The sequence below is a fragment of the Thermus scotoductus DSM 8553 genome, assembly GCF_000381045.1.
In the GTDB taxonomy this organism is placed as follows: Bacteria; Deinococcota; Deinococci; order Deinococcales; family Thermaceae; genus Thermus; species Thermus scotoductus.
On sequence record NZ_KB905729.1, the window covers coordinates 54,795 to 109,947 of the forward strand.

Annotated in this window: 55 protein-coding genes and 1 pseudogene (2 of these 56 only partly in view); 29 read left to right on the forward strand and 27 right to left on the reverse strand. The window is 64.3% G+C overall.

The genetic code is table 11. The features are described 5' to 3' along the window. From F604_RS0100345 to F604_RS13410, 11 genes are all read left to right on the forward strand, one after another. A protein-coding gene (locus tag F604_RS0100345; RefSeq protein ID WP_019549931.1) for a hypothetical protein crosses the window boundary here: on the forward strand, positions 1–63 show its end. The gene continues 150 nt to the left of window position 1, outside the view; only the last 63 of its 213 coding nucleotides appear in the window; the start codon falls outside the window, past its left edge; it ends in the stop codon at positions 61–63. Between the two features lie 115 nt (positions 64–178). Further along, positions 179–490 carry a hypothetical protein gene (locus F604_RS0100350; RefSeq protein WP_155984130.1) on the forward strand — a complete coding sequence of 104 codons (312 nt, stop codon included), beginning with the start codon at positions 179–181 and terminating at the stop codon, positions 488–490. Beyond that, positions 459–1,190, forward strand: a complete 732-nt coding sequence (locus tag F604_RS0100355) for a PD-(D/E)XK nuclease family protein (protein WP_019549933.1) — start codon at positions 459–461, stop codon at positions 1,188–1,190. The genes F604_RS0100350 and F604_RS0100355 overlap by 32 nt, the downstream gene beginning before the upstream one ends. 199 nt (positions 1,191–1,389) lie before the next feature. Beyond that, on the forward strand, positions 1,390–2,646 hold the full coding sequence (locus F604_RS11710; protein ID WP_476726704.1) for an RNA-guided endonuclease InsQ/TnpB family protein: 1,257 nt from the start codon (positions 1,390–1,392) through the stop codon (positions 2,644–2,646). A gap of 32 nt (positions 2,647–2,678) precedes the next feature. Beyond that, positions 2,679–3,887 carry an HD-GYP domain-containing protein gene (locus F604_RS11715; RefSeq protein ID WP_019549934.1) on the forward strand — a complete coding sequence of 403 codons (1,209 nt, stop codon included), beginning with the start codon at positions 2,679–2,681 and terminating at the stop codon, positions 3,885–3,887. Continuing rightward, positions 3,884–4,369: a DUF5317 family protein gene (locus F604_RS12375; RefSeq protein WP_019549935.1), complete on the forward strand. Its 486-nt coding sequence runs from the start codon at positions 3,884–3,886 to the stop codon at positions 4,367–4,369. The genes F604_RS11715 and F604_RS12375 overlap by 4 nt, the downstream gene beginning before the upstream one ends. 119 nt (positions 4,370–4,488) lie before the next feature. Beyond that, complete coding sequence (locus F604_RS0100380) at positions 4,489–4,758, forward strand: hypothetical protein (RefSeq protein ID WP_155984131.1); 270 nt, start codon at positions 4,489–4,491, stop codon at positions 4,756–4,758. A gap of 541 nt (positions 4,759–5,299) precedes the next feature. Next, positions 5,300–5,737 carry a TRIC cation channel family protein gene (locus tag F604_RS13535; protein WP_420804980.1) on the forward strand — a complete coding sequence of 146 codons (438 nt, stop codon included), beginning with the start codon at positions 5,300–5,302 and terminating at the stop codon, positions 5,735–5,737. After that, positions 5,727–6,032 (forward strand): hypothetical protein, encoded by a 306-nt coding sequence (locus tag F604_RS0100395; protein WP_019549939.1) that lies wholly within the window; start codon positions 5,727–5,729, stop codon positions 6,030–6,032. Before F604_RS13535 ends, F604_RS0100395 begins: the two co-directional genes overlap by 11 nt. A 193-nt stretch (positions 6,033–6,225) precedes the next feature. Then, complete coding sequence (locus tag F604_RS0100400) at positions 6,226–6,732, forward strand: hypothetical protein (protein ID WP_019549940.1); 507 nt, start codon at positions 6,226–6,228, stop codon at positions 6,730–6,732. 97 nt (positions 6,733–6,829) lie between these two features. Continuing rightward, positions 6,830–8,128, forward strand: coding sequence for an AAA family ATPase (locus F604_RS13410; protein ID WP_169336151.1), 1,299 nt, complete (start codon positions 6,830–6,832; stop codon positions 8,126–8,128). On the opposite strand, the gene F604_RS0100410 is transcribed toward F604_RS13410, so the two are convergent. Both F604_RS0100410 and F604_RS0100415 read right to left on the reverse strand, forming a co-directional pair. Next, a complete protein-coding gene (locus tag F604_RS0100410; RefSeq protein WP_020700614.1) occupies positions 8,129–8,500 on the reverse strand; it encodes a hypothetical protein in 372 nt (123 codons plus the stop codon). Positions 8,501–8,503: 3 nt separating this feature from the next. Further along, positions 8,504–8,845: a hypothetical protein gene (locus F604_RS0100415; RefSeq protein ID WP_019549943.1), complete on the reverse strand. Its 342-nt coding sequence runs from the start codon at positions 8,843–8,845 to the stop codon at positions 8,504–8,506. A 146-nt stretch (positions 8,846–8,991) separates the two neighbouring features. Here F604_RS0100415 and F604_RS0100420 point away from each other — a divergent pair, with 146 nt between their 5' ends. Both F604_RS0100420 and F604_RS0100425 read left to right on the forward strand, forming a co-directional pair. Further along, positions 8,992–10,629, forward strand: a complete 1,638-nt coding sequence (locus F604_RS0100420) for a hypothetical protein (protein WP_155984132.1) — start codon at positions 8,992–8,994, stop codon at positions 10,627–10,629. 78 nt (positions 10,630–10,707) lie between these two features. Beyond that, positions 10,708–11,043, forward strand: a complete 336-nt coding sequence (locus tag F604_RS0100425) for a hypothetical protein (RefSeq protein WP_155984133.1) — start codon at positions 10,708–10,710, stop codon at positions 11,041–11,043. A 133-nt stretch (positions 11,044–11,176) separates the two neighbouring features. Here F604_RS0100425 and F604_RS0100430 read toward each other — a convergent pair whose 3' ends face one another. The 3 genes from F604_RS0100430 to F604_RS0100440 form a co-directional block, all read right to left on the reverse strand. Beyond that, on the reverse strand, positions 11,177–11,782 hold the full coding sequence (locus F604_RS0100430) for a helix-turn-helix domain-containing protein (RefSeq protein ID WP_038044400.1): 606 nt from the start codon (positions 11,780–11,782) through the stop codon (positions 11,177–11,179). A 399-nt stretch (positions 11,783–12,181) separates the two neighbouring features. Further along, positions 12,182–12,874, reverse strand: a complete 693-nt coding sequence (locus F604_RS0100435) for an MIP/aquaporin family protein (RefSeq protein ID WP_248644084.1) — start codon at positions 12,872–12,874, stop codon at positions 12,182–12,184. Positions 12,875–12,881: 7 nt separating this feature from the next. After that, on the reverse strand, positions 12,882–14,783 hold the full coding sequence (locus F604_RS0100440) for a polyphosphate kinase (RefSeq protein WP_019549948.1): 1,902 nt from the start codon (positions 14,781–14,783) through the stop codon (positions 12,882–12,884). Between F604_RS0100440 and F604_RS0100445 the strand changes: the two genes are divergently transcribed. From F604_RS0100445 to gcvPB, 9 genes are all read left to right on the forward strand, one after another. Continuing rightward, positions 14,784–16,313: a Ppx/GppA phosphatase family protein gene (locus tag F604_RS0100445; RefSeq protein WP_019549949.1), complete on the forward strand. Its 1,530-nt coding sequence runs from the start codon at positions 14,784–14,786 to the stop codon at positions 16,311–16,313. It begins immediately after the preceding gene. A gap of 7 nt (positions 16,314–16,320) precedes the next feature. Beyond that, positions 16,321–16,818: a SixA phosphatase family protein gene (locus F604_RS0100450; RefSeq protein WP_019549950.1), complete on the forward strand. Its 498-nt coding sequence runs from the start codon at positions 16,321–16,323 to the stop codon at positions 16,816–16,818. Positions 16,819–16,954: 136 nt separating this feature from the next. Further along, on the forward strand, positions 16,955–18,685 hold the full coding sequence (locus F604_RS0100455) for an NAD-dependent malic enzyme (protein ID WP_019549951.1): 1,731 nt from the start codon (positions 16,955–16,957) through the stop codon (positions 18,683–18,685). Positions 18,686–18,689: 4 nt separating this feature from the next. Then, positions 18,690–19,634: a DNA double-strand break repair nuclease NurA gene (locus tag F604_RS0100460; RefSeq protein ID WP_019549952.1), complete on the forward strand. Its 945-nt coding sequence runs from the start codon at positions 18,690–18,692 to the stop codon at positions 19,632–19,634. Then, on the forward strand, positions 19,634–21,367 hold the full coding sequence (locus F604_RS0100465; RefSeq protein WP_019549953.1) for an ATP-binding protein: 1,734 nt from the start codon (positions 19,634–19,636) through the stop codon (positions 21,365–21,367). The genes F604_RS0100460 and F604_RS0100465 overlap by 1 nt, the downstream gene beginning before the upstream one ends. 406 nt (positions 21,368–21,773) lie before the next feature. Beyond that, entirely contained in the window at positions 21,774–22,823 is a 1,050-nt protein-coding gene (gcvT, locus tag F604_RS0100470; RefSeq protein ID WP_019549954.1) for a glycine cleavage system aminomethyltransferase GcvT, read from the forward strand. Positions 22,824–22,841: 18 nt separating this feature from the next. After that, positions 22,842–23,228: a glycine cleavage system protein GcvH gene (gcvH, locus tag F604_RS0100475; protein ID WP_015716597.1), complete on the forward strand. Its 387-nt coding sequence runs from the start codon at positions 22,842–22,844 to the stop codon at positions 23,226–23,228. Between the two features lie 117 nt (positions 23,229–23,345). Continuing rightward, entirely contained in the window at positions 23,346–24,662 is a 1,317-nt protein-coding gene (gcvPA, locus tag F604_RS0100480) for an aminomethyl-transferring glycine dehydrogenase subunit GcvPA (RefSeq protein ID WP_019549955.1), read from the forward strand. Next, positions 24,659–26,083, forward strand: a complete 1,425-nt coding sequence (gene gcvPB, locus F604_RS0100485) for an aminomethyl-transferring glycine dehydrogenase subunit GcvPB (protein WP_019549956.1) — start codon at positions 24,659–24,661, stop codon at positions 26,081–26,083. Before gcvPA ends, gcvPB begins: the two co-directional genes overlap by 4 nt. 72 nt (positions 26,084–26,155) lie before the next feature. On the opposite strand, the gene ribF is transcribed toward gcvPB, so the two are convergent. Further along, on the reverse strand, positions 26,156–27,040 hold the full coding sequence (gene ribF, locus F604_RS0100490) for a riboflavin biosynthesis protein RibF (protein WP_019549957.1): 885 nt from the start codon (positions 27,038–27,040) through the stop codon (positions 26,156–26,158). Then, a complete protein-coding gene (locus F604_RS0100495; RefSeq protein WP_019549958.1) occupies positions 27,018–27,506 on the reverse strand; it encodes an NUDIX hydrolase in 489 nt (162 codons plus the stop codon). The genes ribF and F604_RS0100495 overlap by 23 nt, the downstream gene beginning before the upstream one ends. A gap of 286 nt (positions 27,507–27,792) precedes the next feature. Here F604_RS0100495 and F604_RS0100500 point away from each other — a divergent pair, with 286 nt between their 5' ends. Continuing rightward, positions 27,793–28,293, forward strand: coding sequence for a 2'-5' RNA ligase family protein (locus F604_RS0100500; protein ID WP_026328884.1), 501 nt, complete (start codon positions 27,793–27,795; stop codon positions 28,291–28,293). Positions 28,294–28,296: 3 nt separating this feature from the next. On the opposite strand, the gene rpoD is transcribed toward F604_RS0100500, so the two are convergent. Together rpoD and F604_RS0100510 are read right to left on the reverse strand one after the other, a co-directional pair. Further along, positions 28,297–29,763, reverse strand: a complete 1,467-nt coding sequence (gene rpoD / locus F604_RS0100505; protein ID WP_019549960.1) for an RNA polymerase sigma factor RpoD — start codon at positions 29,761–29,763, stop codon at positions 28,297–28,299. Between the two features lie 24 nt (positions 29,764–29,787). Next, a complete protein-coding gene (locus F604_RS0100510) occupies positions 29,788–30,975 on the reverse strand; it encodes a class I SAM-dependent methyltransferase (protein ID WP_019549961.1) in 1,188 nt (395 codons plus the stop codon). Positions 30,976–31,063: 88 nt separating this feature from the next. Here F604_RS0100510 and F604_RS0100515 point away from each other — a divergent pair, with 88 nt between their 5' ends. Together F604_RS0100515 and F604_RS0100520 are read left to right on the forward strand one after the other, a co-directional pair. Further along, complete coding sequence (locus F604_RS0100515) at positions 31,064–32,281, forward strand: aspartate kinase (protein ID WP_015716613.1); 1,218 nt, start codon at positions 31,064–31,066, stop codon at positions 32,279–32,281. Further along, positions 32,281–32,472 carry a hypothetical protein gene (locus tag F604_RS0100520; protein WP_019549962.1) on the forward strand — a complete coding sequence of 64 codons (192 nt, stop codon included), beginning with the start codon at positions 32,281–32,283 and terminating at the stop codon, positions 32,470–32,472. Before F604_RS0100515 ends, F604_RS0100520 begins: the two co-directional genes overlap by 1 nt. 40 nt (positions 32,473–32,512) lie before the next feature. Here F604_RS0100520 and F604_RS0100525 read toward each other — a convergent pair whose 3' ends face one another. From F604_RS0100525 to F604_RS0100550, 6 genes are read right to left on the reverse strand one after another with little or no spacing between them, the layout of a single operon-like run. Next, positions 32,513–33,496: a malate dehydrogenase gene (locus F604_RS0100525; protein ID WP_019549963.1), complete on the reverse strand. Its 984-nt coding sequence runs from the start codon at positions 33,494–33,496 to the stop codon at positions 32,513–32,515. A gap of 39 nt (positions 33,497–33,535) precedes the next feature. Continuing rightward, complete coding sequence (gene dnaG, locus F604_RS0100530; RefSeq protein WP_019549964.1) at positions 33,536–35,266, reverse strand: DNA primase; 1,731 nt, start codon at positions 35,264–35,266, stop codon at positions 33,536–33,538. Then, on the reverse strand, positions 35,245–37,872 hold the full coding sequence (locus tag F604_RS0100535) for an adenylate cyclase (RefSeq protein ID WP_019549965.1): 2,628 nt from the start codon (positions 37,870–37,872) through the stop codon (positions 35,245–35,247). The genes dnaG and F604_RS0100535 overlap by 22 nt, the downstream gene beginning before the upstream one ends. A gap of 1 nt (position 37,873) precedes the next feature. Continuing rightward, positions 37,874–38,326, reverse strand: coding sequence for a hypothetical protein (locus tag F604_RS0100540; protein ID WP_019549966.1), 453 nt, complete (start codon positions 38,324–38,326; stop codon positions 37,874–37,876). 9 nt (positions 38,327–38,335) lie between these two features. Beyond that, the gene (locus F604_RS0100545) at positions 38,336–40,573 is read right to left on the reverse strand and encodes a DEAD/DEAH box helicase (RefSeq protein WP_019549967.1); all 2,238 of its coding nucleotides are present in this window, start codon (positions 40,571–40,573) and stop codon (positions 38,336–38,338) included. Between the two features lie 31 nt (positions 40,574–40,604). Continuing rightward, the gene (locus tag F604_RS0100550; protein WP_019549968.1) at positions 40,605–41,228 is read right to left on the reverse strand and encodes a GNAT family N-acetyltransferase; all 624 of its coding nucleotides are present in this window, start codon (positions 41,226–41,228) and stop codon (positions 40,605–40,607) included. Positions 41,229–41,256: 28 nt separating this feature from the next. Here F604_RS0100550 and F604_RS0100555 point away from each other — a divergent pair, with 28 nt between their 5' ends. Beyond that, positions 41,257–42,336, forward strand: a complete 1,080-nt coding sequence (locus F604_RS0100555; RefSeq protein WP_019549969.1) for a PIG-L deacetylase family protein — start codon at positions 41,257–41,259, stop codon at positions 42,334–42,336. On the opposite strand, the gene scpB is transcribed toward F604_RS0100555, so the two are convergent. Together scpB and F604_RS0100565 are read right to left on the reverse strand one after the other, a co-directional pair. Further along, positions 42,283–42,804: an SMC-Scp complex subunit ScpB gene (gene scpB / locus F604_RS0100560; RefSeq protein WP_019549970.1), complete on the reverse strand. Its 522-nt coding sequence runs from the start codon at positions 42,802–42,804 to the stop codon at positions 42,283–42,285. The genes F604_RS0100555 and scpB overlap by 54 nt on opposite strands. Beyond that, positions 42,797–43,390 (reverse strand): L-threonylcarbamoyladenylate synthase, encoded by a 594-nt coding sequence (locus tag F604_RS0100565; protein WP_019549971.1) that lies wholly within the window; start codon positions 43,388–43,390, stop codon positions 42,797–42,799. The genes scpB and F604_RS0100565 overlap by 8 nt, the downstream gene beginning before the upstream one ends. Here F604_RS0100565 and pilC point away from each other — a divergent pair. Continuing rightward, on the forward strand, positions 43,389–44,609 hold the full coding sequence (pilC, locus tag F604_RS0100570) for a type IV pilus assembly protein PilC (RefSeq protein ID WP_015716623.1): 1,221 nt from the start codon (positions 43,389–43,391) through the stop codon (positions 44,607–44,609). The genes F604_RS0100565 and pilC overlap by 2 nt on opposite strands. On the opposite strand, the gene F604_RS0100575 is transcribed toward pilC, so the two are convergent. Beyond that, positions 44,584–45,036, reverse strand: coding sequence for an EVE domain-containing protein (locus F604_RS0100575; protein WP_015716624.1), 453 nt, complete (start codon positions 45,034–45,036; stop codon positions 44,584–44,586). The two genes, pilC and F604_RS0100575, sit on opposite strands and share 26 nt — an antisense overlap. Before the next feature lie 128 nt (positions 45,037–45,164). On the opposite strand from F604_RS0100575, the gene F604_RS0100580 reads away from it, so the two are divergent. Next, positions 45,165–46,502 carry an FAD-binding oxidoreductase gene (locus F604_RS0100580; RefSeq protein WP_026328886.1) on the forward strand — a complete coding sequence of 446 codons (1,338 nt, stop codon included), beginning with the start codon at positions 45,165–45,167 and terminating at the stop codon, positions 46,500–46,502. Positions 46,503–46,549: 47 nt separating this feature from the next. Beyond that, complete coding sequence (locus F604_RS0100585; protein WP_019549973.1) at positions 46,550–47,491, forward strand: GGDEF domain-containing protein; 942 nt, start codon at positions 46,550–46,552, stop codon at positions 47,489–47,491. A gap of 14 nt (positions 47,492–47,505) precedes the next feature. Here the strand turns inward: F604_RS0100585 and F604_RS0100590 are convergent, their stop codons facing one another. The 9 genes and pseudogenes from F604_RS0100590 to F604_RS0100630 form a co-directional block, all read right to left on the reverse strand. After that, a complete protein-coding gene (locus F604_RS0100590; RefSeq protein WP_019549974.1) occupies positions 47,506–48,585 on the reverse strand; it encodes a prephenate dehydrogenase/arogenate dehydrogenase family protein in 1,080 nt (359 codons plus the stop codon). Continuing rightward, on the reverse strand, positions 48,582–49,616 hold the full coding sequence (gene aroF, locus F604_RS0100595; protein WP_019549975.1) for a 3-deoxy-7-phosphoheptulonate synthase: 1,035 nt from the start codon (positions 49,614–49,616) through the stop codon (positions 48,582–48,584). Before aroF ends, F604_RS0100590 begins: the two co-directional genes overlap by 4 nt. Positions 49,617–50,214: 598 nt before the next feature. Then, positions 50,215–50,973, reverse strand: a complete 759-nt coding sequence (locus tag F604_RS0100600; RefSeq protein WP_019549976.1) for a VOC family protein — start codon at positions 50,971–50,973, stop codon at positions 50,215–50,217. Then, positions 50,973–51,509, reverse strand: coding sequence for a YceI family protein (locus F604_RS0100605; protein ID WP_019549977.1), 537 nt, complete (start codon positions 51,507–51,509; stop codon positions 50,973–50,975). The genes F604_RS0100600 and F604_RS0100605 overlap by 1 nt, the downstream gene beginning before the upstream one ends. 66 nt (positions 51,510–51,575) lie before the next feature. Next, a complete protein-coding gene (locus F604_RS0100610; protein ID WP_019549978.1) occupies positions 51,576–52,388 on the reverse strand; it encodes a menaquinone biosynthetic enzyme MqnA/MqnD family protein in 813 nt (270 codons plus the stop codon). Next, positions 52,388–53,506, reverse strand: a complete 1,119-nt coding sequence (gene mqnE / locus F604_RS0100615) for an aminofutalosine synthase MqnE (protein ID WP_019549979.1) — start codon at positions 53,504–53,506, stop codon at positions 52,388–52,390. Before mqnE ends, F604_RS0100610 begins: the two co-directional genes overlap by 1 nt. A 61-nt stretch (positions 53,507–53,567) precedes the next feature. After that, positions 53,568–53,957: pseudogene (locus F604_RS11730) on the reverse strand (hypothetical protein); the annotation flags it as partial. Positions 53,958–53,962: 5 nt separating this feature from the next. Next, positions 53,963–54,406, reverse strand: coding sequence for a YqhA family protein (locus tag F604_RS0100625; RefSeq protein WP_019549980.1), 444 nt, complete (start codon positions 54,404–54,406; stop codon positions 53,963–53,965). A gap of 9 nt (positions 54,407–54,415) precedes the next feature. After that, positions 54,416–55,153, reverse strand: partial view of a substrate-binding domain-containing protein gene (locus tag F604_RS0100630; protein ID WP_019549981.1) — the 3' portion only. It continues 297 nt past the right edge of the window; only the last 738 of its 1,035 coding nucleotides appear in the window; the start codon falls outside the window, past its right edge; its stop codon occupies positions 54,416–54,418.

Here is a 55,153-nt window from a genome sequence, read left to right on the forward strand (position 1 = left end):
GAAACCCTGACCGAAGCCTTGGAAGCTGCTGATGACCTTATCCTTGCCTATTCTGTCTTTTAGGGGAAACAAAGGGATGGTACAGGAAAAGATCCAAATCCGGCCCCGTAAACCGCCCAGGTTTGCTACCTGTTCTACCTGTGGGGGAGAAGGTGGACGCATGCCCTCCTATCGGGACATGTTGGCCTATGATGGCGACCCCCAGGACCTGGTGGTCTGGTGCCCCCAGTGCGGGGGAGAGGGGATGGTCTGGGAAACCCCCGAGGAGTGGGAAATGGAATGGGAGGACCCCTATGAGGTCATCTTTGGGCGTTCCGAGGAACGAACCGAGGAGCTAGCTCAGTGGGTGCGGGTCTATCGGGAAGCCCGCCACCAGGCCCACCTGCCCCCTCATGAAGCGGCCCGGGTAGCAGATGACGCCGTATACGGGCCATTGCCCTTGATTCATGGAGGAAGCCATGACCAGAATCAGAAGGGGCTACACCCTTAGTTTTGACGAAAAGGAGCACCGGTATCTTCTCAGGACCCCTACGGGGGAGGAAAGGGTTCTGCCGTCCGTTACCCGGATCATCTCCCTGCTTTCCAAACCCAAGGTGCACGAATGGGCCATGGACCTTATGGCCCGGCACATCATGGACAACTACACCCCCGGCATGACCCATGAAGAGATGCTCTACCTGGTCCAAGAAAGCCAGGAACTCCACCGCAGGGAAGCCCGGGGAGCCGCCCAGACCGGCAGTGAGGTGCACGATTGGGTAGAGGCTTTCCTTCAGGGAATGCCCCGGGGATACCCGGTAGACCCCAAGGCGAAAACAGCGGTGGAGCGGTTCCTTGAGTGGTGGGGGACTACGGGCCAGAAGTTTCTGCTTTCCGAGGCCATCGTTGCTCACCCGCCCCTGGGATTTGCGGGGAAGGTGGACCTTGTTCTCTCCGATGGTACCCTTGTGGACCTCAAGACCTCCAAGGCCCTTTACCCCGAGTACGACCTTCAGCTTGGGGGCTACGCTTTGGCCCTGGAGTGGTGGGAAGGTATCCGCCCTCCCAAGGGGCTCCTGGTGCGCCTGGGGAAGGATGGGGCCTTTGAAACCCGGGAAGTGAACCTCACCAGGGCCAGGGAAGCCTTCCTTGGCCTGCTACAGGTCTGGCGCTACTTGTCTACCACAGAGGTGAAAGGTTATACTCTCACCTGAAAGGAGGTGAGGATGAAGCGGCTAACCCTCATCAGCCAATCCCTAATCTGGGCTCTGGCCCTGGTAGGGCTGGCAGTGGCGGCTGGTGGCGGTTGGGTTTGGTAAAGGTTGCAACCCCCTGGGGGAACCCCAGGGGGTTGACAGTAGTTGCCATGCGGCGTTGGGCAAAGGTAGCCTGGCGGGTTCTTGAGGTGATGGGATGCGGGTAACCCAGGCCTTCCGCTTTGAGCTGGACCCCAACCGCGCAACCCGTGTGCTATTGGCCCAGCACGTGGGCGCCGCCCTCTTCGCCTACAACTGGGGCCTCAACCTCTGCAAGAAGGCCCTGGAAGAGGGCAAGGCTATCCCCAACGCCGCCCAACTCCACCGGGAGTGGAACCGGTGGAAGCGGGAGAACGCTCCCTGGTGGACCGAGGTCTCCAAGTGCGCCCCCCAGGAGGCCTTCCGGGACCTGGAGAAGGCCCTGAGGAACTGGAGGCAGAAACGAGCCCGCTTCCCGCGTTTCAAGAAGAAAAAGCACATGGATGACAACACCGCCCGCCTCACGGGCTCCATCCGGGTCTTCCCCAGACATGTGCAACTCCCCCGCATTGGAAAGGTAAGAACCAAGGAGCGGACGGACAAACTCCTAGCCTTGCTGGAATCCAACAAGGCCCGCATCCTCTCGGCTACGATTTCCCGGGAGGCGGACAGGTGGTATGTGAGCCTCACCTGCGAGGTGGAAAGGCCTGACCCTCCCCAAAGGGAAGGGGAACCCATGGGCATAGACCTGGGCCTCTCTTCCTTCCTGGTCCTCTCCGACGGGACCAGGATAGAGGCACCCAAACCCCTGGCAAAATCCCTGCGCCTCCTTCGCCGCAGGTCCAGGCAGCTTTCCCGCAAGCAGAAGGGCTCAAACAACTTCCGTAAGGCATCCCTGAGGCTTGCCCGGCTTCATCGGAGGGTCCAAAACATCCGCCGGGACTTCCTGCACCAGGTCACCACCTGGCTGGCGAAAACCAAGCCGGTCATGGTGGTGGAGGACCTGAACGTGAGGGGTCTGGCAAGGGGGCCTCTATCCCGCCCCGTGGCCGATGTGGGCTGGGGGACTTTCAGGCGGATGCTGGAGTACAAGGCGGGGTGGTACGGGGTCAGGATTATCGTTGCCCCTCGCCACTTCCCCTCTACCAAAATGTGCTCAAGGTGTGGGTGGGTGGGTGGTCCCGAAGATGCCCCTCTCCGTTCGGACCTTCCGGTGTCCGCGGTGTGGGCTGGAGATAGACCGGGACCTGAATGCCGCCTTGAACCTGAGGCAGTACGGGCTGGCCGTCCTAAGCGGCCCTACCGAGAGTTCCCCGGGAAGTCACGCCTGTGGAGATCCCTCTGGCGGCGGAACGGCTGGTACCAGCCGGTCTACGAGCTATGGGTCGATGAAGCAGGAAGCGGGCACTGGTCGGCTATTTGCCGGGTGAAATAGACGACTACGAACCGCAGAACGGTTGCAGTGCTATGAACGGGAAAGCCTGGGTTCTCACAGGGATTTTGGCGGTCTTTGCCCTGGGGTATCTCCTGGGGCAGTATCCGCCGGTGCGTTTTTGGGATGTGGTGTTTTGGGCGGGGGTGGTTTTTCTCCTCTCCCTTATGGATGTTCCCCTGCCATTTGTGGGCAGGGTTACTATGGGTTTTGTGGGGGCTTTGGCGGCTTCCACGATTTTCTGGCCCAACTGGGCTTTTGTGGTGGGGGCCTTAGGGTACTTTGCTCCCCGTCCCGCCTGGTATAAGGAGCTTTTCAACCGCCTTCAACTGGGCGTCAGCGCCGGAACTGCCAGCTTTGTGTACTACTCCCTGCCTTCTCCTCTAACTGCTCCTTTTACGGCGCTGGCCTATTTCCTGGTGAATACCCTCTCCGTTCTGTTCTTGTTGTGGACCCTGGGCATGGACCCCAGGTCCATGTGGAAGAGGCAGTACCGGTCCTTTGCCATAGCCTATGTGGGCCTTTCTCCCCTGGCGTTCCTCATGGCGGAACTGTACCGCTCCTGGGGAGGATGGAGCGTCCTGGTGATGCTCATCCCTGTGGTCTATGCCTGGCAGATGTGGCGGTACCAGACCCGTCTTATCCAAGCGGTGAACGCTATGATTTACAGCCTGGTGAACCTGCTGGAAGCCCGGGACCCTTACACGGCCCGGCATTCCGAAAGGGTAGCCGCCATTGCTGTGGATATCGGACGGGAGATGGGGCTTCCCCCTGAGGACCTGGACCTTCTGGAAAGGGCCGCCAAGCTTCACGACATCGGCAAGGTGGGGATTCCCGACGCTGTGCTCAGGAAGACGTCCCATCTTTCCCCGGAGGAGTGGCATCTGATGCGCTCTCACCCGGTGATGGGGGAGGTTTTGCTGTGGCCTCTTTTTCCTTACCTGGGTCAGGTGGGTCCGGGTGTGCGGTACCACCATGAGCGGTGGGACGGCAGGGGATACCCGGAAGGTTTAGCGGGACACGATATACCCCTCCTGGCCCGCATCATTGCGGTGGCGGACGCCTACGAGGCCATGACCTCAGACCGTCCGTACCGAAGGGGGAAGTCCCCCGAAGAGGCTTTGAAGGAAATCCAGGACCTTGCCGGGGTTCAGTTTGACCGGGATGTGGTCAGGGCTTTTGAGCGGGCGTGGCGTAAGGACCCTCCCTGGAGGCGCAAGGAGCGTTTTCTCACCGTGGCATGACCGGAGCGGCTCTCTTTTCCCTGGGTCTGGGAGCGCTGTTGCGGTATCTGGGGGTTCGGTGGGGGACACCCTTAACTCTTCGCCACTTCTGGCTTCCCCTCTCAGTCCTGGCCGTGGAGGTTCTGGGGGTGCTTATGGGATTTCCCCTGCAAGGGTTGGTGTACCTGGGAGTTTTTCTTTGGCTTGCCCTTAACTGGCATCCCATCTTTCTCCCTTCCCTCCTGGGTGCCGGGTTAAATGCCCTGGCCATCCTGCTGTATGGGGGTATGCCCGTGGACCCCGTGGCTTTGGAAAGGGCAGGTTTGGCCCATACCGTTTCCCATCTGGCTTCCAGGGGGGACGGTTTGCACCATCTGGGACCGGCTTTTCCGCTGGGGGACTGGATAGCGCTACCGGGCCGGGTGCTGTCCCCGGGGGACCTGCTTATCTGTCTGTCCCTCTTTCTGGTGGCTTTACGGGGAGTGAAGGTGGTGAGGGAGTAGCCATGGTACCTGATGGGGTTTGGAGGTTGCTTAAGGACATGTACCGCATAAACCGGCCAGTGGCGGAAAGCTGGGAGAAAATCTTTAAGACTTTCCCCCGGTGGTGTCTACCTCTTCTGGTGGAGAGGTTCAAGGAGGAAGCCCACTTCATGGGTATTCCCGTGCCGGGGTTTCTTCCCAAAAGAGCCAGGGTGGGTTATGTTAGGGGTCAGTTCAGGGCAGAGCTGGTCGGGGTTTGGAAGGAGGCTTGGAGGCTTGTGGATTCTGCCCGTTTCACCGACCCCGAGTGGGCTATGGAGTGGAGCGTGCGCCTGAACCGCTCTCCCCTGGAGAAGGTTCCCGTCCTGCTGGATGAGATGCGCCGGTCACGGACAAAACCTGTACCTTAGCAGGGGGTTGTTATGCGGGAATACCCGGTGTCGGAAAAGCCTCTTCTTTGGCGGGACCTTTTGGTGTCTGGGGGTTCTCATCTGGGGCTGTTTATGGACCGGTTAAGGTGAAAGAAGTGCTTCCCCCGGGTTTGGTGGTGTTGGAAAGCGGACACCGGTTGGTTTTGGGGGGTTTGGAGCTTCCCCACTGGGGGGATGAGCGGTACCTTCAGGGACAGGCCAAGCGCAGGTCGTACTCCCTGGGTACCCTTCGTGGCAGGGTGCAGGAAGCTTTTGCCTGTGTGTCTACCCTTTTGCGTAAGCAAGAGGTCTACCTAGAGCTTGAAGAGGTGGGGGGAAACTACCTGGCTTACCTTTACACGCCCCAGTTGCGGTCCCATGAGTTTCTTCTGGACAGGCCCCTTTTCTCCTATGCGGGGCAGAGCCCGTACCTTGATAATCTCGGCTACATATGGGTTCGTCAGGGGTGTGCCTGGGCAACCCCGTTCCAGGAGGCTCAGGAAAAGGCTAAGGCGGATGGGCGGGGGTTGTGGTGACCCTGATGGACCCTTTGCTCATCATCATCCTGGCTTTTACGGCGGGGTACTGGGCTCATTCCCGTTGGTGGGGTTCGGTGGCCGCCGTGTTGGTATCGTTGGGTGGAGGTGTTCTTCGGGATGTGTGGTTGGGGTTGCCCCTATGGGTGCTGGGTCAGCCCCAGTACCTCATCCTGGCGGCCCTGACGGGGTTTCTAGCCAGCGGGGTGCGTTTCCCCGCAGATACCAGGTGGGTTGGAATGCTTCTGCTGGTGCTGGACTTTGGTGCATCGGTGGCCTTTGGGGTTTCGGCGGGTGAGCGGACCTTTGCCCTTACTCGCAACCCCGAAGCCACGGCGTTGGGGAGCGTTCTCACCGCTAGTGGGGGTGGTTTTCTGGCCGCCCTAATCGGACGGCATCTGCTTTCCCGTGCAAATGACCGAGGAGGTGCCAATGAGCTATGAAACCCTGGACACCCTGGGCCGCAGAATGGTCCAGAAGCTCAGGGAAGCGGCGGGGGCTTCCCAGAATGCCCCCGCTTACCTCTTCTGGGGACAAACTCCAGAGGAACTGTGGAAGGTCTTGCGGGATTTTGCCCAGAATGAAGCCCTTAGAGCAGGTATTCCGCCCGAAATCCTCTTTCCTCTACGCTCCGTAATCACAAGGAACGGGTACACCGTCATGGCTATCCTCTTCCACCGAGGGAAACTGCACCTAACGGGTGCCCGGGTTCAGGTGATGCCCACGGCAAAAGCATAGAAACCCCCCACTGAGGTCAGTGGGGGGAGTATGAGATTACCTTATGAGAGCCAGGGCTAGAGTTATGGTAAACGCTAGCCCCAGACCGGAAGCGAATATCACTCGCCCCCAGTTTATCACTGAGATTCACCTCCTTTCCTCTGAGATTGCCCGTATTATACCACGGTGGTAGAGTAATGGGGGAGGTAATCTCATGGTAGCGGTGCTGGATCGTGATACGGAGAAGGTGTACAGGCAGGGTTTGGCCTATGCGGGGGCGGGTCTTTTGCTGAAGGGGAAGGTGCGGGAGGGTTTTGCTCTTATCCTGGCTTCTCAGGCCCTTTATTCCCGTCAGCTTTCCGAGGTGATGGGGAAGCTGGACGAGGGGGATATTGACGAGGCCGTCTGGCTTGCTTTCGGCTACACCCATCACCCCACGCTGGAGAAGCGTCCCCCTTTACTGCCCCCTGAGGGAGGGTGGAAGCCCTTGTGGAGGCTTATGGCGAGGGAGAACCTTAACGGCAGGGAGGAGCCTGGGGCTACCCTGGTGGCCCTGGCCCACACTGCCCATCTGGGGGAGCTTACCGCCGTCCTGGTGACAGACGAGAGAAGGGGCTTTGCCAAGGCCCTGGAGGTGGCTAAGGCGATACTGGAGTACCGGCCCATGGCCTTCCGCTACGGGCTGCATCAGGTTTCCGGTGCGCTTCCCCAGACCAGGTGATGAAACCCATGCTAATCTCAACCTGACGGGGTGGCCTATGCTGGCGAAGCAGAATCTCAGGCTGTCTGAGGTGCATCTCATTCTTTCCCTTGCCCTTGTGGCGGCAACCTTGTTCGGCCTAACCGAAAAGGACCTCAAGCCCTTTTCCCCCTTAATGGCCCTTCTGGCCCTGGCCTACGGTCTGGCCTGGTCCTACCTTCGCTTTGGCCGCCCCCGGTTCTTCAAGACCGGGGCACGGGTGTTCGCCGCCATCGCCCTCGCCTTTTTCGCCCTGGCGGAAGCGGTCCTTCTCCTGAGCCTCTTCATGCGGTGGGACACCGTGGCCTTTGCCCTGGCCCTCGGTTTTCTCCCTCTTCTGGGTGCCCTCTGGACCACCCTACAGGTTTCGCCTGTGAACCAGGTGCCCGGGCAGACGGCCCTTGCGGGTGAGCGGGTGGTTCCCGTTTCCCAAGGCCGGGTGCACCTGGGGAGGAGCGGAGTGTCCCTTGGTCACGGGCAAAGCCCGTACCTTGAAGGGGTAGACTTCGCCGAGCTTTCCCGGAAGCTTCGGGAGCGGGTCATCGGCCAGGAGGAGGCCGTGGATGCCCTTATCCGGGGGCTCAAGCGGAAGGCGGCAGGCTTTGGACGCAAGGGTAAGCCCTTTTCCGCCATGCTTCTGGGACCTACGGGAACCGGCAAGACCGAGCTGGCTAAGGCGCTGGCGGAGAGCCTGGGGCGTCCCCTGGTGCGCTACGACATGAACGCCTTCGGCCAGGAGCACACCGCCGCCCTGCTGGTGGGGTCTCCGCCGGGGTATGTGGGTTCCGACAAGCCCGGCAGGCTTTACGAGGACCTCCTTCGGGCACCCGAAGCGGTGGTTCTGTTTGACGAGATGGAGAAGGCCCACCCCTTTGTTCTGGACCCCCTTTTGCAACTTCTGGACGAGGGGCGCTTCCAGGAGCTTTCCCAGGGGCTGGTGGTGCAGGCTTCGGATGCGGTTCTCCTCTTCACCACCAACCTTCTCACGGAAGTGCCCGAGGGGGCGGACCTCCGGGGCCTTCTGGTGGCCCGGGGTTTGAGGCCGGAGTTCGTGAACCGGGTGGATGAGGTGGTGGCCTTCCGTCCCTTTACCCGGGAGGTGCTTCTGGAGGTGGCGAGGCGGCATCTTCTGGGCTACCTGGAGGGGTGGAAGAGGGCGAGGGGTTTGGCTTTCCGCCTGGAAGTGGACGAGGCGGTGCTTCACCGCCTGGTGTCCCTGTGCGACCTGCGGTTTGGAGCCCGGGACCTGCAACGGGTGATAGAGGGTACCGTGGGGGATGCCCTGGCGGATGCTTATCTCCGCCGTGGGGGTAGGAAGTTTTCCCGTCTGAGGATTTACCTGGACGGGGACAACCTGGTGGCCGTTTTGGAAGACTGACTACCGCCTGAGCAGTTGCCCCGTGTTCCAAATGGTGCCCACCAGGTGCCCGTGTCCCCCGATGGTGAGGGCCAGGGCATAGGACAGCAGGGGGTCATCTGTAAGACGGTTCAGGAAAACCGTTTTCAGGGAGATGAGGCCCAGGTCCACCAGGGGCATGCCCCAGGGACCGAGGGTGAGAGCCCTGGCGTACAGAAGGTTCCCCTCCCGGTACCCCTTTTCCAGACCCTTCAGAGTGGTAGCCAGGTCCCCTAACAGCGCCATTCCGTAGTACACCAGGACCCAGGGCCACTCGTTCTTAAAAAGGGAGGGGTTTTCCAGCCCGAGTGCCAGGGTATATACCGTGAGAAGCCCTATCAGCAACCAGGGCATTGTTCAGGAAGCGGAGAGCCGTAGAAGGCCCCGCAGGTTGTTGCTTCCGGCCACCAGGTGAACCATCCCCAGGACAAAGGCGGCCTGGAAGAAACCCCAGGTAGCTCCCGTGAGGACCAGTATCAGAAGGCTCATGAAAGGCAACCCCCAGATTCCCAGCCTCAGGAAAACCCGGGCCAGGGGGTTTTCTTCCCTGCCCCCCAGATCCAGGGCCTCGAGGGTGGTCCACAGGTCCAGCACCAAACTCCCGGCATACACATAAAGACCCCACGGGTAAACGGGGAAGCCAAGGTGAACCCCGAGAACTCCCAGAAGGGCACCTATAAAGCCCAGACGCCACCACATGCTCTCAATGTAGCAACAGCTTCCCCTTGAAGGGAAGCTGTATGGGCAGGAAGACCGCTATTGCGGCACCTCCACTATACCACCCTGCCCGGTCCCTGTCCAAGGGGGAACATGATGGAAAAACATGTCATGCTATAATGACTTCCATGGGCAGGCCAAACGCTTTACACTGGGTTGCCGCTATTGCGGCGGCCCTCGGGCGGGACCCCAGGACGCCCGAGGAGGCTTTGGGGGTGCTGGGGAACCTTCTCCGTGCTGACCCCACGGAGAAGGCTCGGTTTCTTGAGGAGGCTCACGCTGCCTGGGTCAGGGGTGGGTGGGCAGTCAGGGGGGATAATACCCCCACCGCTGGGGTTGTCCTGGCGGCCCTTGAAGAAGCCACCCGGCGCTTGGCGGAGCGTTACGGGTGGCAGAGGGTTGAGGTAAAGGCCCGGGTAAGGGTCCCCAAGGAGGTGTTGAGCCTCCTTCGGGTGGCCCCGAGAGGGGTGAGGTTAGACGGCGAAGGAGTATTCGTTGTTTCCTCCCAGTTTAGTGAAAAGGCCGCTTGGAAGGCGGCCTATCGCTTGGTGAGGGGGGAAACAGTGGTCCTCCTTCCCAAAACTGGTGAAAAGGATGTCCTTAAAGTGAGAAGTTTGATTCTGGAGAAGGTGAAGACCCTTCTCCAGAAGCAGGAGGAGGGAGAGAGGGTAAAACTCCCCTGGGGGGGAACCGTTAGGGTTCTTCCCGGGGATAGGTGGGAGGACTTAGAGGCCCCCGAGCCCAGGATTTCTGCCGCCATCCGTGGGCTTCGGGAGGCTACCGAGGTTTTGCGGGAGGAACAGGAAGAGGAAGAGGAGATTGGCGTTCCCGGCAACTGGGTTCACCAGACCCGGGTCAATCCTTGGTTGGTCAAGGTGTACCTCAAGGGGGAAGCCCGAGGGGTGGAAGCCGCATACCTTCAGGATGAGGCTTTCCTTCGGGACCTCTATGGGGAGGTGAACATCTACAACCCCGGGGAACTGGCGGCTTTTCTGGGGGTGGAGTTGAGGGAAAGGGGGAAGGCAAGAGGGGGATGGGTTCTTATCTTGGAGCAACAGGCCAGGAAGTTCCCCCCTTCCTACAAGGATGTGCAGGAGAGGTTTACAAGGAAGGGTAGTAAGGGTTGGGTTTCCTGGGCAGGGCTTCCTTTGCTGGAGCCCCTGGTGGCCTACGAGGTGAATGCCCTGGGGTTTAAGGACCCCGAGGCGGCCTACCAGGATGGCCTCATGGAGGCCCTGGAGATCTGGGGCCGTTTGCAGAGGAAGTACGCTCAGGAGGTTAAGGAGGGCAAGGGGTTTAACCCCCTTCTCTTCCTGGTGCCCGAGCTTCGCAAGTTCCTTCTGGAGCTTCGGGCACAGGAGGTAGGGGTCTTCCGCCTTTCTCGGGCGGATGCCCAGAAGCTAAGGAAGTACTTCTACCTCCGGGAGAGGGGGTTGGACCCCATAGAGGCAGGGAGAAAAGCCGGGCTTTCCCCGGAGCTTCTTTCCGCTCTTCAGGCAGAGGATGTTTCTGGGGATGCCCTGGTTGAACTGGGGGTTGACCCCAGGGAGGAGGTGGACTATGACACCTTCCTCCTGAGGGTCAAGGTAAAGGAGCTTAAGGAGGAGATTGCCCGTTGGTGGGGTCCTAAAGGGGAGGCTTTCGTTGAGGCCCTGATGGAAGGCCAAACTTCCTTGGGAGCCCAGTTAGAGGTTGGCCTCTCCAACGAGGAAGCGGAGGAAATCAAGGACTTCCTCCGCTCTGAGTTGGAGGGCTGGGTAGAGTAAGCCAGTAACTTGTGCCCCCGCCTGACCGCAGGCGGGGGTTTCTGTTTTTGCGTTGGAGGTGGTAGCATGCAGGCAAGGATGGAAGCCATGGTTTTTGATTGGAATGAGGTTGTGGAGGAAATCTCGGAATCCCTGGCGGATGGGGTCGGTGCTCCCGAGGGGGCTTCGGTGTACGTTCTCTGGGGGTTCAGTTCCCTTGACCTGGAAACTGCCCTGTACGACCTGCTGATGCACCTGGGGGAGGAGGAACGAGCCTTCTTTCGGCGCTACCTCGGCGACCTGGTGGAAACCATCCACCGGGAAGGGTACAACATCCTGGCCCTCCTGCCCCACGAGGGCCAGCTACACGCCAAAGGGGGTAGCGTCCCCATCCCCCCCGGTTGGGAAACCGAAACGACCAGGGTGCTCTCCTGACCGTACCCACTCGGAGTGGGGACACCCCGGAAAAAGTGGGTACGCTTTTGTACCCTCCCGGACGACAAAAATCGCAAGCGTACCCACTGTACCCACTTCTGGGGTAGGGGTTAGTAGGTTGTGTGCAAGGGGGTTATCCCCAGACCCTTACCTCACCCACCACCCGGTGGAGGAGCCAGTCGCCTTTTTCCAGGGTGCGGCGTTCCGTGGGGCATCCCAGGGTTTCCACCACGTAGCTACGGCGGCTGTTGAGGCCCAGGAAGCGCACGGGGGAGAGGGGGGCATCCCCTTCCCTGGGTTCGGCCACCGCCAGTTCCCCGGGTTCGGGTTCTTCCCCTTCCCGGTACACCACGAAGCCTCCCCTGTGGGTCAGGGCACGGAGGTCCCTGGGGTCCACCTCCAGGCCCGGCAGGCCCAGGACCAGGTACTCTCCCGACCCCTTAAGGGGCACCTTCAGCAGGGGAACCGGGGGAACCCCGGGCATCTCCTCCGTGGTGAGCCCCGGCACCGCTACCCCGGTGGCCTGGGTGAACTCCTCGGGAGTCCAGCGCAGGGCCTTCATCAGGGCCAGAAGGCGCTGGTACGACACGTTCTCCAGGTTCACCAAACCCTTCTCCAGCTTCCATACATACCCGTCCGATACATTCATCTCCCGGGCTACATCCGCCAGCGTCAACCCCAACTCCCGCCGCCGCCTGGCAATCGCACCCCCGGCCCGTTGCCGAATACCCTCTACCATGCTCTACACTTTACCATCTGGCAAGGCAGACATGGTTGAACATAAGAGAGGTGCTTCCCCATGATAAACCGGCAGGCCACCGGCATATCCCCCGGTAGAACCTCCCCCTTGCCATCCGACAAGGGTAAAGCCCCGGTAAATCCCGTTCTGCACGGCGTTCCCGTCTTACCCCTTATTTACCCCTTATTCCGCCGGAATGACCCCATATCTGTACCGTTTGCGAGGATGCTCACGGGGCATGGATGCCGTTCTGTTGCCATCTGTCAAAGTGAGCCAAGGGTGAAGTGGGGGTGGAATGTAAACCTCACACGCGAGAGGTCGTAGGTTCAAGTCCTACGCCGCCCACCACGAAGAGAACACAAAACTTCCCCCCTCGCTACCGAGGGGGGAAGATGCTTTCTAGCTATCCAGCGCCCGGTACACGGCTACCGCCCCCAGGGCTCCCAGGATGGGGAAGAGGGCGGGGACCAAGAGGTAGGGGTTGGCTGCGCCCTCTACCCCAAGGATCCAGGCCAGAAACCTGGGGGCAAGGTCCCGGGCAGGATTCAAGGCGAAGCCTCCAGGTCCTCCGAGGCCGTACCCCACGGCTGCCACGGTGAGGGCCAGCCAGAGGGCCACCATGCGCCCGTCCTTGCCCGCCGCCAGGATCACGCTCATGAGGGCGAAGGTGCCCAGGGTTTCCGCCACTGCCGGACCAGTCCAGGCGTAGAGGGCTTCCGGTTCCGTGCGCAAAAAGCCGGGTCCCGTGCTGAACACGTTGGGCATCCCCTGGGCCAGAAGGCCTTCCCGGTAGGCGACAAAGGCTCCGAGAGCACCCAGGAATCCGCCCAGGAACTGGGCCACCAGGTAGAGGGGCACGAGACGCCAGGGGAACAGGCGGCCCGCAGCCAGGGCTAGGGTGACCGCGGGGTTGAGATGGGCCCCCGAAAGGGAGCGGCTGGTCAGCACCCCCACCAGCACCGCCAGGCCCGAGCCCAGGGCCAGGGAGTCGTAGCCGTAGGCCCCCGGGGAAAGCCGGGGCTGTAGGACCGCATTGACGGCGCTTCCCACGGTGAGGAGGACGAGAAGCAACGTCCCCAACACCTCACCCACAAATGCCCTACCAACGATGCGCATCCTGGTTGCCTCCCCAAAGGGGTTCCTCGCCTTTAGGGGTAAGAAGGAAGCTATTCCGATTATCCCGGATCTGGCGCTTGAGTACCCGGAGGACCTGCTTTTTGGCTTCCTTGTCCAGGACGGGGAAGAGGAGTTCAAAGCGGCTTTGGAAGTTCCGGGGCATGGCATCCGCGCTGGTGAGGTAAACCCTCCAGGCTCCTCCGGCCCGGAAGGCGGCCACCCGGGCGTGTTCCAGGAAGCGCCCCACCAGGCTTTTGGCCCGGAAGGCGGGGTGGAGGAGGGTGAGGGTGCTCCGCACCAGGAGGTCTACCCGGGCCCCTGCCTCGGCGGCCTGGACCAGGGCCTGGAGGACCGCAGGATCCGTGAGGTGGTTGAACTTCAGGATTATCCGGCCCTTGGGGTGGGTCTCCTTGGCGATTTCCTCCACCAGGAGGTTGCGGATGGCCTCCCCGGTCCTGAGGAGGGAGAGGGCCAAAGAAGCCTCGAGGCCAGTTTCACCCGGGCTTACTACCTCCGAGGCCTGCTTTGCGGCCAGCCCGCCCAGCCCTTCCCCGGGAAGGCTAGCCCGCATGGCCTGGAAGAAGCTGTGCACCTCCCGCACCACCTCGTGGCGCCCCGTGAAAAGCGAGAAGTCGGTGTAAAGACGCCCGTTTTGCGGGTTGTAGTTGCCCGTGCCCAGGTGGACGTATCCCTTTCCCTGGTGGGTGAGGAGGAGCAGGGCCTTGGCGTGCACCTTGCGCTCGGGTAGGGGGAGTACCTCCACCCCGGCCCGGAGGAAGCGCAGGTACCAGTGGAGGTTCAAAAGCTCGTCGAAGCGGGCCCGTCCCTCCAGGAGCACGTGCACCTTTTTCCCGGCCCGCGCCGCCTGGATGAGGGCCTCGGCCAGGGGGTTCTCCTCTCCGATGCGGTAGAGGGTGGCCCAGACCTCGGCCACCTCAGGGGAGAGGGCCTCCTGGGCGAAGCGCTCCACGGCGGCGTAGTCGGCAAAGGGGTGGTAGAGGAGGAGGTCCTTGCGGTCCAGGTGGGCCAAGGGTTTTTTCAGGAAGCCCCGGGGCCGCTCGGGCTTCAGGGGCGGGAAGAGCCATTCCCCAGGGCCCTCGGCCACCAGCCTTTCCACCAGGGTGAGGTTCAGGGGTGGGGGCAGGAGGAAGACCTCCTCCGGGGTAAGTTCCAGGGTTCCCCGGAGCGCTTCCAGCCAGGCCTCGGGGAAACCCTCCTCCACCACCAGCAAGGTGGCCATCCCCTCCTGACGCCCCTCCAGGGACTGGGCCAGCTCGTCCCAGTCCGCCCGGGCCCGCTCGCTTTCCAGAAGCCGAAGCACCCTGAGCTCGTAAAGGGGAGAAGGCTCCGGCAGGAAGAGGTCGCTTCGGGCCCGCATCAGGGCTCCCAGGCGCACGTAGGTTCCGTCCCGCCCGGGGACGGGGAGCAGGCGGGGAAGATCCTGGGGCAGGCGCACCAGGTAGTCCTCCGAGGCGAAGTAGAGGGCTCCGTGGGAAAGGTCGGAGGCAGCCTCCCAGGGGATGAGGTCGGTGCGGGGGGCCACCACTTCTGCCAGGTAAACCCGGAAGTAAAGCCAGTCCTCCTCGTCCAGATCCTGGGGCTCCAGGACCTCGAGGCGGGGACGGGCCTCCCTTAGCAAAGCCTGATAGCGCTGGCAGGCCAGCCTGGCCTGGGCGTAGGCTTCCTCCAACAAGGCCCGGTGGGCCGGGCTCCCCCGCTTTTCCCAGAAGGGCTTGGCGATGCGGGCAGCGAAGAACTCGTCCAGGTTTCGGTTCCAGATGGCCAGAAAACGCATCCTCTCCAGAAGAGGGAAATCGGGCCGCTCCGTTTGCAGGAGGACCCGGCGGTTAAACTGTAGCCAGCTGGCCTCGGGTAGGAGGTGCATTTGTTAAAGATTACGCCCGGCGAAAGTCAGAACAAGGTCAAGCCCCGTTCCCTGGCCATCATGGACCTGGGCTCGGGCACCTTCCGCCTGGTGGTGTACGAATACGAGCCCGGCCGTTCCTTTCACCTGGCGGACGAGTTGCGGGAGCCCGTGGCTTTGGGGGAGGGGCTTAGCCGGGGGCGGATTAACCCCCAGGCTCTGGAGCGGGGAAAGAAGGCCCTGAGGGCCTTTGCCGACTTTCTCAGGGCGGTGGCCCCGGACGAGGTGCGCATCCTGGCCACCAGCGCCATCCGGGACAGCGAAAACGGCCGGGAGATCCTGGAGGAGGCCCTGGCCCTGGGGCTTTCCCCCAAGCTTCTTTCCGGGGAGGAGGAGGCCCGGCTTGGGGTGTTGGCGGTGGCCAACGCCCTGCCCCTAGAGGAGGCCTTGGTGGTGGACCAGGGTGGGGGGAGTGCCCAGGTTTCCCGCATGCAGGGGCGTCGGTTCCTGTGGGGCAGGGCCCTTCCCTTGGGGGCCTTGCGCCTCACGGAGGGGTTTTTGGCTTCCGACCCGCCCGCCAGGGCCGAGGTGAGGGCCCTGGTCCAGGCGGTGATGGCCCACCTCGAGGCCCTGCCCCTGGAGCCCGGCGTGCCCGTGGTGGGCCTGGGGGGAAATGTCCGGGCGGTGGCCCGCCTGCACCAGAAAAGGCGGGGCTATCCCCTGGATTTCGTGCACGGCTACTACCTGCCCCGGGAGGGAGTGGAGGAGCTTTACGAGGACGTGCTGAGCTTGAGCTTGAAGGCCCGTTCGGAGCTTCCTGGCCTCCAGCAGGACCGGGCCCGGACCCTTCCCGCCACCTTGGTGCTGCTCCGCACCCTGCTGCGCCATACCCGGGCCCCGGGCCTCTGGCTGAGCGGGATGGGGATCCGGGAGGGTGCCCTTTTCCAGCACCTCCTGCCCTCGCCCCACCTTCTCCCCGACCCCCGGGCCTTTGCCGTGGAGAACCTCTTCCGCCGCTATCCCTTTCGGGCGGACCACCGGGAGCGGGTGAAGGCCTTAGCATTGGCCCTGTACCGTGGCCTTTCCCCCCTGCACGGCTACGGCCCGGAGGAGGAGCGCCTTCTCCTGGAGGCCGCCCACCTTCACGACATCGGCATGCACCTGGGCTACCACGAGCACCACAAGCACGGGGCCTACCTGGTCCTCTCCGAGCCCCTCTTGGGAACGCCCCACCGGGAGCAGGTTTTCCTGGCCCTTCTGGTGCGCTACCACCGGCGCGGAGAGCCTTCTTTGGGAGGCTACCGCAACCTCATGGCCCGGGGGGATGGCAAGAGGCTTTGGCGCCTGGCTGCCCTGCTTCGCCTGGCGGAGATGCTGGAGCGCACCCGTTCCGGCCGGGTGGAGGGGGTGCGGGTGGAGCTGGGAGAGAGGGTGCGCCTGACCCTGGAGGCGGAGGAGGACCCGTGGGTGGAGCGCCTGGAGGCGGAGAAGCAAGGGGGGCTTTTCCAGGAGGCCTTCGGGCTTCCCCTCGAGGTGGTGTGGGGAAGATAATGTCCCAATGGAGCTCCTCCTGGTACGGCATGCCCTGGCCCTGCCTCCCGAGGGAGAGGGGGAGGAGGCGGACCGCCTCCGTCCCTTGGCACCCCGGGGGGTGCGGCGGTTCCGCAAGGTGGTGCGGGGCCTTCGGGGGCTTGGGGTCAAGCTGGATCTGATCCTCACCAGTCCCAAGCGACGGGCCCTGGAAACCGCCGAGCTCCTGGCGGACCTCCTGCAGGGGGAAACTCGGGTAACTCCCCTCCTGGCGGCCCCACCCTCGGAAGCCCTCCTGGCCGAGATACCCCATCAGGGCCGGGTGGCCCTGGTGGGACATGAACCTTACCTTTCCACCCTCCTGGCTTGGCTTCTCCTGGGGAACTTCATGGGGGCCTCGGCCCGGGAGCCCCTGGGGGCCCGCTTCCCCTTGAAGAAAGGAGGTGTAGCCTGGCTGGAGGGGAACCCTGTGCCCGGGGGGATGGTGCTTAAAGCCCTGCTTCCGCCCAAGGTTTTCCAGCTGTGAGTGAGTTTCCATCCTTGGCCTCTGGCAAACCCCTTGAGGGTTTTCTGCCGCTGAGAGCCACGTGCCCGTCCTATCCTCATCGTGTGGACTTGGCCCGCCCAGGACGTTACGGCCTGGGGAGTGGAAGAATAGGGCTATGCCGGTTAGTCGCTATTACGATGTCAAGCGGGACGAGCGAGGCGAGCGCTACCTGGAGCCCTACGTTTCCGGTTTCCTTCTGCTGAGGCTTCCCCTCCTCAACAAGGGCACGGCCTTCACCGAGGAGGAGCGGAGAGCCCTGGGCCTCGAGGGCCTTCTTCCCCCCCACGTGAACACCCTCGAGGAGCAGAAGGAGAGGGTCTACCGCCGCTACCGCCTTATCCAGAGCCCTTTGGAGAAACACATCTACCTACGCCACCTCCAGGACCGCAACGAGGTGCTCTTTTATGCCCTTTTGGTGGACCACCTGGAGGAGATGCTGCCCATCCTCTACACCCCCACGGTGGGGGAGGCGGTGCGGGAGTTTTCCCACATCTACCGGTACCCCCGGGGCTTCACCGCCAGCACCAAAAACATCGACCGCCTCGAGGAGGCCCTGGCCAATGTTCCCCTGGAGGAGGTCCGCCTCATCGTGGCCACAGATTCTTCCGCCATCCTGGGGATCGGGGACCAGGGGTATGGGGGCATGGCCATCTCCATCGGGAAGCTCACCCTTTACACCGCTGTGGGGGGTGTGGGACCCGACAAGACCCTTCCCGCGGAGCTGGACGTGGGCACGGACCGGGAGGACCTCCTCACGGATCCCCTGTACCTGGGCGTGCGGCACAGGCGCTTGCGGGGTGACGAGTATTACCGTTTTCTGGACCGGTTCGTGGAAGCGGTGCGCAGGCGCTACCCCAAGGCCCTGATCCAGTGGGAGGACTTTGCCAAGGAGGCGGCTTTTAATGTGCTGGAGCGCTACCGCAAGGTGGTGCCCTCCTTCAACGACGACATCCAGGGCACAGGGGCGGTGGCTTTGGCAGGGGTGCTCTCCGCCTGCCGTCTGAAGGGGGAGAAGCTTTCCGACCAGGTGGTCGTGATCTATGGGGCGGGCGCCGGGGGCATCGGGGTGGCCTGGGCCTTGCGGGAGGGGATGAAGCGGGAAGGCCTTTCCGAGGAGGAAGCCAAAGCCAGGGTTTTGGTCTTGGATTCCAAGGGCCTCCTGGTGGAAGGTCGGAGCATGGAGGCTTACAAGCAACCCTATGCGCAACGGCGGGAGCGCATCGCCGGGTGGGAGTTTGCGGGTTCCTACCCCAACCTCTTGGAAACCATCCGCAACGCCCGGGCCACCGTGCTTTTGGGGCTTTCCGGCCAGGGGGGAAGCTTTACCGAGCCGGTGGTGCGGGCCATGCTGGAAAACACCCCCCGCCCCGTTATCTTTCCCCTTTCCAATCCCACTTCCGCCTCTGAGGCCCTGCCCGACGACCTCATCTACTGGACGGAGGGAAGGGCCCTGGTGGCGGCGGGAAGCCCCTTTCCCCCTGTGGGCTACATGGGGCGGACCATCCCCATCGGCCAGGGAAACAACGCCTTCATCTTCCCGGGCCTCGGCCTGGGGGCGGTGCTGGCCCGGGCCCGGGAGGTGACGGACGGGATGGTGCTGGAGGCGGCCTATGCCCTTTACGACTACACGCAAGGCCACTTCCCCGAGTTTCTTTACCCCCCGGTTTCCCGGCTGAGGGAGGTTTCCCCTTACGTGGCGGCCCGGGTGATGCAGAAGGCCCTCGAGGAGGGCGTGGCGGAGGAGGAACGGGTGAAGGGCCTTTCCTTCAAGGGGCTTATGGAGTTCGTGCGTAGCCGCTTCTGGGAGCCCAAGTACCTCCCCTATCGCCCGGCCCCGGTAATCTAAGGGCATGGCCTGGCGGCTTTACTCCCTGGATCTTTCCCGCCTCGAGGGCACGGCAGGGGAAGTTCTTTCTGGGGCCCCGGAAGGCGCTGAGGAGGGCTACCCTGCCAGCTTCCAGCCCCTGGAGGAGCCATGGGAGGCCAGAAGGGCTGATCCCGTGCCCTGGCCCGAGCCCCTTTACTTCGTGGACGGCCGGGAACGCGGGGAGGCGGTGCTTTCCGACGGGAGGAGGCTTGCCCTCTTGGGGTGCGTGGCCGCCGGTGCCGTGGTTTATCAGCAAGGGAATATGCGCCTGCTGGAAACCAGGGTGCGCCGGGTGGGGGTGGGGTTGGAGGAGGCCTTGCGCCTGGGGGAGCTGGTGTACGAACCCCTGCCCCTCGAGGGCCCTCCAAGCCCGGGGGACGTCCTCACGGCCCTTCAGGAGGGTTTGCGGAAGGCCAGGACCCTTTTGGAGGAAAAGCTGGCCGGGGCCCTCGCGGGAGGCCTTCTCGTGGTGGACGGTCCCGTGCGCTTAAGGCGGCAGGGCCCGGTTTTGGGGTACATCAAGACCCACTGGGCCCGTTACCTCCCCGAGGACCGGGAAGCCCTCCTCTCCACCCTGAAGCCCGGGGAGCGCACCCCCATGTTCAGGGTGCGCCGGAAGGGGCAGGAACTGGCCAGCTGGTACCTGCGCCTGCCCCTGCCCCCGGAGGGGGTGCGCCCGCCGGAAAGCGGGCTTCTGCGGGTGGAAACCCCGCTACAAGGGGATTTCGGCGCCCTGGCGGACCTGTCCTTAAGCCTCTTTCCCGCCTTGGCCTCCCACCCGGTGAAGGACCCCAGGGCCCCGCAAAACCTTCTGCCCGTTGGGGGGCTTGAGCGGGAGCTTTCCCGCAGGATGGGGAGCCGCGAGGTGGTGGCCCGCATCCTTGCCCGGCACCAGGATAGCCTGTCGGCGGATCAGGGAGGTGGTTGATGGAGCGCATCGGGGTGGTGTTGGGCAGGCGGGAGGCCACCCCCCTGGAGTTCTGGGTGGGGGTGGAGGGGGAGGGCCTTCTGCGCCTGGACGACCTGGTGGTGGTGGAGGGGTTTCACCCCAAGGTAGGCAAGGTGCGCTACTTCGGCATGGTGGACCTGGTGGCCAAGGCCCACGAGGGGGAAAGCTTTGACACGGATGTCTTCTTGGCGGTGCAGGGGAAGATCCCCGTGAGCCTGGCCTACGTAGCCCATGTGAGCGTGACCCGTATCGTGCCCGAGGAGTTTTTCCCCCCCGATCCCGGCTCCGCTGTGTACCTGGCCCGGGAGGAGGACCTGGAGCTTGCCCTTTACTACGACGCCATGAAAAACCAAAGGGGAAGCACCAAGCTTCCTGCGGGGTTTTTAAAGAGCGGGGAGGTGGCCTACCTGAACCTGGAGTTCCTGAACGGGGTGAAGGGGGGGCACGTGAACATCTCGGGCATCAGCGGGGTGGCGGCCAAGACCAGCTACGCCACCTTCCTCCTGAAAAGCCTTTTGGAAAGCGAGGTCCTCGAGGAGGCCCACCAGGCCCGGGTGCTCCTCTTCAACGTGAAGGGGGAGGACCTCCTCTTCCTGGACAAGCCGAACCTAAGGCTTTCCGAGGAGGCCAAGGAGGAGTACCGCCGCCTGGGCCTTCCCCCCACCCCCTTTGGAAGCGTGCGCTTCCTGGCCCCGCCCAAGAAGGGAGAGGAGGGGATTCTCCCCGATGTGGAAACCCGCCTGGAGGGGGTGAAGGCTTACCATTGGGACCTGGTGCAGTTTGCCCAGAAAGGGCTTCTCCCCTTCCTCTTCACCGACAAGGGGGCCCTCACCAACCTGGGCTTCCTGGTGGCCCACGTGACGGAGAAGCTGAGGCGGCTTGCGGAGGGGCAGAAGGGGCCCCACCTCCTGGTGGCGGACTGGCCCGGAGGGGAGCTTCCGGAGGACATCACCTTTGACGACCTGGGCAGGGTGCGGTTGAAAAGCTTCTCCGACCTGGTGCGCTACCTGGAGTACAAGCTTTTGGGCCCCGAAACGGGGGAAGGGGAGGGGGACCGGACCTGGGTCGCCCGCCAGGCCCGCCCTACCCTCGAGGCCTTTGTCCGGCGCCTCCGTTCAAGCGTGGAGAACGTGGGCCACCTAATCCGGGGAGACCGCAAGGGCAACCCCCCGGACCCCCTCTCGGGAAGCCACCAGGTGCACGTGGTGGACCTGGCCAAACTCTCCCCCCAGGGCCAGATGTTCGTGGTGGGGAGCCTTCTTTCCGACCTCTTCGCCAAAAAGGAGCGGGGCCAGTACCGGGGCCGGGTTTTTGTGGTGCTGGACGAGCTCAACAAGTACGCTCCCCGGGACGAGGAAAGCCCCATCAAGGACGTGCTCTTGGACATCGCCGAACGGGGCCGCTCCCTAGGGGTGATCCTCATCGGGGCCCAGCAGACCGCCAGCGAGGTGGAGCGAAGGGTGGTGGGCAACGCCGCCATCCGGGTGGTGGGAAGGCTGGATGCCGCCGAGGCCGAGCGGCCCGAGTACCGCTACCTTCCCACCTCCTTCCGCCAGCGGGCCCTGATCCTGCCCCAGGGGATGGTGATCCTGCACCAACCGGAGATCCCCGTGCCCCTATTGGTGCGCTTTCCCTTCCCGGCCTGGGCCACCAAGCGGGAGGAGGTCCTCGAGGACAACTCCGCCGAGGCCTTGAGGAGGGAGTTCTTTTAGAGAAAAGAGGGGGCGTGGGGGAGCTATAATCCCCCGGTTTCCAAGATAGCCCTACAGGCTGACCAAACCGGGGATACATGGGTCAGCGGTCACGCAAAGCGTACCTTGCAGCTACATGCGACCGAAGGGAGCTTAGCTCCCCCACGTCCACCACAGGTGGACACGGATTTGGTACAATGTTCTTGGGGACAAAGTTCCCCGTGGACCTTGAAACTTGGAGTAGGGGGTTCCATCGGGTAGTCCGATGGGTAAAACTCCAAACGAACACCCGTGGCAGAGCCAGAAGCATTGCGCTCGCCTGCCGATACGGAGTCAAGGTTTTTCTGGGCCCGGACGGGGCCTTCGGGGGAAACCCCGAGAAGCCCCGGACTTTAGTCCGGGGAGTCGTCACTAGGATGGGGCTGCCATGAAGCGGACACCCCTTTATGAAGCCCATCTGCGCCACGGGGGGCGCATGGTGGAGTTTGCCGGCTATGCCCTTCCCCTGCAGTACACCTCCATCCTCGAGGAGCACCTGGCGGTGCGCCGGGGGGCTGGGGTTTTCGACGTGAGCCACATGGGGGAGTTCCTCATCCGGGGCAGGGAGGCCCTGGCCTTCCTCCAGTGGGCCACGGCCAATGACGCCGCCAAGCTAAAAGTGGGCCGGGCCCAGTACTCCATGCTCCCCAACGCCCGAGGGGGGGTGGTGGACGACATCTACCTGTACCGGCTCGGCGAGGAGGAGTACCTCATGGTGGTGAACGCCGCCAACATCGCCAAGGACTTCGCCCACCTTAAGGAGCTCTCCCGGGGCTTTGCCGTGGAACTCACCGACCTCTCCGAGGAAACCGCCCTCCTGGCCCTGCAGGGTCCCAAGGCGGCTTCCCTCCTCCAGGGCTTGACCGACGCCGACCTTTCCCAAAGGAAAAGGAACGACGTGTTCAGCGCCCGGGTGGCGGGCCGGCCCGCCCGCCTGGCCCGCACCGGGTACACGGGGGAGGATGGCTTTGAGCTCTTTCTGGCTCCCGAAGATGCCGAGGCGGTCTTTGAAGCCCTTTTGGAGGCGGGAGCGACCCCGGCGGGCCTGGGAGCCCGGGACACCCTGAGGCTGGAGGCGGGGTTTCCCCTTTACGGCCACGAGCTTACCGACGACACCAACCCCCTTTGCACCCCCTGGGCCTGGGTGGTGAAGAAGGAGAAGGATTTCCACGGCAAGGAGGCGATGCTGGCCACGCCGTGCGCTGAGAAACTCGTCGGCCTGGTGCTGGAGGCGGGGATTCCCCGGGAGGGGTATAGGGTATACTCCGGCGACCGGGCGGTGGGCTGGGTGACCAGCGGGGGTTATTCTCCCCTCTTGGAAAAGGGCATCGCCCTGGCCTACGTGGAGAAGGAGGCGCAGGAGCCCTTCTTTGTGGAGGTTCGGGGGCGCAAGGCGGGGGCTTCCCTTAGCCCATTGCCCTTTGTGCCGCTAAAATAGCGGGGGTTAGGAGGCGCTATGGACATACCCAAGGACCGCTTTTACACCAAGACCCACGAGTGGGCCCTGCCCGAAGGGGACACGGTTTTGGTGGGCATCACCGACTACGCCCAGGATGCCTTAGGGGACGTGGTGTACGTGGAGTTACCCGAGGTGGGGCGCAAGGTGGAGAAGGGCGAGGCGGTGGCCGTGGTGGAGAGCGTGAAGACCGCCTCCGACATCTATGCCCCAGTATCGGGCGAGGTGGTAGAGGTGAACACCGCTTTGGAGAAGACCCCGGAGCTCATCAACCAGGACCCCTATGGGGAGGGCTGGATCTTCCGCATCCGCCCCTTGGACATGGGGCACCTGGATGACCTGCTGGATGCCGCTGGCTACCAGGAGGTCTTGGAGAGCGAAGGGTAAGGCGGCTGGTATGGCGAGATCTGGGCTTTGGGGTGCCCGGATGTCCTTAGCCGGGCGGCAGAGCCCTTCTGTGGCCCCGGGTCAAATGGCCCGGGGGTTTTGTTTAAGGATGATCCTATGGACTACACGCCCCATACCGAGGAAGAGATCCAGGCCATGCTGGAACGGGTGGGGGCCGGAAGCCTCGAGGACCTTTACCGGCACCTGCCAAAGGAGGTTTTAAACCCCGAGATTGCCCTGCCCGAGCCCTTGCCGGAGTGGGCGGTGCTGGAGGAGCTCAAGCGGCTTGCGGGGAAAAACCAACCGGCCTTTAAGGCCTTTTTGGGGGGTGGGGTTCGTAGTCACCACACCCCGCCCGTGGTCCAGGCCCTGGCGAGCCGGGGGGAGTTTTTGACCGCCTACACCCCCTACCAGCCGGAGGTGAGCCAGGGGGTTTTGCAGGCTACCTTTGAGTACCAGACCATGGTGGCGGAGCTTGCGGGCCTCGAGGTGGCCAACGCTTCCATGTACGATGGGGCTACTGCCCTGGCGGAGGGGGTTCTTCTGGCCCTCAGGGAAACGGGAAGGATGCGGGTCCTGGTCTCCCAGGGGGTGCACCCCGAGTACCGGGAGGTGCTTAGGAGCTATCTGGAGGCGGTGGGGGCGGAGCTTCTCACCCTACCCTTGGAAAGGGGCCGTACCCCTATAAGGGAGATACCCGAGGGCACGGGGGCGGTGGTGGCGCAAAACCCCAACTACCTGGGGGCTTTGGAGGACCTGGCCCCCCTGGCCGAGGCCGCCCACAGGGCGGGGGCGCTTTTCGTGGCGGTGGCCGATCCCCTTTCCCTGGGGGTCCTGGAACCCCCCGGGGCCTACGGGGCGGACATCGCCGTGGGGGATGGACAGGTGCTGGGGCTTCCCATGGGCTTCGGCGGGCCCCACTTCGGGTACCTGGCTACCCGGAAGGCCTTCGTGCGCCAGATGCCCGGGCGGTTGGTCTCGGAAACCGTGGACGCCGAGGGAAAGCGGGGCTACATCCTCACCCTCCAGGCCCGGGAGCAGTACATCCGCCGGGCCAAGGCCAAGAGCAACATCACCACCAACGCCCAGCTCACCGCCCTCATGGGGGCCATGTACCTGGCGGCCTTGGGGCCTTTGGGGCTTAAGGAGGTGGCCCTGAAAAGCGTGGCCATGGCCCACCGCCTCTGGGAGCTTCTTTTGGAGATCCCGGGGGTGGAGCCCTTCACCCCAAAGCCCTTCTTCAACGAGTTTGTTCTCAGGCTTCCCAAGGAACCTGAGGCGGTGCGGGAAGCCTTGGCGGCAAGGGGCTTCCATGCCGCCACCCCGGTGCCGAAGGAGTACGGGGAGAACCTCGCCCTTTTTGCTGCCACGGAGCTCCACCGGGAGGAGGACCTTTTGGCCCTACAAGCGGCCATGCGGGAGGTGTTGGCATGAGCTACCCCTTGATCTTTGAGCGAAGCCGCCCGGGAAGGCGGGGCCTTAAGCTGGTGGAAGTAGTCCTTGAGGCCAGCCGGTATATCCCGGAAAAGTTTCTACGGAAGAACCCCCCAAGGCTTCCCGAGGTGGACGAGCTCACCCTGGTGCGCCACTACACCGGACTTTCCCGCCGCCAAGTGGGGGTGGACACCACCTTCTACCCCTTGGGTAGCTGCACCATGAAGTACAACCCCAAGTTGCACGAGGAGGCGGCGCGGCTCTTCGCTGACCTTCATCCCTACCAGGACCCCAGGACCGTCCAGGGGGCCTTGGAGCTCATGTGGCAGCTTTCCGAGTACTTGAAGGCCCTAACCGGCATGGACGCCATCACCTTGGAGCCTGCCGCCGGGGCCCACGGGGAGCTTACCGGGATCCTCATCATCCGCGCCTACCACCAGGACCGGGGGGAGGGGAAGGTGAGGCGGGTGGTGCTGGTGCCGGATTCCGCCCACGGCTCCAACCCCGCCACCGCCAGCATGGCGGGCTACCAGGTGAGGGAGGTTCCCTCGGGGCCGGATGGGGAGGTGGACCTCGAGGCCCTGAAGCGGGAGCTTGGTTCCCATGTGGCCGCCATCATGCTGACCAATCCCAACACCCTGGGCCTTTTTGAGCGGCGCATCCTGGAGATCTCCCGCTTAAGCAAGGAGGCCGGGGTGCAGCTTTACTACGACGGGGCCAACCTGAACGCCATCATGGGCTGGGCCCGGCCTGGGGACATGGGCTTTGACGTGGTGCACCTGAACCTGCACAAGACCTTCACCGTGCCCCACGGAGGAGGCGGCCCCGGCTCCGGCCCCGTGGGGGTGAAGGCCCACCTGGCCCCTTACCTCCCGGTGCCCACGGTGGAGAAGGGGGAGGAGGGATTCTACCTGAACTTTGACCTCCCCAAGAGCATCGGCCGGGTGCGGAGCTTTTACGGGAACTTCTTGGCCTTGGTAAGGGCCTGGGCCTACATCCGCACCCTGGGGCTAAAGGGCCTCAAGAAGGCCGCTGCCCTATCCGTGCTTAACGCCCGCTACCTGAAGGAGCTCCTTAAGGAAAAGGGTTACCGCATCCCCTACGATGGGCCTTGCATGCACGAGTTCGTGGCCCAGCCTCCCCAGGGCTTCCGCACCCTGGACCTGGCCAAGGGGCTTTTGGAGATGGGTTTCCACCCGCCCACGGTGTACTTCCCCCTAATCGTCAAGGAGGCCATGATGGTGGAGCCCACGGAAACCGAGGCCAAGGAGACCCTCGAGGCCTTCGCTGAGGCGTTAGGGGAGCTTTTGCAAAAGCCCAAGGAGTGGTTGGAGGGGGCTCCCTACACCACCCCGGTCCGGCGGCTGGACGAGGTCCGGGCCAACAAGTACCCCAAGCTCACCTTTTTCGACCGGGAGTAGGAAGGAAGAAAGGGAGGGGCGCTGGGCCGCCTACCGGGGCTCCCAGCCTGGCGAAGCCAGGCTGGGGTGGTATTAGAGCCCAAAGTAAGCCCGCGCCAGGGCTACATCCTTGGCGATCTGGGCCTGGAGCTCCTCGAGGCTCGCAAAACGCCTTTCTTCCCGGAGGCGCTTCAGAAAGACCAGGCGCATCTCCTCGCCGTAAAGGTCGCCGGCGAAACCCAAAAGGTGAACTTCCAGCCGCCTTTCCGAGCCGTTTACCGTGGGCCTCGTGCCCACGTTGGCCACTCCCTTGTACCGGCCAAAAGCCCCCTGGGCCTCCACGGCGAATACCCCTGGAGGGAGGACCTTATTTGGGTGAACGGCCAGGTTGGCGGTGGGGAAGCCCAGTTTCCTCCCTAGCTTCTCCCCCTCCACCACCACCCCGTAGGCCCCGTAGGGCCGGCCCAGGAGGTGGCGGGCCTCCTCCACCCGGCCCTCCTGTAACAGGGCGCGGATGCGGCTACTTTTCACCGGTTCCCCTCCCAGGGTCAAAAGGGGAACGGTACGCACAGGGGCCACCTGGGCCAGGTCCTCTGGACCCCCGCTCCGGCCCCTGCCGAAGCGGAAATCCTCCCCCACGTAGATGCGGCTGGCTCCAAGCTTCCTCAGATCCTCCAAAAACTCCTCCGCCTTCCTCTTCGCAAAGGTTTCGTTAAAGGCCACCGCCAGGATGAGCTCCACCCCCAGGGCCCTCAGGGCCTCCACCTTCTCCGTAAGGTCCATCAGGAACCCTTCCCCCCGGGTAAAGACCTTGGTGGGGGGGTCAAAGGTGTAGACCAGAAGGGGCTGGTGGAGGCTCTTGGCCTCGGCCAGGGCTTGGTGCAGAAGGTACTGGTGGCCAAGGTGCACCCCATCAAAGGAGCCCACCGCCACCACCTTGGCCCCCTTGGGAACGTCAGCGACTTCGGAGAAAAGCATGGTAGTAGAGAACCCCCACAAGGCCCGTGGCCGAGAACTCCAGCTCCCCTTCTTGGTGCATCCGGAGGGCTTTTTCCGGTTCCAACCAGACTACCTGGATATCCTCGTCGTCATCCGGGGTGGCCGGTACTTCCCGTAGATTCTCTGCCAGGAAGACGTGGGTTTTCTCGTCGGTGAAGCCGGGGGAGACGTAGTAGCTGAAAAGGTAGGTGAGGTCTCCCGCAAGGCCTGTTTCCTCGGCCAGCTCCCGCTTTGCCGCCTCCAGGGGGTCCTCCCCGGGCTCGATGAGGCCGGCCGGGATCTCTAAGGGGGCCAGGCCTACGGCAGGCCTAGGCTGGCGCACGAAGAGCATCTTCCCATCCCTTAGGGCGATGATGGCCACCGCCGGTTTGTGTTCCACGATCTCGTAGGGGCCTTGCAAGGCTAGGTTCAGGATGCGGCCCCGGTACAGGTAAGTGCGGCTCACGTACCCATGTTAAGACCAAAAGCCCCGGGGCAGGGGGCCCCGGGGTTGCCCGCCGCTGGTTACTGGAGCGCGTTCAGCGTGGCCAGGAGGACGGCACGGGTATAGGTGGGGTTATGCACACCTTTGGAACCGTCGTTATCCAGCAGCAGGTAGTTCCAGCTGGCCCGTACGATGGGGTCTTTGGTGGCGAAGGGGCCAGTCTACACCCCCATCATGGCTTAAGTCAAAGGATAGGATGTCCCGGTGAAGGCGGAGGTGGGGGGGCGTTGTGGGTATACTGGGCGGCGTGTACGGGGTGCTGGTGTGGCCGCCGGAAGACCTTAAAGGTTTTCTGGAAAGGCTACAGGCCCAGTATGGGGTCAGGGGGTTTGGCCCCCCTCACCTCAACCTGCGCCAGCCCTTTGACTGGCCCTATGAGGAGGAGGCTTTGAAGATCGCCCTTGCGGGCATTCTCCGGGGGCATGTTCCCTTTCGTCTGCGCCTCGGGGGGTGGGGGTATTTCCCCCAGGGGGTGGTCTACCTGAGGGCCTACGGGGGCACCCCCTTCCGGCGGCTTTACCACGCCCTGGAGCCCTTGGCCCCGCCCCTTAAGGAGATCGAGGGTCCCAGCTACCTGCCCCACATCACCTTAGCCCTGGGGCTATCCGAGGAGGAGGCAAGGAGGCTGGCGCAGGAGCTTCCCGCTCCCCAAAGGCGCTCCTTCGTGGTGAGGGAAGTGGCCTTGGTGCGGGATGAAGACGAAGGCCACCTCGAGGAGGTGGCCCGGTTTCCCCTCGGTAGCTGCTAAGGGTTAGTCCAGGAAGTCCCGCAGTTTGCGGGTGCGGGACTCGTGGTACTTGAGCTTTCTTAGGGCCTTATTCTCAATCTGACGGATGCGCTCCCGGGTGACGCCGAAGTAGGCTCCCACCTCCTCGAGGGTGTGCTCCCGTCCATCAATCAGCCCTTTACGGAGTTTCAGCACCATGGCCTCGCGCTCGGAGAGCTTGGAGAGGGCCTTTTCCAGCTCCTCGGCCAGGAGGCTCTGGGCGGCGGCGTCCACGGGGGAGGGGAGGTGCTCGTCGGGGATGAAGTCTCCGTAGAAGCTGTCCTTTTCGTCCCCGATGGGGGTTTCCAGGGAAACCGGTTCCTGGGCGATCTTTAAGGTTTCCTCCACCCGCTTGGCGTCCCAGCCCGGGCCCATGGCCTCGGCGATCTCCTCGTAGGTGGGTTCCCGCCCCAGCTCCTGTTGCAGGGAGCGGGCGGTGCGGGAGAGCTTGTTGATGGTTTCCACCATGTGCACCGGGATGCGGATGGTGCGGGCTTGATCGGCGATGGCCCGGTTGATGGCCTGGCGGATCCACCAGGTGGCGTAGGTGGAGAACTTGAAGCGCCGTTTGTACTCAAACTTCTCCACGGCACGGATGAGACCCTGGTTGCCCTCCTGGATCAGATCCAGGAAGGAGAGCCCCCGGCCGGTGTACTTCTTGGCGATGGACACCACCAGCCTCAGGTTGGCCTCGATGAGGTGCTGGCGGGCGGCCTCGCCTTCGCGGGCGATGTGGAGGTAGCGCTTTAGTTCCTTGGGGAGGCTTTTGAGCTTTTGGTCGATTTCCTCCACCGTCTTGGGGTCCAGCTTCTCCTTCAGGCCCGGGATCTGGCTAATGCGGGCCGTGCCCAGGATCTTGGCCCGCACCACCTCCCGGATCAGGTCCTGGTCCAGCCCTGTGGCCTCGGAGAGCTTTTTGATGGCCTCCATCCCCTCTTCCACCTTCCTGGCCAGCTCGATCTCCTCCTCGAGGGTGAGAAGGGGAACCTGTCCGATCTCGTGCAGGTACTGGCGCACGGGATCGGAGGTGGAAACCTTGGGCAGGGCAAGCTCCTCCTCTTCCTCGAAGAGCTCCTCGCCCAGGTAGTCCGGGGAGGGACCTTCCTCGGGAAGGAGGAGGTCATCGGCTTCCAAGTAGCTCTCGTCCGCCATGGGATCTAAGGGCTCGTCCAGGAAGATCTCGGGGGCGAGGTCGGGCCCCTCTACCTCGAGGGGGGGTTCTTCCGGGGCCTCCAGGTAGCTTCCCTGGAGGGGATCCTGGGCCAGGGGTGCCATTTCCTCTTTAGCCTCCAGGGGGGCCGGTGGGGCCTTCTTCCGGTTTTTCGAGGTGGTTCCCCCGGAGCCCGCCTTGGGGGCTTTTTCCGTGGCGGTCATGGATTCTTGGGTCTGGAGGGCCATCCTTTCCTCTTCCCCGGCAGTAACCTGCTTCACCTTGTTCTTGGTCTTCTTCAACGCGGACCTCCCTCCTTGGGGTTGCTATCCCCGTCTGGCCTTCTCAGCGAAAAGCACCTTGTACTCCCTCACCAAAAGCGTCCTAAAAGCGCCAAAGCGCTCTTCCAGTAGGGGCTCGTACTTGAGAAAGGGGTTTGCCACCAGGAAAAACCCACCGCCCGGCTTCAGCCGGGCCGCCGCCGCTTCCACGAAGGCCTGGGCCACATCCAGGATGACCGCTCCCCCCACGTGAAAGGGGGGATTCGTAACTATGATGTCAAATGCTTCTTCCTCTGTCAAGCCGGGGGCTTGGTCCTGAGCCGGTCTGGATCCCCAACCTACTCCGCCTTCGGCTAAGGCCTCGTCCACGTCAGAGTGAAGCACTCGGGCGGCCAGGCGGTTTTCCTTTAGACTCCTTTCCAGGGAGAGGACCGACACCAGGTCGTCCTCGAGGGCCGTCACCTCCCCCCCCAGGCGGGCCAGGGGCAGGGTGAGGGCTCCGTAGCCTGCCCCCAGGTCCAGGATGCGCCTGCCGCGGATACCTTCCCGGCCTACCTCCCCCACCAGGGCTTCCAGGAGAAGCACCGAGGCCTTGTCCACCTTCCCCGCGGAAAAGACCCCCGGCAGGTGGAAGAAGGTGAAGGTCTCCCCCAAAAGCCTTGCCTGGAACGGGTGCCAGAGGGAGGGTAGAGGTGGGGCTTCCCGTTCCTTTTCCAGAAGGGCCACCCGCACTGGGCCTTCCCGCTTGAGGACCAGGCCGTACCCCAGAAGGGCCCGGGCTTCCTTGAAGTAGCGCTCAAAGCCCTTGTTCTTGTCCCCGGCCAGGTAGACCCGGCCCCCCATCCTCAAGGCCCGGGCGGCGGACACCAAGGTGGCCTCTACGTAAGCGGTGCCCCGGCCTGCGGGCAGGGCCAGGACCACCAGGTCGTAGGCGTTTTCCTCCGCTTCCCAAGGAGGGGCCAGGCGGGCCTTCAGGCCGCTGGACTGGAGGCAGCGGAAGGCGGCCCTCGAGGTTTCCAGCCTGTCCACCTCCATCCGGCCCTCCAGGGGCAGGCTGGCCAGACCCACCCCGGGGTTCAGGTCCAGGGCCCTCTGGCCGAAGGGGGCCACGGCAGCCTGTAGGGCCTCGTAAACCGGATCCCGGTACCCACGGGCCCCCGGCTTCACGTAAAGCACCCCCCCGGGCCGGGGCAGGGGGGTGAGGCGGTGGTACTCGGCTAGGGTCAGGCCCACATCGCTTTAGGATACGGGGCTTGGGGTGAAGGGGCAAATGTGATAATATTCCTTTTCAAGCCGCCCCTTGGGCGGAAAGGAGGCAAGCGTGTCCCTGGTCGTGCAAAAATATGGCGGCACCTCCGTGGGCGACCTGGAGCGCATCCACAAGGTGGCCCAGCGCATCGCCCACTACCGGGAGAAGGGGCATAGGCTGGCGGTGGTGGTTTCGGCCATGGGCCACACCACCGACGAGCTCATCGCTCTGGCCAAGCGGGTGAACCCGAGACCTCCCTTCCGGGAGCTGGACCTCCTCACCACCACAGGGGAGCAGGTTTCCGTGGCCCTCCTTTCCATGCAACTCTGGGCCATGGGCATCCCGGCCAGGGGCTTTGTGCAGCACCAGATCGGCATCGTCACGGATGGGCGCTTTGGCGATGCCCGTATCCTCGAGGTGAACCCAAACCGCATCCAGGAGGCCCTGGACCAGGGGTATGTGGCGGTGATCGCCGGCTTCATGGGCACCACCCCCGAGGGGGAGATCACCACCTTGGGCCGGGGGGGGTCCGACACCACCGCCGTGGCCATCGCCGCCGCCCTGGGGGCCAAGGAGTGCGAGATCTACACGGACACGGAAGGGGTTTACACCACGGACCCCCACCTGATTCCCGAGGCCCGGAAGCTTGAGGTGATCGGCTACGACCAGATGCTGGAGATGGCCGCCCTGGGGGCCAGGGTCCTCCACCCCCGGGCGGTGTACTATGCCAAGCGTTACGGGGTGGTGCTCCACGTGCGCTCCAGCTTTTCCTATAACCCCGGTACCCTGGTGAAGGAGGTCAACATGGAAATGGGCAAGGTGGTGACGGGTGCGGCCTTGGATCTGGACCACGCCCAGATCGGGCTTATCGGGATCCCCGACCAGCCGGGGATCGCCGCCAAGGTCTTCCAGGCCCTGGCCGAGCGGGGCATCGCCGTGGACATGATCATCCAGGGGGTTCCCGGGCACGATCCCTCCCGGCAGCAGATGGCCTTCACCGTGAAGAAGGATTTCGCCCAGGAGGCCCTCGAGGCCCTGGAACCCGTCTTGGCCGAGATCGGGGGCGAGGCCCTTCTGCGCCCCGATATCGCCAAGGTGTCCATCGTGGGGGTGGGGCTGGCCTCGGCCCCGGAGATCCCCGCCAGGATGTTCCAGGCGGTGGCCTCCACCGGGGCCAACATCGAGATGATCGCCACCAGCGAGGTGCGCATCTCCGTCATCATCCCCGCCCAGTACGCGGAGGCTGCTTTAAGGGCGGTGCACCAGGCCTTTGAGCTGGATAAACCCTGATGGAAAGGCTTTTCCTGTCCTGGGAATCGCTCCTTGGCCTGGTGCGCCAGGCGGGAGGGTTTCCCCTGGTGGCCACCCTGCACTTCAAGCCTAGTCGGAACCAGGTGCCGGACGAACCCGACGTGTACGCCGAGGCCACGGACGCTTGGGTGGTCTACCCCTGGGCTCCGGAGGTCTGGCTGAAAACTTGACCCCACCCTGGCGTCGGGCAAGGCGGGGTCTATTGGGGCTTTAAATAAGCCCTAGGGCCTTCACCTGTTCCATCTCGTCCAGAAGCTCCTTTGCGGTGATCTCCATCCGCTTCCTGGCGAACTCGTTGATCTCCAGGTCCTGGACGATCCGGTACTCCCCACCTCGGGCGGTGACGGGGAAGGAGTAGACAATCCCCTCGGGAACCCCGTAGGAACCATCCGAAGGAATGGCCATGGAAACCCAGTCCCCCTCGGGGGTGCCCAGGGCCCAGTCCCGGATGTGCTCTATGGCGGCGTTGGCGGCGCTGGCGGCGCTGGAGGCTCCCCGGGCCTGGATGATGGCCGCTCCCCTTTGGGCCACGGTGGGGATGAACTCCTTCTCGTACCACTCCATGTCCACCAGCTCCAAAGCGGGCTTCCCGTCCACCTCCGCATGGAAGAGGTCGGGGAACATGGTGGAGGAGTGGTTGCCCCACACGGCAATGCGGCGGATCCGGTCCACGGGAACCCCCGTCTTCTTGGAAAGCTGGGCCTTGGCCCGGTTGTGGTCCAGCCGGGTCATGGCGGTGAAGTTTTTGGGGTCAAGGCCCTCTGCGTTTTTGTAGGCGATGAGGGCATTGGTGTTGGCGGGATTGCCCACCACCAGGACCTTGACGTCCCGCTTGGCCACCTCGGCCAGGGCCCGGCCCTGTTCGGTGAAGATCTTGCCGTTCATCTCCAGGAGGTCGCGGCGCTCCATGCCCGCCTTCCTGGGGGCCGCCCCCACCAGAAGGGCATAGTCGGCGTCCTTAAAGGCCACCTTGGGGTCATCGGTGGCCACGATCCCCGCCAAAAGGGGGAAGGCACAGTCCTCGAGCTCCATGATGACGCCCTCCAGGGCTCTTTGGGCCTGGGGAATCTCCAGAAGCTGTAGGATCACGGGCTGGTCCTTTCCCAGCATCTCCCCTGCGGCGATGCGGAAAAGAAGGCTGTAACCGATCTGGCCGGCAGCGCCGGTGACCGCCACACGAACGGGGCTTTTCATCCTTTACCTCCTTGGGCCTAAGCCCGAAAGGATTTTACCTTAAAGCTTCCGGTAGATGCGCCGTTCCGCCTCTATGGCCTGGTCCAGTTCCTGGATTTCCCGCAAGATCTCCATGCTGGGGTTGCGGCTTAGCTCCTCCTTCAGTTTGGCCCGGCGCTCCAGGTAGTAGGCCTCCCGCAGGCGGGCCAGGGTTTTCTCCAGGATCTCGGGGAACCTGGGCTCGTCCACAGAGGGGACCAGCATCAACCTTTCCAGAAGGATGCCCCCCGCCTCCTTGCGGCTTAGCACCTGGCGCAGGTAGTCCCGGCGGGGTTCGCGGCTGGCCAGCTCCAGGAACTCGGAAAGTAAGGAGCCTTCCGGGGGCCAGACGTGAAGGGCCGTGTGGTGCACCCACTCGGCGAAGCGTTCCTCCGGCACGGAGAGGAGGAGGGCCATCACGTCCAGCTCCAGAAGGAGGACCCGGTTTTTGGGCTCGGCCTTGGGGGGTTGGGGGGGTGGACGCCGGCCCCGCTTGAGGCTGGCCAGGTAATCCTCCAGCTGGCGCAGGGAAAGGCCCAACCGCTCCACCACCAGGGCCTTAAGGCGGTCGGCCACCGGGTCGAAGGGCTCAGGGGAGAGCATCCTGGGGGTGAGGGCTTCCAGGACCTTCCGTTTGTGCTCGGGGCGGGTCAGGTCCAGGCCCCGGGTGGCCTCCTGGAAGCGGAACTCCACCTCGGGAAGGGCTTCCTCTAAGGCTTTCTGGAATAGGGCCGGGCCCTCGGGCAGAAGAAGGAGGTCGCCCGGGTCCTTGCTGGGCAGGCGCACCGCATAGAAGAGGAACTTCCGGGCCAAGGAGAGGTCCAGGCTTTGCAGGGTGGCCCTTTGCCCCGCCTCGTCGGCATCAAAGGCCAGGTAGACTTCCCGCACCTCCTGCATCTCCAGAAGACGGGCTTGCTCCTCGGAAAGCCCCGAGCCCAAGACCGCCACCGCCTCGGCAAAGCCCATCTGGTGCAGGGCGATGGCGTCGAAAAGTCCCTCCACCACGATGGCCCGTCCCTGGCGCAGCTTGGCCTTGGCCTCCGGGTAGGCGAAGAGCACCTCCCGCTTGCGGAAGAGGGGGGTTTCCGGGGAGTTCAGGTACTTGGGGGTTTCCTCCCCCAGGGCCCTTCCCGTGAAGGCCACGATCCGCCCCAGGTGGTCCCTGATGGGGAAGGTGATGCGGTGGCGAAAGCGGTCGTAGAAGCGCCCATCCTTTTCCGCCAGGACCCCGGCCTTCAGGCCCTCCTCCGGGCTGATGCCGTGGCGGGTCAGGTGGGTGAGGAGGCCATCCCCCTTGGCCGGGGCGTAGCCCAGGCCGAAGCGGGCGATGCTTTCCGGGGAAAGCCCCCGCCTTTGCAGGTACTCCTGGGCCTCGAGGGAAGCCTTGAGCCCCTCCAGGAAGTACTCCTGGGAGAGCTTGAGGACATCCAAAAGCTCGCGGCGTTTGGCGGGGGCACCCGCCTTAGGAATCTCCACCCCCGCTTCCTCCGCCAGGCGCTCCAGGGCCTGCATGAAGTCCAGGCCCTCGATCCTTTCCACGAAGGCGAAGAGGTCGCCTCCCGCCTTGCAGCCGAAGCAGTGGAAGAGCCCCTTCTCCTCATCCACGTAGAAGGAGGGGGTCTTCTCCTGGTGGAAGGGGCAGAGGCCCTTCCAGCGGCCGCGGCCAGCGGGTTTCAGGGCCACGTAGCGGGAAACCACCTCCTTTAGGGAGAGGCGGCGTTTGATGGCCTCTACCGCTTGTGCCGTGTCCATCCGACCCCCCGCTTACGCCATAGCCTTAGGACCCACCTTCCCAGGATACCGTACCCTCGGAGGTCGCCATCAGGCTCTTCGCCTGCCAAAACCGCCTGCCACACCCGCGTTAGGGGGACGGAAGGGGGGAAACCCAGGAGGTGTTCCACCTTTTCCCCCTGCTCCAGGAGGAGCTGGGCCCTAAGGAGCCTGGCTACCTCCAGGTGCACGGCGAACCCCGTGCGGTGTGTCTGGTAGAGGAGGTACTGGGAAAGCGTCTTGGCCTTGTTGGGAGACCTGGGCCAAAGGTAAAGGGCCAAGGAGGTCAGGGCCAGGTGGTAGACGTAAGGGTTGGAAAGCCGCCGGGCTTCCCGCAGGGCCTCCTTCAGGAGGGGCGTAGGGTCTTGTTCCTGGCTCACGCGGTAGTGGGCCAGGGCCAAGACTCCAAGGGCCTTGCCATCTGGGTGCAGGAGGGCTGTCTGGAAGAGGTCTTCCCGGAAACGCCCCCTTAGGGTCCAGGCGGAGAGGAGGGCGGCGGCCAGCCAGGGATGGGGCATCTGGCGGTGGGCGGCCTCGCCTTCCTCCAGGGCCTCAGGAAGGCGGCCGGTTTCCAGAAGGAGGCGAAGCCGGGTGGCTTGGAAGCGGGTTTCCGATTCCAGGTCCCCGGGTGGCTTCTCCTTTAGCAGGGCTTCCGCTTCGGCATAGCGGCCCAGGTCCATGAGGAGGCCGGCCTTCAGGCTTTGCCCGTGGAGCCTCAAGGAGGCGGGCACCAGGGGATGGAACTCGTTAAGGACCTCGAGGGCCTGCCGGGGCTGGAAGGCCCGCCACAAGGCCCCCCCCACCTGGAGGCGGGCCTGGGCTTCCTCCAGGGGGTAGGGCTTGAGGCCAGGGAGCAGGGGGAGGAGGTCCAGGGGGTTTTGGGCTTGGCGGAAGGACGCCAGGACGGGGTCTTGGGACCTGGGGCCTCCTTGGGCCTCCGGGGCCTGGCCCAAGGAGGCCTGGGCGTCCTGGAGTTCCTTCTGAAGGCTTGCCCGCCAGGAGGAGGGGGCGGCCTCGAGGGCCTCCTGGTAAAGGGGTATGGCCCTTTCCGGATGGCCCTGCCGCCAGGCCTTTTGGGCGAGGATCCTCAGAGCCTGGGCGGCCTCCCTTTTCTCTTGGACCCGCTTGAGGTGCTGGACCATGAGCCGGAAGTCTCCCTTATCCCGGTAAAACTGGGCGGCTGCCCGGTGCCAGGCCTTGGCCTGTTCCTCCGGCACCAGGGCCCGGGCCACTTGAAGGATTTCCGGGAGGGGCTTACCCTCCTGCAAAAGGCCTTCTTTCTCCAGGCGTCTGGTGGAGAAGGTTCCCATGAGCCGCTCTGCGATCCTGAGCAGCTCGGTCCGGCTTTGCTCCAAAGGAAGGGTGACCAGGGCTTCGTGCAACACCCCGAGGGCCAGAAGGGCTTGCCGTTCCGCTAGGGGAAGGGCATCCAGGGCGGGCTGCAATGCGAGAAGCGGGGGTGCCTTCAGGCCCTGGACCTCCAGGGTGGGTTGGAAGAGGGGCTTGCGGCTTTCCGCCAAAACCATCAGGTGAGGGAAGGAGTGCTGAAGGAGGGATTGCAGGATGCCATCGGGGGTATGGAGGTTTTTGGCCACCAGGAGAAGGGGGTGGGGCAGGTTTTCCAAAACCCTTTTCCAGGCCTCGTAGATGGCGGCCTCCAGGGCCTCGCGCTTCCAGGGGGGGCGGGCCTCGAGGCCCAGGCTGTACCGAAGGGCCACGGAAAGTTCTGGGGAAAGCTCCGCCAGGGCCAGAAAAGCCTCCACCTGGCCGAAGGTTCGTTCCACCGCCTGGCTTAGGGTGGAGCGCAAGGGGGTTTCCGGCCCCATGCGCTCCAGGACCACCACGGGGTGAGGGGCCAGCTCTATGAACCTATCCAGGATGAGGCTCTTTCCGCTTCCCGGTGGCCCCACCAGGTTGAGGCGGGCAGGAGGGCCCTGAAAGGTCTTCAGCAAGGTGTCCAGGAGGGCCTCGCCTTCCGGCCCCAGGTCCAGGCTCACGCTCCTTACCCGAAAAACCTCCACTGCCCCAAGCCCCTTGGCCTCCTTTAGGCCCAGGGGGTCCGCCGCCACCCCCGGGGCCAGGGCCAGGGTGGTGGGCTCGGTGAGCACTTCCTTGGGGTGGGCCAGTTTGCTGAGCCGCTCGGCCAGGACCACCGGCGGGCCTACCGCCGTGGGTTCCCCTGCCTGGCCGCTTCCTAAGGGGGCCCAAAGCACTTCCCCGCTGGCCACTCCGGCCCGGGCAGGAAGAGGTGAGGAGCCCACCATCTCCAAGGCGGCCTCCAGGGCCCGCCAGGGCTCCTTTCCCCGGGCCCTGGGGGCCCCGAAGAGGACCAGGATCCCATCCCCCAGGAAGCGGTGGACGAATCCTCCCTTAGCCCGGGCCACGCGGGCGGCCTCCTCGAGGGCCTCCTGAAGCTGCTGGTAGGCCACCTGGAGGCCGGCTTGGAAGTGCTGGCTGGAGTTCACCAGGTCGTAGAAGAGGACGCTCACATACCGCCTCTCCTCGGGCAGAAGAGCCCCCAACGCCCGGCCGCAGGCCATGCAGAACCGGGCCTCAGGAGGGTTTTTCTGCCCGCATTCGCAGCGCATCTCACTCCCGGAAGAGCATGAGGGGCGGCCAGAGGAGGACCTCGGCCCGTTTCGGCAGAGGGATATCGCTGTAAACCACCACCCGTAGGGGGCCCTCCAACAGGTAAAACCCTTCTCCCAAGGGGGTGGTTTCTCCTCCTATCCGGTAGCTGGCCCCTTCCCGCTCCACGAAGGCCTCCCTCCTTAACGGCTCGGCTTGGCGCACCATCCCGTGGAGGAGCACCGGCACTCCCCCCGTAGGGGCTGGGGGGGCTCCCCGGTCAAAGGCGTAGACGATCTGGCCTTGGACCAGGGCCTCCAACACGGGGCTTCCCCAGGGCTCGGGGAAGAGGTAGGCCTCTACCCTATAGGCGCGGAAGCGGTCAAGAAAGCTTTCGGGGCTTTCCTCAATGGAGCCTATCGGCTGACCAATGTGGCCTATGGGCTGGCCCTGGGTGGGGCCTTTGGGGTTCATGGGAAGAGTTTAATGCAGGGTCCTTTGGGGGAGGGAGAGGGTGAGGCTGGCCGCCAGCATAAGGGCGGCCTTTTTATCCAGGTATTGGTTGCCGTTGCCGCACTTGGGGGAGAGGATGCAGCGGGGGCATCCCTCCTCGCAGGGGCAGGCCTTGAGGAGTTCCAGGGCCGATCGCGCCCACTCGGGGAAGCGGCGGGCTGCCTGCCGGACGTAGCCCACGCCTCCTGGATAGCCGTCATAGATGAAGATGGTGGGGCCCCCTCCCGAAGGGAGGGGCCGGGGGTAGGAGGGGTAGGAGATCCCTCCGATGTCCTGCCGTTCCGCCAGGACAAAAAGGGGAAGAAGGCCGATGAGGGTGTGCTCCAGGGCGTGGATACCCCCGGGGATCTGCTGGAAAGGGATCACCAGGGGAGGGTGGAACCAAAGGGCCTCCGTGGGAAAGGAGATCTCGGGAAGCTCCAGGGGTACCTCCTCCAAGATGCTTCCCGTGAAGAAGCGTTTCTTGACATAGGCCACCACCCTCTCCCTTAGGACCACCTTGCCCACCCAGACCCCATGCCCCATGGCCTCCCCCGAGAGGACCTCGAGGTCGGTTTCCGCCCGGGGCTCGGTGTAGTGGTCCTCGAGGGCCGGCAAAAGCCAGATCTCCCGCCTCTCCGGGTCAATGTTGCGCACCAAAAAGCTCTCCCCCCCGTGAAGGTAAATAGCCCCGGGATGGGCCTCCCAGTAGGCCTGGCGTTCGTCCAGGTAGCCCAGCACCTCCCCGTCTGGCCCCTTCAGGGTGAAGGTGTTGCCCAGGCCCCTTAAGGTCAGGTCCCGGTGGGGGTGGCGCTTGGGGGTGTAGTAGCGGCCTTCCTTCTCCCGAAGCTCAGCCAGGGCCTCGGGGCAGGGGATAAAAGGCCCGGGGGATCCCGCTTGGCCAGGGTGGACTTCTTCCCGGGAAAGGGGCTTTTCCCAAGCGGCGGCGTGGAGGTGAAGGGGGCAGAGCACGGGGTTTTTCGGATCGGCCACCGCCACCTCGGGTGGCGTCCTTAGAAGGAGTTCGGGCCGGTGGAGGAAGTACTCGTCCAAGGGGTCCTCCCGGGGGATATAGACCACCAGGGCCCTTCGTCTACCCCTTCCCGCCCGGCCTGCCCGCTGCCAGAAGGCGGAGATGGACCCTGGGTAGCCCACTAGGACCACGGCGTCCAGTTCCCCGATGTCCACGCCCAGCTCCAGGGCGCTGGTGGAGACCAGGACCTGGACCTCCCCCGTCTTCAAGGCCTCCTCCAGGCGGCGCCTTTCCTTGGCGGTGTAGCCCGCCCGGTAGGGGCGCACCCTGGGATGGGCGGCGTAGCGGGCGATGAGCTCGGCGCTTTTCCGGGCGTTGGTGAAGATGAGCCCCCTTAGGCCCTCCTCCGCCAGGGTCCGGGCCAGGTAGGCGGCCTCGAGGAGAGGGCTCCTCCTCCTTTCCCCCTTGGCGTCTAAGGGCTTGGGAAGGAGCACCAGCACCTCCCGTTCCGAGCGGGCCACCTCCTCCCTGAGTTCCACGAAGGAAAGTCCAGTGAGGGCTTCCGCATGCTCCCTGGCGTTGCCGATGGTGGCGCTGGCGGCGATCACCTGGGGATTGGCCCCGTAGTGGCGGGCCAGGCGCAGGAGGCGGAAGAGGACCAAGGCCACGTGGGTGCCGAAGACTCCCCGGTAGGCGTGAAGCTCGTCCAGGACCAGGTAGCGGAGCCGGGATAGGAAGGAGGCAAACTCCCCGTGCCGGGGCAGGAGGCCGAAGTGGAGCATGTCCGGGTTGGAGAGGAGGACCAGGCCTTCCTGCTTTGCCTTCCGCCTGAGATCGGCGCGGGTGTCCCCGTCGTAGGGGTAAACCCCCTTGGCCCCTAAGGCCTCGGCCATGGCCTTAAGGCGCCTCAGCTGGTCGTGGGCCAGGGCCTTGGTGGGGAAGAGGAGGAGGCTGGTTCCTCCCTCCATGGCGGCCTTCAGCACGGGGACTTGGAAGGCCAGGCTTTTGCCTGCGGCGGTGGAGTAGGCCATGACCACGTTTTTCCCCTCCTCTATGGCCTTGAGGGCTTCCTTTTGGTGGGCGAAGGGTTTCAGGCCCAAGGCCTCGAGGACCCCGGCGAAGACCCCCTGGTAGGGGACCGTTTTGGGGGGAATCTGGGGAAGGGTCCTTGCGAAGACAATCCGGCCTCGGAACTCCGGATTCGCTTCTAACCAGTCCCGGTAGCTTTCCCATCCCCGTAAGGCCTCAGGCAGCACCCTTTCATTATGGCCTTTTTGGCTCTTTTCCCTAAAGCTCTTTGACCCAGACCTCGTGGATGACGGGGTGGCCGTGGTAGGGAGCCCAGAAGGGGCTGGCCCGCTTGGCATAGAGGCGGAAGCCCTGGCTCTGGTAGAGCCTACGGGCGGCGGTGTTGGCCCGGGTGGTGGAGAGCTGGACCCCCTTTACCCCTTTTTGCTTGAGACACTCCAGGAAGTCGGCAAGGAGAGCTTTTCCCAGACCCTTCCCTTGGGCTTTTGGGTCCACGGCGATGTGCAGGTGGGCGGGGTAGAGCCTCTTGGGGGCCTTGGGGCCTGGGAAGAGGACGAGCCTAAGAAGGTAGCGGAGGTGGGGGAGGGGTGGGCCGTAGCAGCCCAGGAGAAGCTTTAGGAGGAGAAGGGGCAGGCGGGGAAGGAGGTAGAGGGTGAGGGCCAGGTGGGAGCAGGAGCCCAGGATGTAGCCCAGGATCTCCCCATCCTCCTCCGCTACCCGGCAGCAACAGCCCCGCCGGAGGTAAGGGGCCACGAAGACCTCCCCCCAAAGCCTTTGGCTGGGAAAGACCCAGGGGCCTTTCCGGCCCAGGAGGAGGGTCTCATGGGAAAGCCGGGTGATGGCGGGGAGGTCCCTTTCCTCGGCGGGGCGGAGGAGGGCCACGGAACTACTCTAGCCTTAAAATGCCCTTGTGCGCCGCCTAGCCCCCTGGCAGTGGTTTTTGGCCCTCCTGGTCCTCTACCTGCTTTTGGCGGAGGCCTTAAGGCTTTGGTTGGGCCTTCTTTGGGCGGAACGGGTAGGACTCCTTTTGGCGGCCTTGGGGGTTTGGGCCTTCATCAACGGGCGGTTCATCTTTGCCTACTACCACGCCCTCACCACCTCCTTCCGGGTGCGAAGGCTCCCCCCGTTTCCGGAACCTAGACCGGGGGAGCACCTCCTCATCCTGGCCCCCCACCCGGACGACGAGGTGCTGGCGGCGGCGGGGCTGATGCGCCGCACCCTTCTAAGGGGAGGACGGGTGAGCGTGGTCTACCTCACCTCAGGGGATGCCTTTGACCTGGCGGCGGGAAGCCCTTTGCCCTCCAAAGAGGCCATGCGCCGGCTGGCCTTAAGGCGCATGGTGGAGGCCTGGCGGGGCCTTAAGGCCCTGGGCCTTTCCCGGGACAGCGCCTACTTCCTGGGCTTTCCCGACCAGGGTCTTTTCGCCCTCTTCACCACCCACTACTACCTGCCTTACGAGAGCCCCTACACGGGCCTGAAAGCGGTGGCCTACCCCGGGTGTTACCGCTTGGGGCTTCCCTACACGGGAAAGGCCCTCGAGGCCACCTTGGTGGAACTTCTGGCCGCCCTGAAGCCCACCCGCATCCTCCTGCCAAGCCCTTTGGACGCCCACCGGGACCATCAGGCCACCGCCTACTTCGGCATGCGGGCGGCGGCTTTTCTCGGCCTGGAGGGCCGCCTGGAGTACTACGTGGTCCACGGGGGCTACCAGTACCCCCTCCCCAAGGGGCTTCACCCCCGCCTTCCCCTCTACCCGGCCCCTAGGGGAAAAGGCCTCCCTTGGCGGCGTTTTTCCCTTAGCGAGGAGGAGGTGAGGCTTAAGGAAAAGGCCATCCGCGCCCATAGAAGCCAGATGCGGCTTTTGGGCCGCTTTCTTTTGGCTTTCGTGCGGCAAAACGAGCTCTTTAGCCCCCTTCCCATCCCGGCGCGGGAGGCCTTAGCCCCGGAGGAGGAGGGGTGGGCCGTCCTCGAGGGGCGGGAGGTCCTTTAGGCTTTCCAGGCCGAAGACTTCCAGGAAGCGCTTTGTGGTGCCGTAGAGCTTGGGCCGGCCCGGGGCTTCCTTTTCCCCCACCACCCGGATTAACCCCCGCTCCAAAAGGCTTTCCAGGGTTCCTTCCACGCTTTTCCCCCGCATGGCCTCAAGCTCCGCCCGGGCGATGGGCTGGTGGTAGGCGATGAGGGCCAGGACCTCGAGGGCCGCCTTGGAGAGCCGGGGCGGGCTGGGCTTGAGGACCCGTTCCACCGCTTCCAGGGCGCCCTCGTGCACTACAAGCCGCCACCCCCCTGCCACCCGTTCCAGGGCCACCCCCAGGCTTCCCTCCTTAAGCTCCGCCTCCAGGGCCTGAAGCGTCCTAAGGAGGGTTTCCTCCGGGTGGCCCAAGGCCTTGAGTTCCCTCAGGGCCACGGGCCTTCCCGCGGCGAAAAGGACCGCCAACACCTCCGCCTTCAGGTTAGACATCTTGCAGGTAGGGCAACAGGGCCTCCTTGGGAATGGCTCCCTCCCTCAGGACCTCCCCCGTGCGCAGGTCCACCACGCTGGAAGCCAGGCCCAGGGCTTCCCCCGGGAAGACATAGTCCACGCCGAATTCCCGGGCCTCCTTTTCCGTGCGCACCGGGGGCTCGCCGCTCCTGTTGAGGCTGGTGGCCGCGGCATACCCGCCTACCCGGCGGAGAAGCTCCCGAAGCAGGGGATGATCCGGCATCCTCAGCCCCACGGAACCATCCCGGCTGATCCAAGGGGGGATGTCTCTCCCCGGCACCACCACGGTGAGCCCTCCGGGCCAGAAGGCCTCCGCCAGGCGCAGGAACTTATCCCGTAGCTTCCCGAGGTCCGCAAGCTTAAGGGCGCTTTCCAGGTCCGCCACCAGCACCTGGAGGGGCTTTTCCTCTCCCCGGCCCTTCAGGGCGTAGATGCGCCGGCAGGCGGCCTCGTCCTCCATCCGGGCCAGCACCCCCCAGACGGTGTCCGTGGGAAAGGCCACCAGGCCCCCACGCCGAAGGGTTTCCGCTGCTTCCTGTAGCTCCTTCTGGTATACTTCTGCCATGCCAGTCTACCAGTATAAGGCCCGCGACCGCCAGGGCCGCCTGGTGGAGGCCACCATCGAGGCGGAGGACCTGCGCACCGCCGCCAGGCTCCTGAGGGACCGGGGGCTTTTCGTGGCCGAGATCAAGGAGCCGGGGAGGGGCCTGCAGGCCGAGGTGCGCCTTCCTGCCCTGGAGAGGGGTCCTGGCCTTAAGGACCTGGCCATCTTCTCCCGGCAGCTGGCCACCATGCTGGGGGCGGGGCTCACGCTTTTGCAGTCCCTTTCCATCCTGGAAAGGCAGACCGAGAACAAGAAGTTCCGGGAGATCATTAAGAAGGTCCGCACCGACATCGAAGGGGGCATGGCTTTTTCCGATGCCCTGGCCAAGCACAAGCTCTTCTCCCGGCTTTACGTGAACCTGGTGCGGGCCGGGGAGACCTCGGGTGGCTTGGACCTGATCCTGGACCGCCTGGCCACCTTCCTGGAAAAGGACCTGGAGCTTAGGGGCAAGATCCGTAGCGCCATGACCTATCCCGTGATCGTCTTCGTCTTCGCTGTGGGTGTGGCCTATTTCCTTCTTACCGGCATCGTGCCCCAGTTCGCCCAGATCCTCACGGACTTGGGCTCGGAGCTTCCCCTCCTCACCCGGTTCCTCATCGCCCTTTCGGGCTTCCTCCGGGCTGCCACGTTGCCCCTAATCCTCTTGGCGGTGGTCCTTTTCTTCGTTTACCGCTGGTACTACAGGACGTCCCAAGGGCGAAAGGTCATTGACCGCATCAAGCTGCGGATGCCGGTCTTCGGCAACCTGGGCCGCAAGACGGCGGTGGCCCGTTTCTCCCGCACCCTGGCCCTGCTCCTCTCCAGCGGGGTCAACATCGTGGAGTCCTTGGATATCACCAAAGGGACGGCGGGGAACAGCGTGGTGGAGGAAATCGTGGACACGGCCAAGCTCAAGGTGCAGCAGGGGGAGCCCTTGAACCTCACCCTGGCCCAGCACCCCTTCGTCTTTCCCCCCATGGTGAGCTCCATGGTGGCCATCGGCGAGGAGACGGGGGCCCTGGACACCTTGCTTTCCAAGATCGCCGACTTCTACGAGCGGGAGGTGGACGAGGCGGTAGCCAGCCTCACTGCCGCCATCGAGCCCCTCATGATCATCTTCCTGGGCGTGATCGTGGGCATGATCGTGGCGGGGATGTTCCTGCCCCTCTTCAAGATCATCGGCACCCTTTCCGCGCAATAAGCCTTTCGGCCACCTCCGGGGGAACCGGCATCACGGAAAGCCGGTTTCCCCTTTTCACTAGGGGGTGGTCTGGGGGAAAGCAGGCCTTGAGCTCGGCCAAGGGCACAAGGGGCCAGGCCTCGAGGAACTCCACCTCCACCGTGTACCACCGGGGGTTTTCCCGGGTGGCTCTGGGGTCAAAGTAGGGGCTAGAGGGGTCAAACTGGGTGGGGTCAGGAACCAGGGTCCCCACCACCCGGCAAAGCCCGGCGATTCCCGGGGGGTTGGTGCTGGAGTGGTAGAAGAAGCAGAGGTCCCCTAGTTGCATGTGCATCAGGTAGTTCCGGGCCTGGTAGTTGCGCACCCCGTCCCAAATGGCCCTGCCCTCCCGTTTCAGGTCCAGGATGCTGTACACCTCGGGTTCGGATTTCAAAAGCCAGTAGGCCATGCCTAGAGTCTAAAGGGGTCTTTAGGGGGTACACCGGGGGGCTTCCCGGACCTTACGTGCCAGCGGCCAACCGGGTTTACCCCGATTCCTCCCCCTATTGCGACCCCACCTGGTAGCCTTAGGGCATGATGGGGGTGCAGGCGGAACTCAAGGCCCTTTTCGGCCCTAGGGCCCTCCTCTCCCCGGCGGAAAAGGGGGTTTACCGCTATGACGCCATCCTGGTGGGGCCAGAGCCCTTGGCGGTGGTCCTGCCGGAAACCCGGGAGGAGGTGCAGGCCCTGGTGCGCCTGGCCCGCAAGCATGGTCTTTCCCTGGTGGCCCGGGGTGCGGGAAGCGGTTTGAGCGGCGGGGCGGTGCCCGAGGAGGGAGCCATTGTGGTGGCCTTTACCCGCATGGCCCGCCTGGAGCTGGACCCTGTGGGGCGCACCGCCTGGGCCGAGCCCGGCGTCACCACGGCTAGAATCTCGGAGGAGGCCAGGCCCTATGGGCTTTTCTACCCGCCTGACCCCGCCTCTTGGCGCACCAGCAGCCTAGGGGGCAACCTGGGAGAGAATGCCGGAGGGCCCCTGTGCTTCAAGTACGGGGTCACGGGGGATTACGTTTTGGAGCTGGAGTTTGTGGATTCCTGGGGGGAGGTGCACCGCCTGGGCCGCCAGGCCTACGATCTCCCTGGCCTCCTCATCGGTTCGGAGGGGACCTTGGGCCTGATCACCGGGGCCAGGGTGCGCCTTCTCCCCCTTCCCCGGTACCGGGCCACCTTGATGGCGGCTTTTCCCGAGGTGGGGGCCTTGGCGGAGGCGGTTTCCCGGGCCATCGCCCTGGGGGCGGTACCCGCCAGACTGGAGTTTTTGGATCCCGTCTCTGTGAATGCCGTGGAGGACTACCTGGGTATGGGCCTACCCCGGGGGCACGCCCTCCTTCTGGTGGAGACGGATGGGGATGACCTCGAGGTGGTCCAGGAGGAGCTTTCCCTCCTGGAGAAGACCGCCAAGGACCTCGGGGCAAGGGTGCAAAGGGCTCACGACGAGAAGGAGGCCGAGGCCCTTTGGCGGGCCAGGCGGAGCGTGAGCCCTGCCTTGGGCCGCATCCGCCCTAAACGGGTGAACGAGGACATCGCGGTGCCCAGGAGCGAGCTTCCTAAGGTGGTGCGGGAGATCGCCGCTTTGGGGGAAGCCTATGGCCTGGTGGTGGCCCAGTTCGGCCATATCGGGGATGGGAACCTGCACCCCAACATCCTCTTTGACCCCAGGAGGGAAAGCGAGGAGCGGGTTTGGGAGCTGGCCCATGAGATCGCCCGGGTGGCCTTGAGGCACGGGGGGGTGCTTTCCGGGGAGCACGGCATCGGCCTCATGAAGCGGGCCTTCATGGAGGAGGCGGTGGATGAAGGGACCCTCGAGGCCTTCCGCGCCGTAAAGGCCACCCTGGATCCCCAAGGTCTTTTGAATCCCGGCAAGGTTCTTCCCTAGTCCAGTTTTCACAGGCTTTTAACGGGAACCGGTCTACCATGGGAAGCATGGATGGCCGGGGCCGGGTCTTTTACTTTGCCAGCTGGGCCGGGATGGCCCTTGGCCTTTTGCTCCAGGCGCAGAGATTCCCGCCCCAGGGCCTGGAAGTTTTGCTCTACGCTTTTTTCGTTCTCTGGGCCCTTTGGGCCCTGCGCCGGGGTCCTAAGGTGGCGCCCCGCCTTCTTCTCCATCTCCTTGGAGCCTATTTGCTGTTTGAACTATGGCGGGTGGGGGAGAACTGGCCCTTGGCGGGGTTCTTCACCCCGGCCCTTTACCTGCTGGCTGGGTTCGCCTATCCCCCCTGGTCCTTAGGGCACCTTTTGGGGGCCTTCTGGGGTGGGGTTTTGGTTCTTGCCCCCCTGGTTTTGGGGCGCAACCTGGATTTCTGGCCTCATTTTGCCGTGAGCCAGGTTATTCTCTTAAGCCTTACCTTTCTCCTGGCCCGCTTCCGCGAGGCCCACGGCCAGATGCGCTTCTGGAAGGAACAGGCCCTCACGGATCCCCTAACCGGTCTCCTCAACAGGAGGGCCTTGGAGATGGCCTTAGAAAGGGAGGCCGCCCGGGTGGAGCGGGGGGAGAGGCCCTTCAGCCTGGTGCTTGTGGACCTGGACGACTTTAAACGGGTGAACGACACCCACGGCCACCAGGTGGGGGACCGGATCCTTAAGGAGGTGGCCCAGTACCTGGTGGCCCACGTGCGCCAGGGGGACCTGGTGGGGCGCTGGGGTGGGGAGGAGTTTGCCGTTATCCTTCCCCGCACCGAGGGGAAGGAGGCGCTCCAGGTGGCGGACAGGCTGAGGGAAGGCCTGAAGACCTTGGGGATCACCGCAAGCTTTGGGGTGGCGGTGTATGGGGGTGATCCCAGGGATCTCTTCCAAAGGGCGGACCGAGCCCTTTACCAGGCTAAGGGCTCGGGAAAGAACCAGGTGAGGCTGGATTCGGGTTCTTAGAGGGGGAGCCGGTTTCAGGAAACCCGGTACCCTACTCGGGAGAGGACTTCCCGGGCCCTTTCCCTTTCCTCCCGGCTGGCGAAGCCTAAGCGGATGGCCCCGGCCTCCTCCCGGATGGTGAGGACCTCGATGTCCTTGATGTTGACCCCGGCCTCCCCCAAGGCGGTGGCGATCCTGGCGATCTGGCCGGGCCGGTCGGGCACCTGGACCACCAGGTCGTGCATCTCGGGGAGCAGGCTTCGGCGCACGATGGGCAGGCTGTCCCGGGTGCGCTTGGCCTCCTCCGCCACCCGTAGGAGAACCTCGGGCTGGTCCAAAAACCCTTCCAGCTCCAAGAGCACCCCTCGTAGCTCTTCAATGGCTTCCTTGAGGGCTTCCTTGTTCTCCACCACCATGTCCCGGCTCATCCGGGGAGACCCTGAGGCCACCCGGGTGAGGTCGCGAAACCCCCCGGCCGCCAAGAACATCAGGAGGTCCCGGTGGGGGCTATGGGCCACCAGGCGGTTTAGGGCCACGGCCAAAAGATAGGGCAGGTGGGAGATGCGGGCCACCAAGCGGTCGTGAAGCTCCGGGGGGATTTCCAAGGGGTAGGCTCCCAAGGCCTCCACCAGCTTCTTAATCCCTTCGCGCGCCTTAGGGCTGGTCCGTGGCGTAGGGGTTAAAACCCAGATGGCGTTGTGCAGAAGGCCCGCGTGGGCGTTTTCCACCCCGGCCCGCTCGCTTCCCGCCATGGGGTGGCTTCCCAGGAAGTGGGGCAGGATGCCCTCGAGGTCCCCCACCACCCGGGCCTTCACGCTGCCCACATCGGTCCAGAGGCTATCGGGGTGGGCTAAGGGAGCCAGCCTCCTGCCCAGGTCCACCAGGGCTCCCACAGGGGCCGCCAGGATGCCCAGCTCCAGCTCCCCCACCCAAGGGCCAAGCTGGGGGTGCACCCGGTCGGCTACCCCCAGGAAGAGGGCCTTCTCCAAGGCTTCGGGGTCCTGGTCGTAGGCGTGGATCTCCTCGGCCAGGAAGCGCTCCTTTAGGCCCAGGGCCACGCTTCCCCCCAGAAGGCCCACCCCGAAGATGCCCACCTTGCCAAAAAGCGGTTTCATCCCAAGACGGGTGCGGAGAGGGTCTTGTCCAGGGCTTCCAAAAGCCGCTTAGCCTTTTGCATCAGCTCGGCGAACTCGTGCTCGTAGAGCTGCTGGGCTGCGTCGGAAAGGGCTTTTTCCGGCTCGGGGTGGGTTTCCACGATGAGGCCATCCGCCCCTGCCGCAAGCCCCGCCAGGGCCAAGGGGATGACCCACTCCCGCTTGCCTGCGGGGTGGGAGGGATCCACCCATACGGGGAGGTGGGTGAAGCTTTTGAGCACGGGCACCGCCGAGACATCCAGGGTGAAGCGGGTGGTCTTCTCAAAGGTGCGGATCCCCCGCTCTACCAGGATCACCTGCATGTTGCCCCGGGAGAGGATGTACTCGGCGCTCATTAAGAACTCTTCCAGGGTCATGCTCATACCCCGCTTGAGGAGGACGGGCTTTTTCGCCTCGCCCACCGCCTGGAGGAGGGCGAAGTTTTGGGCGTTACGGGCCCCGATCTGCAGGGCGTCGGCATACTCCGCCACCAGTTCCACCTGCTCCGGGGAGAGGACCTCGGTGACCACGGGAAGCCCCGTCTCCCGCCGGGCCTCCGCCAGGATCTTGAGCCCCTCCAGGCCCAGCCCTTGGAAGGCGTAGGGGCTGGTCCTGGGCTTGAAGGCCCCGCCCCTCAGCATCCCCGCCCCGTGGGCCTTCACGTAGCGGGCGGCTTTAAGGGTCTGCTCCCGGGACTCCACCCCACAGGGCCCTGCGGCGATCAGCACATGGCCTCCCCCCGTCTTGCACGTGGGGAACTCCAAGACGGTGGGGAAGGGCTGGACCTCGAGGCTCGCCAGCTTGTAGGGCTTGGAGATGGGGATCACCTCCGCCACCCCGGGCAGGGCGCGGAAGTGCTCCATGAGCTCCGGGGTAGGCCCCCGGCCGATGGCCCCCACCAGGGTGGTCTCCACTCCCCGGGAGACGTGGGGCCGGTAGCCCACCTTCTCAATTTCCCGCACCACCTCTTCTAACTCCGCTTCCGTGTGTCCCCGCTTCATCACGATGAGCATCCTTCCCTCCTAAAAGCCTTGGGCGCCCCCTTTTTTGGGGGCGCCCTTCTTGCGGAAAAACCCTATGCGGACCGCAGGGCGCCCCCGGCGGGATAATAAAAGCCGAAGTAGCGCCCTAGGGTCCGCATATTGCCTCCAAGCATAGGGGAGGGGGGAAGACCTGTCAAGAGGGGCAGAGCGGGGACCGAAAGGCCCTTGCCCCGCGGGTTATTCCCTTTAGAGAAAAGAGGGGGTGTGGGGGAGCTATAATCCCCCGGTTTCCAAGATAGCCCTCAAGATACGCTAACGCGTGACACAGGCTGACCAAACCGGGGATACATGGACTCCCCCACGTCCACCACAGGTGGACACGGATTTGGTACAATGTTCTTGGGGACAAAGTTCCCCGTGGACCTTGAAACCTGCAAAAACGGGTTCCATCGGGTAGTCCGATGGGTAAAACTCCAAACGAACACCCGTGGCAGAGCCAGAAGCATTGCGCTCGCCTGCCGAGGAGTCAAGGTCTTTCTGGGCCTGGACGGGGCCTTCGGGGAAAACCCCGCGTGCTTTCCCGCAGGGAAACACCCCGAGAAGCCCCGGACTTTAGTCCGGGGAGTCGTCACAAGCTGGCCGTAAGGCGCATTTGTGCTCCCGTGGGGTCTTGCAGCTCCATCGTCCGGCCCCAGGGGTCCAGGAGCGTGTAGCCGAGGAGTCCCGTGGACTCTGGCGGAGCCCTTCGCTTTCCTGCCCAGACGTTGGCCCCCACGTGGTGGTGGTAGCCATCCCAGGCGAAAAAGAGGGCCCCGGGGTAGGTGCGCAGGGTGACCTCCATGCCCAGGTGGTTGGCAAAAAGGGCCTCGGCCTCCTTGAGGTCTTCCACATGTAGGTGCAGATGGCCGAGGAGGGTTTCGGGTGGAAGGGAGCTGGGTTTTGGGGCTTGGGAAAGGAGCCCTTCCAGGTTCAAGGGGGCGGTGAACATAAGGGGTTCGGAGGGCCAGGCCCCTTGGGGCCGGTCCCAGTAGAGCTCGAGGCCATTCCCCTCAGGATCGCGAAAGTAAAGGGCCTCGGAAACCCCGTGGTCTGCTGCTCCCTCGAAGTAGGCCCCAGCTTGGAGGAGCCTTTGGGTGACCCCGGCCAAGGCCCTGCGGTCGGGGAGGAGGAGGGCGAAGTGGTAAAGGCCCACCGAGGGATAGGGCCTCAGGGGAGCTTCAGGAGCATGGACCAGCTCCAGGTGAAACCCCTGGCCTCTCGGGTAAAGGCGGTAGCGGGGTGGGTCGGCCTCCAGCCTCAGGCCCAGGAGGCCCTGGTAGAAGGAGAGGGCCGCCTCGAGGTCCCTCACCCTTAGGGTGAGGGCCAAAAGCCGCGGGGGAAAGGCCATTACCCGGCCACCGCCTCCTGCGCCTTGACCGCCTCGGTGTCCACGCTGAAGCGCACTTCCTCGCCCACCAGTACCCCGCCCATCTCCAGGGGCATGTTCCAGGTGAGGCCGAAGTCCTTGCGGTTCAGCTTTCCTTCAAAATGGGCGGCGATGCGTTCGTTGCCCCAGGGGTCCTTGACTGGGCCATGGGTTTCCACCTCGAAGGAGAGGGGCCGGGTGATGCCCCGGATGGTTACCTCCCCCTCCACCCTGTACCGCCCCTCGCCCAAGGGGGTAATCCTCTCGCTTCGGAAGACGATCTCGGGGTAGCGCTCCACATCCAGGAAGTCGGGGGAACGCAGGTGGTTGTCCCGGTCGGGCACCCCGGTGTGGATGCTTTTCGCATCCAGCCGGGCCTCCACCTTAAGGGGCTTCCCGGTTTCGTCCGTCTCCACGTAACCCTCTTTGAGGTTTAAGGTGCCCTTGACCGTGGCGATCATCATATGCCGCACGGCGAACTCGATGCTGGTGTGGGCTGGGTCTAGGTTCCAACGCATGTTTTGACCTCCTTGGGTCCAAGGACCCAGTACTAGGCTACTCAGGGTGCTATATAAAGTCAAGCACTATGCGGGATAGTATGTAGGGGCAAAGGGAAGGCCCAAAGCGTCGGCGAAAGCCTTTAGCCCCAGGCGGTCGGGCTCCTCCAGGTGGTAGCGGAAGTTCCAAAGGTAGTGCTCCATGAGCACAGGGTGGATTCCAAGCCGCTTGGCCTCGGCTTCCGCTACTTCTCCCAGCCGGCTAAGCCCCTGGCGCCGGGCCTTTCTCAGGGCTTGCACCAACTTTAAGGGAGGAGGGTTTTCCCTGCGGTAGGCCCAGACGGCGAAGACGAAGGGCAGCCGGGTGCGTTCAAACCAGAGCATGGAGAGGTCCACCACCTCTACCTCCCCAAAGCGGGTGGGAAGGGCATGGGGGGTCTCAGGGAGATGGTCTAGGAGGCTGGCGTAGGCCTGGATGGCTTTGTCGCCGATGAGGAGGACCCCGTCGTACTCCTTAAGGAGCTCCAGTCCCCCTTCCTTGGCCTCGTACTGGGGAAAAACCCCCTGTTCCCCAAGGAGGAGCTTTAGGAGCTCCACGCTGGTGGCGCTTTCCGTGGTGAGGGCAATGCGCTTCAGGTCCGCGGGCTTCCCCTTAAGAAACAAGTTAACCGAGTACACCCGTCCCAGGACGGCCACGGAAAAGTCGGGGAGAAGCCCTAGCTCCTCCTGGTGCTCCAGGTAAAAGTAGCTGGAAACCAGGGAAAGCCCCACCTCTCCCGAGAGCACCATCCGGTTGAGCTCTGCGGGAACCCCATAGCAAAGCCGCCAGCCATCGGGCTCCAGAAACTGGTAGAGGGGGGCGGTGTTGGCGTAGGGGGGAACCCCCAGGGCGTAGGCCATCAGGCCTCCACGGCGTCCCAGATCCGGATCTCCCGGTAAAGGGCATCCCGCTCCACGGGGATGCGGCCCGCCTTGCGGATGATGCCCGCAAGCTCCTTCTTGGATAGCCCCTTGGGGGTGGGGCTTCCCGCCATGTGCACGATGCGCTCTTCAATCAAGGTGCCGTCGATATCCGTCACCCCCCAGTCCAGGGAAACCTGGGCCAGCTCCGGGGTCAGGGTGGCCCAGTAGCCCTTGATGTGGGGGATGTTGTCCAGGTAGAGCCGGGCCACCGCCAGGTTGCGGAGGTCGTCCAGGCCGGTGGTGAACTCCCGTTTCCCTAGCCTTTGGGCCAGATGGTTCCCGTCGGGTTGGAAGGCCAAGGGGATGAAGCTCATGAACCCCCCCGTTTCGTCCTGGAGCTGCCGCAGGCGGTCCATGTGGTCCAGGCGCTCCTCGAGGGTTTCTATGTGCCCGTAGAGCATGGTGGCGTTGGTGGGGATGCCGAGTTCGTGGGCGGTCCGGTGGATCAAAAGCCAACCCTCGGCGGAAACCTTGGCCCGGGCGATCTCCTTGCGCACCCTTTCGGCGAAGATCTCCGCCCCGCCCCCCGGCATGGCGTCCAGCCCCGCTTCCTTAAGGGCCTGGAGCACCTCCTTGTAGGGGAGGCGGGCGATCTTGGAGAAGTGGTGGATCTCCGCTGCCGTCCAGGCCTTCACCTGGACCCCGGGGAAGCTCGCTTTTAGGGCCCGCACCAGGTCCAGGTAGTAGGAAAAGGGCCTTTTGGGGTGGTGGCCCGCCGTCATGTGGATCTCCGTGAGGCCGGGCTGGTACCGCTCCCTCACCCAGGCCACCACCTCCTCCACATCCCAATCCCAGGCCCCCTCCTCCCCGAACTTTCTCTGGAAGGCGCAGAAGGTGCAGCCCACGTAGCAGATGTTGGTCTGGGAAACGCGGATGGAGTGGACAAAGTAGGTCTTGTGCCCGTGCTTTTTCTCCCGCACCCGGTTGGCCAGGCGCATGAGGCCTGGCAGGTCCTGGGTCTCGTAGAGGATTAGCCCCTCGGCGAAGGTGAGGCGTTCGCCGGCCTCCACCTTCTCGGCGATGGGCCAGAGCTTGGGGTCCCGGATGCCCTTCACGAGGAGGAGTCTACCCCTTCCCGGAACCTTTGGACTAGGGCCATGACTCCCCTTCGCCTCCCCCCCACGCTTTTCCCCGGCAAAAGGCCTCGCAGGTAGCGATCGGTGAGGAGGAGAGGTCGGCGGGGGACTCCCAGCTTCCCCCCCGCCAGAGGAAGTCCTCCCGGGAAAGCCCCCGCTCCTGGCGCACGGCCACCTCCTGCCAGGGGCGCACCCAGTACCCCTGGGAAAGCTCGGAGAAGAGGTCTTGCAAGGCAGGTAGCAGGTAGCCTGCCTTTTCCTCGGGACCCTGGATGGGGTAAAGGGTTTCCAGCACGTGAAAGGGGCTTGGGGGGGCTAAGGCCTTGCCCCTTAGGGCCAGGTAGAGCTCGCCGAAGGCCTCGTGCCCCCGCTGGCCCAGGCGATGCTCGGCCATGCGGCTGGCGTGGTTTTGGTCCAGGTAGACCAGCAACTCCCTCAGTCCTTGGCCTTGGCCAGCCAAAGGGCGGAGGCCAGAAGGGCCACCCCGCCGGCGAAGAGGAGGAAGTCCAAGGAGGTCTGGGGCTTGAAGGCCGAGGCCCTTTCAAAGAACTTCACCACCAGGATCATGACGATCACCTGGCCCAGCTTGCCCTTGAGGTCCGCCAGGCTTTCCACCGTGAGGGCGTTTTCCAAGGGAAGCTCCAGCTTGCGGATGAAAAGCTCAAAAAGGCCCAGGCTGAAGATGAGGAAAACGGCGCTTAAAAGGGCCAGGTCCACGGCGCCCACCAGGACGGGAAGGGCTTCGTCCAAGGGTTTTTGCACCGCAAGGAGGGTTTCCTCGAGGGCATGCCAGGCGAAGTAGAGGGCCCCGAGGAGCATCCCCACCACGGGGAGAAGCATGAGCCAGCGCAAAGGGTAAACCAGGGCTTCCGGGCGCATGGGGAGATTCTAAGGCAGGTAGGGAACTGCAGGAGAGGTGCGGGTGGAGGCCCGTTCGATCAGGAGGGGTTCAAAGCGCACGGCCCGGGGAGGGCCCGCATAGCCCTGCATCCTCTCCAGGAGAAGTTGCGCCGCCCGGGCGCCCATGGCCTCCACCGGCTGGGCGATGGTGGAAAGCCCCACCTCCTCGGTGAAGGGATGCCCGTCAAAGCCCAGGACCCTTACCTCCTTGCCCAAGGTGAGCCCCAGCCTTTCCGCTTCCTCTAAGATCCCCAGGGCTACCTGGTCGGCACCGGCGAAGACGTTGAGGGGGGGCGAGGCCCTTTCCAGGAAGTGCCGGAGGGCCAACCTCCCCCCTTCCTGGGAAAGCCGGGTGGTGTAGAGGTGGCCTTCGGGGAAGGGACGCCCCGCCTCCTTTAAGGCCTCCTGGAATCCAGCCAGGCGTTCGGCGAAGACCGTGTGGCGGAAGGCCCGGTCGGGTTCCTCCTCCACCTTCACGGCGAAGATGGGGCCGGGGAAGCGCGCCAGGTACTCCCCGGCCAGGTGACCCCCCAGGAAGTTGTCCAGGTAAACGGAGTCGTACCGGGGGTTCTTGGCGTCCACCAATACCACGGGGCGGTCGGTGGGAAGCCTCCCTCCCTCAAAGTGCTCGCTGAGGTCGTAGGAGGCGAGGATGAGGCCGTCGGTGAGGAAGGCCAGAGTGGAGCTTTCCAAATACCGCCTGAGCCGGGCCTGGGAGAGAATGGG

Bases quoted from the DNA above. Each gene is read 5' to 3' on its own strand.
- F604_RS0100350 (WP_155984130.1), top strand. From the start codon at position 179: ATGTTGGCCTATGATGGCGACCCCCAGGACCTGGTGGTCTGGTGCCCC.
- F604_RS0100355 (WP_019549933.1), top strand. From the start codon at position 459: ATGACCAGAATCAGAAGGGGCTACACCCTTAGTTTTGACGAAAAGGAG.
- F604_RS11710 (WP_476726704.1), top strand. From the start codon at position 1,390: ATGCGGGTAACCCAGGCCTTCCGCTTTGAGCTGGACCCCAACCGCGCA.
- F604_RS11715 (WP_019549934.1), top strand. From the start codon at position 2,679: ATGAACGGGAAAGCCTGGGTTCTCACAGGGATTTTGGCGGTCTTTGCC.
- F604_RS12375 (WP_019549935.1), top strand. From the start codon at position 3,884: ATGACCGGAGCGGCTCTCTTTTCCCTGGGTCTGGGAGCGCTGTTGCGG.
- F604_RS13535 (WP_420804980.1), top strand. From the start codon at position 5,300: ATGGACCCTTTGCTCATCATCATCCTGGCTTTTACGGCGGGGTACTGG.
- F604_RS0100395 (WP_019549939.1), top strand. From the start codon at position 5,727: ATGAGCTATGAAACCCTGGACACCCTGGGCCGCAGAATGGTCCAGAAG.
- F604_RS0100400 (WP_019549940.1), top strand. From the start codon at position 6,226: ATGGTAGCGGTGCTGGATCGTGATACGGAGAAGGTGTACAGGCAGGGT.
- F604_RS0100410 (WP_020700614.1), bottom strand. From the start codon at position 8,500: ATGCCCTGGTTGCTGATAGGGCTTCTCACGGTATATACCCTGGCACTC.
- F604_RS0100415 (WP_019549943.1), bottom strand. From the start codon at position 8,845: ATGTGGTGGCGTCTGGGCTTTATAGGTGCCCTTCTGGGAGTTCTCGGG.
- F604_RS0100420 (WP_155984132.1), top strand. From the start codon at position 8,992: ATGGGCAGGCCAAACGCTTTACACTGGGTTGCCGCTATTGCGGCGGCC.
- F604_RS0100425 (WP_155984133.1), top strand. From the start codon at position 10,708: ATGGAAGCCATGGTTTTTGATTGGAATGAGGTTGTGGAGGAAATCTCG.
- F604_RS0100430 (WP_038044400.1), bottom strand. From the start codon at position 11,782: ATGGTAGAGGGTATTCGGCAACGGGCCGGGGGTGCGATTGCCAGGCGG.
- F604_RS0100440 (WP_019549948.1), bottom strand. From the start codon at position 14,783: ATGCACCTCCTACCCGAGGCCAGCTGGCTACAGTTTAACCGCCGGGTC.
- F604_RS0100450 (WP_019549950.1), top strand. From the start codon at position 16,321: ATGGAGCTCCTCCTGGTACGGCATGCCCTGGCCCTGCCTCCCGAGGGA.
- F604_RS0100455 (WP_019549951.1), top strand. From the start codon at position 16,955: ATGCCGGTTAGTCGCTATTACGATGTCAAGCGGGACGAGCGAGGCGAG.
- F604_RS0100460 (WP_019549952.1), top strand. From the start codon at position 18,690: ATGGCCTGGCGGCTTTACTCCCTGGATCTTTCCCGCCTCGAGGGCACG.
- F604_RS0100465 (WP_019549953.1), top strand. From the start codon at position 19,634: ATGGAGCGCATCGGGGTGGTGTTGGGCAGGCGGGAGGCCACCCCCCTG.
- gcvT (WP_019549954.1), top strand. From the start codon at position 21,774: ATGAAGCGGACACCCCTTTATGAAGCCCATCTGCGCCACGGGGGGCGC.
- gcvH (WP_015716597.1), top strand. From the start codon at position 22,842: ATGGACATACCCAAGGACCGCTTTTACACCAAGACCCACGAGTGGGCC.
- gcvPA (WP_019549955.1), top strand. From the start codon at position 23,346: ATGGACTACACGCCCCATACCGAGGAAGAGATCCAGGCCATGCTGGAA.
- gcvPB (WP_019549956.1), top strand. From the start codon at position 24,659: ATGAGCTACCCCTTGATCTTTGAGCGAAGCCGCCCGGGAAGGCGGGGC.
- ribF (WP_019549957.1), bottom strand. From the start codon at position 27,040: ATGCTTTTCTCCGAAGTCGCTGACGTTCCCAAGGGGGCCAAGGTGGTG.
- F604_RS0100520 (WP_019549962.1), top strand. From the start codon at position 32,281: ATGGAAAGGCTTTTCCTGTCCTGGGAATCGCTCCTTGGCCTGGTGCGC.
- F604_RS0100525 (WP_019549963.1), bottom strand. From the start codon at position 33,496: ATGAAAAGCCCCGTTCGTGTGGCGGTCACCGGCGCTGCCGGCCAGATC.
- dnaG (WP_019549964.1), bottom strand. From the start codon at position 35,266: ATGGACACGGCACAAGCGGTAGAGGCCATCAAACGCCGCCTCTCCCTA.
- F604_RS0100535 (WP_019549965.1), bottom strand. From the start codon at position 37,872: ATGCGCTGCGAATGCGGGCAGAAAAACCCTCCTGAGGCCCGGTTCTGC.
- F604_RS0100540 (WP_019549966.1), bottom strand. From the start codon at position 38,326: ATGAACCCCAAAGGCCCCACCCAGGGCCAGCCCATAGGCCACATTGGT.
- scpB (WP_019549970.1), bottom strand. From the start codon at position 42,804: ATGTCTAACCTGAAGGCGGAGGTGTTGGCGGTCCTTTTCGCCGCGGGA.
- pilC (WP_015716623.1), top strand. From the start codon at position 43,389: ATGCCAGTCTACCAGTATAAGGCCCGCGACCGCCAGGGCCGCCTGGTG.
- F604_RS0100565 (WP_019549971.1), bottom strand. From the start codon at position 43,390: ATGGCAGAAGTATACCAGAAGGAGCTACAGGAAGCAGCGGAAACCCTT.
- F604_RS0100575 (WP_015716624.1), bottom strand. From the start codon at position 45,036: ATGGCCTACTGGCTTTTGAAATCCGAACCCGAGGTGTACAGCATCCTG.
- F604_RS0100580 (WP_026328886.1), top strand. From the start codon at position 45,165: ATGGGGGTGCAGGCGGAACTCAAGGCCCTTTTCGGCCCTAGGGCCCTC.
- F604_RS0100585 (WP_019549973.1), top strand. From the start codon at position 46,550: ATGGATGGCCGGGGCCGGGTCTTTTACTTTGCCAGCTGGGCCGGGATG.
- F604_RS0100590 (WP_019549974.1), bottom strand. From the start codon at position 48,585: ATGAAACCGCTTTTTGGCAAGGTGGGCATCTTCGGGGTGGGCCTTCTG.
- aroF (WP_019549975.1), bottom strand. From the start codon at position 49,616: ATGCTCATCGTGATGAAGCGGGGACACACGGAAGCGGAGTTAGAAGAG.
- F604_RS0100600 (WP_019549976.1), bottom strand. From the start codon at position 50,973: ATGGCCTTTCCCCCGCGGCTTTTGGCCCTCACCCTAAGGGTGAGGGAC.
- F604_RS0100605 (WP_019549977.1), bottom strand. From the start codon at position 51,509: ATGCGTTGGAACCTAGACCCAGCCCACACCAGCATCGAGTTCGCCGTG.
- F604_RS0100610 (WP_019549978.1), bottom strand. From the start codon at position 52,388: ATGGCCTACGCCCTGGGGGTTCCCCCCTACGCCAACACCGCCCCCCTC.
- F604_RS0100625 (WP_019549980.1), bottom strand. From the start codon at position 54,406: ATGCGCCCGGAAGCCCTGGTTTACCCTTTGCGCTGGCTCATGCTTCTC.